This is a genomic window from Vibrio chagasii (assembly GCA_041879415.1).
Classification (GTDB): domain Bacteria; phylum Pseudomonadota; class Gammaproteobacteria; order Enterobacterales; family Vibrionaceae; genus Vibrio.
The window spans coordinates 1-57671 of sequence record CP090852.1 but is presented as its reverse complement, the minus strand read 5'-3'; the positions used below and the strand labels follow the sequence as shown (position 1 = coordinate 57671).

Genomic DNA, 57671 nt, shown 5'->3' with positions numbered 1-57671 from the left:
CGTCAACGACAGTGTTGGCCTCGCGATTAAACTAGAGAACCGCTACAAGGGCCTACGTTCACCACACAAGATCAAATTTGCGGTATCTGGCTGTACTCGTGAATGTGCCGAAGCGCAATCAAAAGACATTGGTGTTATTGCGACAGATAAAGGTTGGAACCTGTATGTCTGTGGTAATGGCGGCATGCGCCCTCGTCACGCAGACCTGTTCGCAACCGACCTAGATGAGCAAACTCTGATTCAATATATCGACCGCGTGTTGATGTTCTACACACGTACTGCAGACCGCCTGCAACGTACTTCGGTTTGGATGGAAAACTTAGAAGGTGGCTTGGATTACCTCAAAGAGGTGGTAATTGAAGACAAACTCAATGTCGCCGCTGAACTTGAAGCCGACATCGCGCTCAACATCGAAAACTACCAGTGTGAATGGAAAACCACCATCGAAAACCCAGTCAAGATGAAGCGCTTCCAGCACTACATCAATAGCGATGAGATGGACTCTAGCCTGTCATTTATCAAAGAACGTGAACAGCGCTTCCCGAAGCCTTCGGTCAACACAGACCAAGAAGCAGAGCGTAATCAGGCATTAAGCAACACACAACAAATTGAAATTACGGAAGTCTCGTAACCGGTTTGGTCGTTAGCAGATCCTTCGTTCTCGGCAATTCACTGCTAGCGACCTTCTTTCTTTACGACCTTCTTTTTACGAAATTGAACAAATCAAAGACTCTATAAATTACCAAGGAGACTGTCATGGAAAACTGGACCACTGTTTGCTCTCAAGAGGAACTATCACCCAATGCGGGTGTGTGTGCCAAGGTGGCTGATCATCAAGTCGCTATCTTTTACTGCAAACGCAGTGACAAGCTTTATGGCCTTTCGAATTTCGACCCAGTAGGCAAAGCCAACGTTATGTCACGCGGCATTATCGGATCGTTAAGTGGAGAACCCTATGTGGCATCACCACTCTACAAGCAGCATTACCACCTAGAGACAGGTGCCTGTTTAGAAGAACCTGAACATGCCCTAACCCGTTTTGAAGTACGCAGGCAAGGCAACCAGATTCAAGTTCTGGCTCCAGAAGCCTTAGCGAGTTAGCTCTTAGCTTTAACTAACGAAAAGCTTTCGACTAACCAAAAGCTATCGACTAACCAAAAGTTAGCTACCTAAAAGGTTGTACTTTCAAATTCACCCATTAACATGCCTTAGCCGCCTATAATTAACAGTCTAGGCAAGCTATGGAGTTGGCATGTGGACGGCTAGATAACTCTAGATTCCATATTTAAAGGATTTAATACATGGATAACTCAAAATTTTCGCTGTTTTCGTTTACCGGTAAGATGAAGGTCTTACACCTTAGCTGGATCGCCTTTTTCATCACCTTTGTGGTTTGGTTTAACTTCGCACCACTACTGCAGATGGTAAAAACCAGCCTAGGGCTAACCACTGAAGAGATCAAAACCCTTCTAATCCTAAACGTTGCCTTAACCATTCCAGCGCGTGTCGCGATTGGTATGCTTACCGACCGCTACGGCCCAAGACTCGTATACTCTTCGTTACTCGCGATCTGTTCGATCCCGTGTTTCATGTTCGCACTAGCTGATTCTTTCATTCAAGCCGCTATTGCCCGTTTCCTACTCGGCTTTATCGGTGCAGGCTTCGTGGTTGGTATCCGCTTGGTATCTGAATGGTTTCCACATAACGAGCTGGGTACAGCAGAAGGTATCTACGGCGGTTGGGGTAACTTTGGTTCAGCTGCGGCCGCGTTCACTCTTCCTACCCTAGCATTGGTATTTGGTGGCGAAGATGGCTGGCGTTACGCTGTCGGTATCACGGGTGTAATGAGTTTATTGTTCTCTGTTGTGTTCTACAAAAACGTATCCGACACACCAAAAGGTTCTACCTACTTCAAGCCAGCTCAAGTAACGGCAATGGAAGTGACGTCTAAGGGTGACTTTTTCTTTCTACTCTTCATGAAGATCCCTATGTACGCGGCATTAGCTCTGCTGGCTTGGAAACTGTCTCCATCAGGTATCGGTATGCTTTCAGACCCTGCTGTTTACGGTGTGTATGCGGTACTTGCTGCACTGTATGTGTATGAAGTAACTCAAGTTTGGAAAGTGAATAAGAACGTATTCAAAGAAGAAGTACCAGAGATCCACCAATACAAATTTAAGCAAGTTGCGGTACTAAATGTTCTGTACTTTGCGACATTCGGCTCAGAGCTAGCGGTGGTTTCTATGCTGCCACTGTTCTTCTCTGAAACCTTCGAACTAACGCCTGTTCTAGCTGGTATGGTGGCTTCAGCTTATGCCTTCATGAACTTGATGTCTCGCCCAGGTGGCGGTTGGATTTCAGACAAATTTGGTCGTAAACCAACCCTACTTATCCTAACGGCAGGTTTGGCTGTAGGTTACTTCGCTATGGGTCAAGTCGAAAGCACATGGCCAGTATGGCTGGCAGTTGTTGCGGCAATGGCATGTTCGTTCTTCGTACAAGCAGGTGAAGGTGCAGTATTTGCAACAGTACCTCTTATCAAACGCCGTATGACAGGCCAGATTGCAGGTATGACAGGTGCTTACGGAAACGTGGGTGCGGTAGTTTACCTAACCGTACTTTCGTTTGTTAGCTACCAGACTTTCTTCCTTGTTATTGCTGCAACGGCGGTTCTTGGCTTCGTAACTCTGATGTTCATGGAAGAGCCCAATGGTCAGATCGCTGAAGTGAACGACGACGGGAGCGTAACCTTGATTAACGTATCGAGCTAATCACTCATTGAATCGGGAGAAGTAACCGGGCTGCGACACTTGGTTACTTCGTTCAAGGGCTCTCGTTATTACTGAGAGCTTTTGTTCTTTCTTCAAGTAACAATGAGCACCAAAGGAGCAAGGACGTTATGACGCTTTCATTCAGTCAAACTCAAGACGCCACGCTAGAACGGAGCCAGGCTGTGATGCCAAAGGGACCACAAACCAAGGTTCAGAGTATTCACGCGGAGGCTAGCAATCAGTTAAAGCTCAATTTCGGCGGCTACTCACACCAAGGGATAAGAAACGAAAATCAAGACGCGATTATCGTTAAACACCCTCAGACCAGAGCGGAACATGAGTTCAAAGGAAGTGTGGCCTGTATTGCGGACGGAGTAAGTTGCAGCGAACAAGGGCAAAAAGCCAGCCACACCAGCGTAATGCAGTTCATTACCGACTATTACGCCACTCCTGAAAGCTGGAGTATTCAACGCTCTGCCCAAAAGGTTCTGACTTCACTCAATTCTTGGCTGTTCAATGCCTCTTATTCCGGTCTTGATGACGAAAAACAACTCGCGCACAACAATATGGTGTCGACCTTTAGCGCAGTGATTCTCAAATCAAACACAGCGCATATTTTCCATGTGGGTGACAGCCGCATCTACTTAGTTCGTGACGGTGAGATTCAGCAGTTAACTAGAGATCACACCCGAAAAAATCTAGTCAATACCCACTACCTCACTCGTGCTTTAGGCATGGACAACCAACTTAACGTCGATTACCAAACTGTGGCCATCAAAGCGAAAGATCGCTTTATTCTCACCACCGATGGCGTGCATGAATTTGTTGATGAATCTGATCTAATGGAAGCGGCCTCGAATCAACTCGACTTTGAGCTCGCTACACAAACCGTTTGTAATAAAGCACTAGCTAAAAACAGCAAAGACAATGTGAGTTGCTTAATGCTTGAAGTGGCTCAACTCCCTAAGCCTTCTCTAATTGAGTTTCACGAAAAGCTCGCGACCCGCGTTATCCCTCCTGTGCTCAAACTTGGACAGATGATCGAGCAGTTTCAGGTCCTAGAAGTGCTCTATTCTGGAACGCGAAGTCATGTATATCGAGTCATACAAACTCAGACGCAAACCGAGTTCGTTATTAAAGTGCCTTCTCTGCAATATCGCGATGACCCCGCAGAGCTCAAAGCCTTCTATAACGAACAATGGGCTGGGATGCTACTCAACAACAAGCGCATCATGAAGGTGTACCCTACCGATGAGAAGTCGCAGTTTCTCTACCAAGTGTGTGAAATGGTTGAAGGCGTGACGTTAAGACAATGGATGTACGACAATCCTAAGCCAAATCTACCTGAAGTCCGGGCTATTTTAGAGAAGATCGTTCAAGGCATTCGTGTATTACAACGTGCCGATATGGTGCACCGCGATCTCAAACCTGAAAACATCATGTTACTGCCAAATGGTGACATCAAACTCATCGACTTGGGAGCAGTACTCATTCGCGGAATTGAAGAAGGATTACCTTTTGAAGAGGACGCTGTGCCACTCGGAGCGGTAAACTACATCGCACCAGAGAGTATCAAGCAGAATGTTGCGACAACACGCTCGGATCTATTCTCTGTTGGTGTTATCGGCTATGAAATGCTGACAGGGCAACTGCCTTATCCAGAAATGACACCACGCTCACTCATGCAATCGCGCCATCACCAGTGGCAATACCGCCCGATAACTCAACACCGCTCCGATATTCCTGCATGGTTTGATCTGGTACTAAACAAAGCCTGCGCTGAACACCCGACCGAACGATACGGTGTGCTTGGCGATTTTATCTCAGATCTATACACACCGAATTCAAAATTAGTAAAACGTAAAACCAAGCAACCACTGCTCGACCGTCATCCAATCCAGTTTTGGAAGGTACTTGCCCTACTTTTAGGCTTGGTAGCGCTGGTTGAGTTTGGAATCTTGATTCAGTAGCAATATCCATTGCTAATTCATAGAAAAGAGCGAAAAATTAAAAGTTAAAACATTTCAAAAGCTTAACAAGATAAAAAAGCTAAAGAATTATCAATACAAGTACTTTAGCTTTTTTCTGTCCTATTCCGCACAATTCGCTTCTCCTTTCCTACCCTAGCCTCTAACTTGAGCATCAATTCACCACGACGTGAAAAACAATAACAACAAAGTTAACTCTCAGCCTTTTTAATAGGAACCAATGATGCTTAATAAAACAACACCACTTTTTGCTTTTGCCATTCTAACCACAGCGACAACGTTCAACGCCAACGCCGCTGCGAACTACGAACCGTTTATCGGTATTGATGTTGGTACACGTTTAAGTGGACAAATTGAATCAGAGTCCACTTATTACGGGACTAAGAGTGAGAAAGATCTTTCTTCATCAATGGTATTTGGTGTCGAAGGCGGTATGACAATCAATCAAACTCATCAAATTAGTATTGGTTATGATTACCGTGGTACCAGTGTCGAAAATAATGAAAATAGCGAAGGCAGCGATGATGATCTTGAGGTAGGTACACTATTTACTAAATACAACTACATCGTGCCTATTACACAAAAACTCGCTTGGACAGTGGGCGGTAAATTGGGTTATGAAATGTTCAACGCTGACTATGATGCAGATGACCTAAACGGAATCGTCCTCGGTGCTCAAACAGGACTCGACTACCGTTTTCATAGTTGGAGCATAGGTACAGAAGTAAACTACGTTTACCACACCAATGAACTTGAAGCTAAATGGACAGAAGAAGACGGTAGTAGCTACAAAGATACCCTTAAAGTGGGTGATGAGTGGTTATTAATGGCAAACGTGAAATACCACTTCTAACACAGATAGAGTTGATGTCGTTATCTCCCGGTTAGCCGGGAGATAACATTGATTTGGGCTTTGCATTTAATGAGGTAAATCTATAGATTGCTATTACCTAACTCGGCTTAGCATCAAGTAGTTCCGCTCTCTCGAAATGACATCGACTCCTTGTCCGTGATAAATCAATTCGTTTTTCGAGGTACCCGACAGGAACATTGTGGTATAACTCGCGGCTTGGTAACCATCTAATACTTCAGTGGTTTGAATGGCTTCAGTATCGTAAGAAAACTCAAATTCGCCATCGAAAGATTTGGTTATTTTCCCGTCCACTGAAAAAAGTGCGACGCCTTCTAAACCATCCCCTTCTATCGATATTGTTGACTCTATATGACTCCGATTCAAATCAACTTCAATTCTTTCTCTCCAAACCTGCATATCATCAGAATATTGTTGTACCTCAGTAATATACCTGCCATTAAGCAAAAGCTTTTTACTAAGCACGTAAAGTGACGCACCATAAAGAGCAACGGAAGCAATCAGAAGAGCGATCCAAGGTTTTAAGCTAGATTTTAAGCTAAGTTTTATCAAACTAGATTCATCAGGCTATTCATCATTGAACAGCCCCTCCGTTATTTCTGGCAGAGCCTCAATTTCGAAAAAGTAGTTCTCGCTATGATGACGTTTTTTGTCATAAACAGAGAGATTGTATTGTCCCGCTTTTTCACCAATGAAATAAAAACAATCACATTCGAAGCGTTGAATCACCGCCTCAATGTCAGGCGAAATAATCATATCTTTGCGCTTCAACAGTTCATGAGAACCAATATCCACCACTTCATAATCTTCATGTAAATAAGGCATTAAGTGAGTATTCGTCACCCTCAAAAAGTTAAAGCAAGATAAGACAATGCACAAAATAGAAACTGACGCCAACAGTATCTTTGCTAGTTTAGTCGCGTTGAAACGTCGAGCATCTAATGGTTTTGCTTCAAGGGAAGCGTTATTGCAGTAAAGCATGTAACCAACACCCGCAATAGTGCGTAACTCAACCGATTCAGACATAGCGATAGCAAGTCTAAGCTTTTGTACTGACTTTTGAAGGGAGGAATCCGTGACGATGGTTTCAGGCCATCCCGCTTGCTTTAGCGTCTCTTTACTCAGGACTTGGTTTGAACTGTCTAAGAATGCTTTGAACAACAGACATTCATTATAATTCAATGCCCGTTCTGCACGATCTTTTGTGATGGTCATCTTTTCGATATCGAAAACCAAATCACCACAAGAGTACTGCTTAACCACTGTGAGTTTTCCCACCAAAATGTTATCTAAATGACTGTTTATTGTAGTTGAAAAGTGACGACTATACATTAGGTTAAGTGCACTGATCAGACCAAGATATATTCATTCCCGAAGCTGATTCATCGCGCACACAACCGATAACTGACATACATAAACGCCGATAAAATGAATAAGTATTAAGCAAACACAGACAGGTATTACGGAAAACAGGCAAATGTGAAGAAACAAACAGGTAACAGGGTTCAATAGAAAAACAAAAAAGCCTCAGTACCTTAAAAGTCACTGAGGCTCTCTAAAACTTGAATCGTTAGCGCGTTAAGTACGTTTCACCAAACTTCTCGGCACCAATTCAATGCCTGACTGGTAACGTTTTGCTGAAGCGTTCAATGCCAACGCAAACGCACTGTCTGCGATGACCTCAAATTGCTGCGGAAGTGAGTGAACCTTGAAGGGTAAGAAATCCAATAATCGGTTATCACCAAAAGTAGCCAACTTCACTTGATTGATCAGCTCTGGCTTTTCGACCATCACATCAAGTACACCTTCTAGTAAGGTGTAAGACATAGTAACAATCGCATCAGGGACTGTACCTTTAGCTATCCACTCTTCAAACACCTCTCGACCGGATTCACGATCAAAGTGCTCACCGTAGCCGACAACCGTTGGCTTATTTTCATCAAGCCCGGTTTGCTGTGTGTGAGCCTTATTCGCAGCTTCAAAACCTAAGTGACGTTCGCGCGAGATGTTCAGATCAGGCAGTGCACCGATTAACCCAACGCTATGAATGTTGTCATCTAGAATTGAATGTGTCAGTTCAAACGCTGCTTCGAAGTCTTCACTGATCACGCAGGCAAAATGTTCATCGTCTAACGGACGGTCAATCGCGATGACTGGTGTACCTGAGTTTTGCAGCTTCAAGTAAAACTCGTTAGCGTCTGGCATAGAGCTCGCCACTAGCAAGGCGTCAATACGACGGCTCACCAACGCTTCCGCTACTTTACGTTCGGTTTCGGCGTCATCATCAGAGCAACCAATCAGGATTTGATAGCCCACTTTACGTGAGTTCTGCTCTATCAGCTTTGCTAAACGCGCGTAACTGCTGTTTTCCAGGTCAGGAATAATCAAACCAAATGAACGGCTATTACCAGCACGCAGCGAAGAAGCAGCATGGTCTGGACGGTAGTTATACTCGTCTACCACCGCCATTACTTTCTGCTGAGTCTTCTCACTGATTCTGTATTTCTGCGCCTTGCCGTTAATCACATAGCTAGCTGTGGTTTTCGACACACCGGCTAGTTTGGCAATCTCATCTAGTGTCATATGGGTGACCTGTATTTTGTGCGTAGGATCATATAACCAATCTTCTGATCCTTGGATTAGTTGAATTATATGCTGAATCGATTCAGTATAAAAGCTGAAAGGATTCAGCAAAATCTGAAAAGTGACTTCAATCATCCTTTTGTATGGATTGAGCGTCATTTGTCGTGATTCGGCTTCTCGTTATGAATGAAACTGAAATTACGACACGCAGCAAAACTATTTCGGTTAACAGAATTGGCTTTGCTGAATTTTTTTACACTGAATGCTGAACCGATTCAGCTTAGATAAAACAAAGAGCAAGTAACGAGCAAATATTGCTCTAGACTGAATCGTAGCGATACACAATTCTCAAGCGATACGCTAAAGAGGCACCATGCTTAAATTATCAAAATCTGACATCACTCTTGGTCAAACGGCCGATGACAAATTCAAAGCTATCCAGAACATTGCTGGCGACCTAACCGCGAAAGGCCTAGTGGACTCAGGCTACTTTGAAGGAATGCTAAACCGTGAAAACCAGAACTCTACGTTTCTTGGTAACGGCATCGCGATTCCTCACGGCACCACAGACACTCGCGGCCTTGTAAAAGAGACAGGCGTTGCAGTACACCACTTCCCTGAAGGTATTGATTGGGCAGACGGCAACCGTGTTTACGTAGCAATTGGTATTGCAGCGAAATCTGACGAGCACTTAGGCATCCTTAAGCAGCTAACAAAGGTTCTAGCGGCGGATGGTGTTGAAGAGAAACTAAAACAAGCGAAATCAGAAGACGAAATCATCGCCCTACTTAATGGCGAAGTTCAGTTAGAAGCTGACCTAGACGCTTCTTTAGTTCAACTACTGTTCCCAGCAAGCGACATGGTTCAAATGTCTGCTGTTGCGGGCGGTCTACTGAAGAACACGGGCTGTACTGACAACGCATTCGTTGCTGACCTAGTAACAAAAACTCCAACTCACCTAGGCCAAGGCCTGTGGTTATTGGGCAGCGATAAAGGCGTAACTCGCACTGGCGTATCTTTCGTTTCTACAGCGAACGATTGTGAATTCGAAGGCACTCCTGTGAAAGCTCTTGTGGCATTCGCGGCTTGTAACAGCGCGCACCAGTCTATTCTAACGAACCTAAGCAAAATGGTTTTCGAAGGTAAACAGCAACAACTGTTAACTGCTGACGTTGCACAAGTGATTGGCCTTCTTAAAGGTGAAGCAGTTTCTACAGCTTCTGAAGGTGATGATAACTGCGCAGTATTCAAGATCAAAAACGCACACGGACTACACGCTCGTCCGGGTGCAATGTTGGTTGCTGAAGCGAAGAAATTCGAATCTTCTATCCGCGTTTCAAACCTAGATGGCGACGGAAAAGAAGTAAACGCGAAGAGCTTAATGAAAGTCATCGCTCTTGGCGTGAAACATGGCCACCAGCTTCAGTTCGTTGCTGAAGGTGATGATGCAGCACAAGCACTTGAATCGATCGGTAAAGCTATCGCTTCAGGTCTTGGCGAAGGTTAAGGAATCGATATGTCTGATAAACAAATCAAAGCCGTTACCGTTACGCTAAACCCTGCCCTAGACCTAACAGGCGCTATCGATGCACTGAATGTTGGCTCGGTAAGCCTAGTGAATCAAGGTTCTCTGCACGCCGCAGGTAAAGGCGTAAATGTAGCAAAAGTGCTTTCTGAGCTTGGCGCTAAAGTGACCGTAACAGGTTTCCTTGGTCGCAATAACGAAGAAGCCTTCTGTCAACTGTTCGAACAGATGGGCGCAACTGACCGCTTCATCCGTGTTGATGGCGCGACTCGCATCAACGTGAAACTGGTAGAGAACTCAGGCCAAGTAAGCGACATCAACTTCCCTGGTGTTCCTGTTAATGCTGACGCAATTAAAGCGTTTGAAGAAACCCTACTAGAACTGGCTGAAACGCACGATTATTTCGTGATTGCAGGCAGCTTGCCACAAGGCGTATCACCAGAGCTTTGCGCTTCTTGGGTACAACGCTTGCGTGACCTAGGCAAAAAGGTTCTTTTCGATAGCAGCCGTGATGCACTTAAAGCAGGTATCAATTCACAGCCTTGGTTGATTAAGCCGAACGATGAAGAGTTATCACAGCTATTCAATGCAGAGCTGACAACACGTGACCAATGCCAACACGCAGGCCAAGCCCTAAGCGAAAAAGGCATCGACAACATCGTGGTATCACTTGGCGCTGAAGGCGTGATGTGGCTTAACCAAGGTGAATGGTTACATGCTCAACCACCGCGTATGCAAGTAGTGAGCACCGTAGGCGCAGGCGACACCTTAGTTGCTGGCCTATGTTGGGGTCACATGCAGCAAATGCCAAAACCAGAACTTCTCAAATTCGCAACCGCCCTATCTGCCTTAGCCGTTTCGCAGGTAGGTGTGGGTGTAACCAGCCAACAAGAGCTGGATTCAGTACTACAAAATATCCAATTACAGGTGCTTGGTGCTCCAACTAACCAGTTAGACACAAGCAAATAGGACAAAAGGTTTATTATGAATATTACCATTATCACAGCTTGCCCAAGTGGCGTAGCAAACAGCATCATCGCAGCAGGCTTGTTAGAGCAAGCAACAAAAGCACTGGGTTGGAACGCCGCTATTGAATGCCAATCAAGCGTACTACCTGAATCTCCAGTATCACAAGACGCTATCGACAGCAGCGACGTTGTGGTTATTGCAGCTAACACAAACGTAGATAAAACACGTTTCGTAGGCAAAAAGGTTTACCAAGCTGCTATCTCTGAGTGCACTGCAGATGCAAAAGCATTTCTAGAGAAAGCGGTAGCAGAAGCAACGGTATTAGACGCATCTCAAGTTGAAAGCACTGTTGAAGTGGCTGGTACGTCAGTAAACTCTTCTACAACAGCAAGCACAGGCAGCAAAAAGATCGTTGCGATTACTGCTTGCCCAACGGGTGTTGCACATACCTTCATGGCAGCAGAAGCGCTTGAAGCAGAAGGCAAACGCCTAGGTCACCAAATCAAAGTGGAAACTCGCGGCTCTGTAGGTGCGAAGAACCAACTAACAGACCAAGAAATCGCAGACGCTGACCTAGTTATCATCGCAGCTGACATCGACGTTCCACTTGATCGCTTCAACGGTAAGCCTCTTTACAAAACAACAACTGGTCCAGCTCTTAAGAAGACTCAACAAGAAGTTGAGAAAGCGTTCGCTGAAGCTAAGCCATACCAACATACAGCTTCTTCTTCACAAGCAGCACCTGCAGATGAGAAGAAAGGCGTGTACAAGCACCTTATGACAGGTGTATCTCACATGCTTCCAGTCGTTGTTGCGGGTGGTTTGATCATCGCTCTTTCTTTCGTATTTGGTATCGAAGCTTTTAAAGAAGAAGGCACACTAGCGGCTGCACTGATGACTATCGGTGGTGGTTCTGCATTCGCACTGATGATTCCTGTTCTTGCTGGTTTTATTGCATTCTCGATTGCTGACCGTCCGGGTCTAGCTCCTGGTCTAATCGGCGGTATGCTGGCTAGCTCAACAGGTGCAGGCTTCCTAGGTGGTATCGCGGCTGGTTTCATTGCGGGTTACTCTGCGAAGTTCATTGCCGACAAAGTTCAACTTCCACAATCTATGGAAGCACTTAAACCAATCCTGATCATTCCGTTTATCGCGAGTTTGTTCACTGGCCTTGTGATGGTTTACATCGTTGGTGGTCCTGTTTCTGGCGTAATGAGCGCAATGACAGACTTCCTAAATAACATGGGTACGTCTAACGCGATTCTTCTGGGTGTGATTCTAGGCGCAATGATGTGTTTCGACCTTGGCGGTCCGGTAAACAAAGCCGCTTACACATTCGGTGTTGGTCTACTGGCTTCGCAAACTTACGCTCCAATGGCAGCTATCATGGCAGCTGGTATGGTTCCAGCTCTAGGTATGGGCCTTGCAACTTTCCTAGTGAAAGACAAGTTTGAAGCAGGCGAGCGTGAAGCGGGTAAAGCATCATTTGTTCTTGGCCTATGCTTCATCTCTGAAGGTGCAATTCCATTCGCAGCGAAAGACCCAATGCGTGTTATCCCAGCATGTATGGCAGGTGGTGCACTAACGGGTGCTCTATCAATGATGTTTGGTGCACAACTGATGGCTCCACACGGCGGTCTATTCGTACTACTGATTCCTGGCGCTATCTCTCCTGTACTGATGTACCTAGTGGCGATTGCAGCAGGTACGCTAGTAACAGGCTTTGGCTACGCAGCACTTAAAAAGATGAGCAGCTCTAAAGTAACGGCAGAGGCTTAATCCCCCTACTCTGTTAAGCTCCTTCTATAAAGCGGCTTATTATTAAACAAAGGCTCCTCATATGAGGAGCCTTTTTATTATTCGCTATCTTGTGTGGTTAAAACCGGCAGCTGGAAAGAGAAAGTCACCCCTTCCACATCGTCATCATCTATATGGCGAATCACCTCCACCAAATATCCGTCTACGTCTAACTGTAAGCCTTGTTGCTTAACCGCATTAAACAGCGCTTCTAAAGCCGTGCTGTAGGCGACATCGGAAACCAGATAAACATCGCTACACAAGTAGTATCCTTCAGGAATGATCGCATCGTAACGCTCTTTAGCCACTTGCCAATTACCGATTTCAGCGTCTATGTCGTCCCACTTGTTTCTCATCTGCTTAATTGGTGTTGTGCCCATGAGTTGTGTTGATTTCAGACCATACATTTCAAACGCAGTATCCCAGTCTGGATCGTCTAGTTTGAGCTTCTGCATACCGCGCTCTGGATACCAAACCAACTCTGTCGGCATCGACTTAACCAACTCTTTTTCGATGGAAGACTGCACACCGGGATGCGCCAACCTCTGGATAAAATCGGCCGTCTCTTTTGGTGTCGCGTTGTAACCCATTTCTCTAATGTGCTTTGCAGTCACGCCCAGCTCACGCTTGAGCGCCTTGCCTAACGATTGTGACGACGAGAACCCACAATACTGAGCAATCTCAATCACGCTCCATGGCTCGTCATTAATCAACAAACTAACGGCAATCTGTAGACGTACTCGGCTCAGGTACTGCCCCGGCGTTTCATTAAACAGCTCAGTAAACTGACGATGAAAATGGTATGGCGAGATCGCGCTCTCAGTTGCTATCTCTTCCCAAGTGCGACGCTCCCCCCACTCTTCATGCATTAAGTTAAGCGCATGGCTAAAGCGCTTTTGAAGGTGCTCAGGTAAAGATTCCACCAACGCAATCTCAGGCACCAGTTTAAAACCAGGTACCGAGTGATAGTCAGGTTTGCTCTGTTGCGTCATACGGTCTTTGTTCTCAGGCATAACAGCTCTTGTCTCTTTCCACTTGATCGAGTTCGATCGCTTGGCTTCACTATCGTCTTTGTCCTTTATAAAATCAATCATGAGCGTTCCAAAGTGAGCTGTGTCTGTACATGTGGTTCTTGTTCGACCGGTTCTTTTTCAATTAGATCTTCAACTTGAGGCGCTTTACGGCAAAACAAACCAAGCAACACTGGTATCAAAATCAACGTTACTGCAGTGGCGAACAGTTCACCAAACACCAAGGACACTGCCGCTGGCTTTAAGTACTGTGCTTGCTCCGCAGTTTCACTTAGCAATGGTAACAAGCCACACACAGTGGTAATCGTGGTTAAGAAGATCGCTCTCAAGCGACTGGTGCCAGCAATCACTAGCGCTTTCTGTAATGGAACCCCTTGGCGATATTCAGCATTAAAACGCGTGATCAGTACCAACGAGTCGTTAATCACGATCCCCGTCATGGCCATCATGCCGAACATAGAAAGAATGCTGATCGGCAAGTCCATCAAGTAGTGACCAAAAATCGCGCCTGCGAATCCAAACGGGATGACCGCCATAATGATCATTGGTTGCCAGTAAGACTTCAAAGGCACCGCTAACAAGATATAGATCATCAGCAGAGTCAGAATCATGGCTGATTTAAAGCCATCCGACACTTCCCCTATTTCTTCAAATTCACCACCCGCTTTTATCGTTACACTTGGATATTGAAGGTGCAGAGACTCAATCGTATCTTCAAGTTGCTCACGTGTTTTTTCTGGTGATTGCAGGTCACGGTTTTGCTTCCAGTAGAGGTTAATCACTTGCTCTCGGTCTCGACGATAAACCACTTGCGGTTCTTGCTCGTGACGGAACTCAGCGATATCCCCCATCATCACGCTGCCACCGTTCGGCAACATGATAATGGCTTGCTGTAGCTGAGCTAAGGTTCTGCGCTCATCTCTTGGGTATTGCAGCAATACCTTAGTCTCTTGTCCGTTTTCTAACAGACGATGAACTTCCCTTTCGCCGAACGCTTCACCTGCGAGTTGAGCTAGCGTGGCTTGAGTTAATCCAAGCTGCTGACCATATTGATTCAGCACCAAACGAACTTGTGGTAAACCATCTTGACCATCATCGTAAACATCCGAAACACCTTTTAAGGACGCTAAAGTATCTGTTAGCTGTTCACTGACACGAGACGCCAATTCACGATCGTTGGAAGAGATCGTTAAGAATGTGCCGCCAGCAGGCTCCTCTGCTGCGCTGAATTTGACCGAATAGGCCCCTTCAATTTGCCCAGTACTTTCGCGCCATCGTTTCAGCAGTAAGTTACCCGGCAATAAGCTTAAAGATTCATTAGTGAGCTCAGCAGTGACTTCAATTTCCCCATAGCCATCAGACCAAGCAAGCAGGTTCACCACGGGCTTTTCTTGTAACGGATAATCGTCCATTAAGCCTTTCTCCACCTGAGTCATCGCTTGCTCTACTTGCAGCAAAGCTTGGCGCTGCAGTGGCAACGGCGCACCATCTTCTAGCTCAATAACAGCCGTAATGTAACGCCCCGGAATTTCAGGGAACAGCGCACTTCGAATCGCCCCATTCGACCACATGCCATAAGCCAGTGAGATAACCGCCACAAATCCAAGCAAAGACGCCACTTTGTAGCCAAGTGCAAACTCTAATACTGGCTTATAGATGTTGAGATTGAACCACTGCAAACCGCCTTGAGCGGCATTCTGTACCTTGGCAAAAATACTGGTAGATGGCTTTTTCACTGAAAGCTGAGCCAAGTGTGACGGTAGAATAAATTTGCTTTCAATCAACGAGAAGATCAAAGCGAAGATCACCACTGCCGAAAACCCAGCAAGCACCTTGGCTAATTCATTGTTAATCCAGAGCATTGGAGAAAATGCAGCAATGGTCGTTAGCACACCAAATACAGTTGCCACCGAAACGGAATGCACGCCCTGCCAAGCGGCTATCTTTCCATTTACATTAGAAGAATAGCCGGCGTTACGCGTCCGTTTTTCATGTATCGCTTCACCCACAACCACAGCGTCATCCACCAGCACACCGAGTACCAAGATAAAACCAAACAAGGTGATGTCGTTGATGCTGTAGTTAAAAAGCTGCATTGCAGCGAGCGTCCCTGTCAGCGCAATCGGGATCCCCATCGCGACCCAAAACGCGAGCCTAATCTCTAGAAATATCCCAAGCAAAATCAGTACAATTAGCAAGCCTTGCCATGCGTTTTCGCTCAAACGAAACAGCTGCTCTTCAATGTAAGGCGCCATATCAGCCATAGTATTCAGCTCAATATCCGAAGGCAGAATCGCACGTTGTGCATCCAGAGTTTCACTGATCGCTTCGCTGACTTTAAGCAGATTGTCGGTTTGGCTAGTACTCACCAATAAAGCAATGGCGTTAGAGCCATTGTTACGCACGATAGAGCCGCTGTATTGGTAGCCACGGGTTAGCTTGGCAATGTCTCCCAAGCGTATTTTTCCGTTACTTCCCGAAATCACGACAAGCTGATTGAGCTTCTGCAAATCATTGGCATAACCGTCACCACGAATAACCATTCGGCCTTTGTCACTAATTAGTTCACCACTTCGGGACTCTAGCGAGCGCTGCTCAACTAAACCTGCCAGCTCTTCCAAGCTCAGCCCTAGCGCCTTGAGTTGATCAGGATCTGGCTCGATAACCAACTGAGGCGTTCGAGTTCCCCAATTTGAGACCTTGGAAATTTGAGGGTTCTTCTTCAGCGCTTGCTCAAGTTGCTTAGCAATAGGTTGTAATTCATCATCGGTTCTTGGGCCTGACACCACAACAAACGCAGCTAAGTTGGTAAATTCGTTACGCACCACTTGTGGCCTTTCTGCTTGCACGGGAAAGCCATTGATAGCGTTTACTTGGTTACGAATGTCATCCAACAACTTGTCTAAGTCTGTACTGCTGGTTTTACGTACCACGACCCGAGACACGCCAGCACTCGATTGACTGGTGATCTGCTTGATGCCTGCAATGCCACTGATCGACTCTTCGATTCGTTGCGTCACGCTCTCATCAATCTGTTGTGCAGTACCGCCTGGATACGCCACAGTAATACTGATTGATGATGGTGCAATTTGCGGGAACGACTCGACACGCAACTGACCAAACGCCAGTACGCCACTGATAACAATCGCCATCATCAACAAATTGGCAGCGACTGGGTTATTAATGAACCATTTTGTCATCCAACTCATTGGTTTGCTTCCTTAACCTGTGTGACATCAGATTTACCCGCGAGCATGGCTTCAGAACGGATTCCATTGAACCTAGGCGCGACTTGTTTACCGATAAGCATGGAAGAAAGCGGATATTGCACCACACGGCGAGACTTATCACTTCGATCATTGAAGCGAATTTCAAGCTCTTGACTGCCTTGCCCAATAAGCGTTACCGACTCTTTTCGTAGGCGATCTTCTGTGTCCAATGTCCACACATACCCGTCTCGGGTCATCGCACTCAAAGGTAGGCTTACCACATCATCTTGTAGACCGAGGTTAACCACGGCTTGAACCTGCTGGTTAGGGAAAAGCCTAGGCTTGTGTTGGTAAGGATTTTCAACCGATAGCACTACTTGCCTTTGACGGGTCACCGAATCCACTTCAGGCGACACATAGCGCACCTTCGCCGGCCATTGGCTCCCAGAACGACTCATGACACGAATGCTCGGCTTAACCAAGGCAGCTTGTACTTGTTGCCAATGCATTTCAGATATTGGAAGCTCGATATCAATCGAATCACTGGCGGCTAACTCAAAGGTCACTTGCCCCGCCTCTACCCACTCTCTCGGGCTAATGTGGCGCTTCATGACGACCGCATCAAAAGGCGCCGTAATCACTGACTCTTCGACTAGCTTCTTCGCACTAATATAAGCTTGTTGGGCTTGTTGCAGGTTGACTTTTGCAGCAAGCACTTGGGGTTCTCTGCGCGCAAAGGACGAACTTGTTTTGGGATTGAGCATTTTAAGAGCGACAGTTTGTTCATGCTTAGCCTGTTTCAATTCCAGCTCTGCTTGTTTTAACGCACTTAACGCTTGCGCCAAGTTCGCATCAACGGCGCTGGTGTCTAGCCTCGCCAGCACATCGCCCTTCTTCACTAGTTGTCCCGGTTCAATGTTTTCATTCAGCCACTTAAGTTGCGCACTACTCGACGCTTTAAGTTGAATTGGCCAACGAGCAGCGGTTAAGCCGAGTACCGTTAACGTCGATTCGTGCTGTGAGGGTGTCACCTCCAACACAGAAACCGGTGCCAGTACTGCTTGCTTCTTCACAGGTTCCGCGGCCTCAGGTTCCAATTCATCGACAACAACCAAGGCAGCAAAGATAGCCGCACAACCGACTAATACCGAAAGTGGCTTTTTAAACTTCATAAGGCATCTCCTTGGTAGCCTGTTGGACAGAGGTATGATTGAGTCGCTGACTGATTTCAGTAAGGCGAGAAAGAGTTTGCAGCGTAATTGGCAACATCACTGCGGTTTCAACAAACTCCAATGAATAGGTAACGATAGAGAACACTTGCCCTGCAGTCGGCTGAATAAGCTGGCTCACCATCCACAAATTGCCCACGACTGCGCCAAACAGCACGGTAAAGATCAGTCCGTAAACAATCGCCTCGGTATCTGAAAGCTTAATTTCACACTGTTTAAGTCGCTCAAAGTGCCAACGAAGCGCAGACAAGCGAACACCGCTCAACAGTTGAACCTGCTGTTCGACTTGATCGTTAAATTGGCCATTAAGCCGCGTAAAGGTCTGGTGGAACAAACCATAGATGGCGAGCATCGACAGCCCAGCAAACAACATGCAAAGCGCCAGTGAGAAATGGAATGTGGAGAGAATCACCACAGTCGCAACAAGCTGCACTACTGCCGTCATCAAAGCGGGTAAATCGTCTTCTAAGAAATCAACCAGCTCACGCGACATTGTGAGGCGAGCGTCTTTGGTTGATACAGATAAGCCACGCAGGTTTCGCTCCACGATATTCGCCAGTTTTACACGAATCGCCCCATAAACACGGGTGTCGTAGAAACGGCGAACCACGCTGAGAATGACCAGTACAAAGAGGATCAGTGCCAGCATCACTAAGGGCTGGAAGCTTTGGTTTAATACACCGTCGATGGCATAACCAATAAACAACGGCAGCAAAATAAGCATCACGTTTTCAGCTAGAACCATTAACCAAGTCGCAGCGACCTTTAATGGGTTAAGCCGAATAATCGTTAGCAGAGAGATGGGATGTTTGAATAGCATTATTGAGCCCATAAATGAATATGGCGTCAGTATTACCAATTCGGCATGGGAAAAAGTGTCCCAGATTGCTGTATTAGAAAATTAGGCGCTAGACTCGCCCAACAACCAGCTCGGTTACCTTTTGTTTACCTTGGCTCCGTTACTGTCCTTGATAAGAAAAATGAAAAACAAGGAAATAGCATGAAATTATTCGCTTCATTACTCACGACTGTCGGTATTACTGGCGCAGTTTGGGGGCTATTACATATTCAGCCCGCGATTGCGGATGCCTCAACTGAGCAACCAGTAGCTCAGTCACCAACGAATGACTCCTCAAAGAAACAGTCATCAAAAGAAAAACCACAGGCGACTGCAAATACGACTTACCTGCAAGGTTTGAGCAAGACTATCCCTTTAGAGGATGTGCCTGAGATGTGGGTCGACTTCTACCAAAACCTAGAAGCAAATGATGAGGAGGTCGCACTACAACAGAAAGTGGTCGTGATCTATCAGGACATCAGTTCAGACTTCAGCAAGGCTACTGTCACTATTGGCTTCCCGACTAAGCAATCAATATCAAATAAAAACAATCGCTTAATCCACATTCCAAACAAAGCCAAAGGTACGCTTCTACTTAGTAAAGGCGAACATACTGAACAAGAATTAGCACAAGCTTGGGAAGGGATCGCGATCTTAAAAGAGGTAGATAAAGTTATCGAGCACCACCAATTGAATCAGCATGGGTTGCCAGATTCTAGCGAGTTATACGTCTATTATAAGAATGATCAGTAAAGGATTGGGTTATGGATTTCACTATGGATAGCATTGGGAGTTTTCTCTCTCAAACCTTCTCAGAAACAAGCATCATCCTTACCGAAACTTGGGTAGATGACAATTTTGTATTGCTTGCTGTCGCTCTATTTATCTTTGAGCTTATCCGCTATGCCTTTAAGAAAAAGCTAAGCTGGAACATGTTGGGAGACAGCGCGACTAACTTTGTCACTCTGATCTTCTTGTTGGTGACCGTTTTCTTGGTCGGCCTAGCTTATGTCGGTGCGTTCGTTTATGCCTACGAGAATTTTAGCCTGACTCAGTTGCCAATATCTGGATGGACGATTCTTGGCTGCTTGATCTTGGCGGATCTCGCGTATTACTGGGAGCATCGATTCCTGCACAGCAACGGCCTAGCGTGGGGAACGCACTCTGTTCACCATAGTTCGCCTTACTTCAATATATCGGTCGCCTATCGCTTTGGGCCTTTGGATTGGTTCTTCCCGTTCTTTTTCCATTTACCGTTGATTCTGCTCGGCTTTAATCCGTTCGTCGTGCTGATGTGTGAAACCTTTGTGCAGCTATACCAAACGTTATTGCACACCGAAACGGTTAAGCGGTTGCCACGCCCGGTTGAAGCTGTGTTCAATACGCCTTCGCACCACAGAGTGCATCATGCGACTAACAAGCAATACCTGGATAAAAACTACGCGGGGATATTCATCATTTGGGATCGTATGTTCGGTACGTTCGCCAGAGAAGAGGAAGAAGTCAGATATGGCGTGTTCCCTAGAATCAACTCTGTGAACCCATTTAAGGTATATTTCCACGGCTACGTTAAACTGTGCCAACAGCTATGGCACGCACCAAGTTGGAACTACCGACTGCAACTTCTGATTCAGCCGCCTATCTGGGCTTGGAAACGAGAACGAGAGACAAAGTAAGGACACTTATGAGCATTAACGCCCTGTTGATTGAAGACGACAGTGACTTGGCAGAAGCCATTGCGGACTACATGGAACTCGACGGTTTCGAATTCGACTTTGCCTACAATGGCGCAGCAGGGCTTAACCTCGCCTTAGAAGGACGTTATGACATCATCTTAACGGACATCAACATGCCTAAAATGGATGGGCTCGATGTCTGCCAATCACTTCGGCAACAAGGCGTCACCACTCCTATTCTCATGCTGACAGCAAGAGACACATTGCAAGATAAGCTCGCCGGTTTCGAAGTCGGCTCGGATGATTACCTAGTGAAACCTTTTGCGATGGAAGAGCTCAAAATGAGATTGATGGCGCTGGTTCGTCGTGCTCAAGGTACGGTGACGACTTTGTCTGTAGCCGATCTCAAATTGGACTTGGATAAGCACCAAGCTATTAGAGACGGCAAACTATTGAAGCTCTCTCCAGTGTGTTGGCGAATGCTTGTGATGTTAGTGCGAAACAGCCCAAATGTGGTGAGCAAAGCCAAGCTTGAAGAAGCCTGGGAAGACGAGATACCAAGCTCTGACAGCGTGAAAGCGCACCTATTTAAACTTCGCCAAGTGGTCGATGCTCCCTTTGATACCAAGCTAATACATACCGTTCACAGCATTGGTGTGGTCTTACATGAGGAACAGTCATGAAGCAGGCAAACGTGAATCGAGTCAGCATCAAGCGCGACATCTACCTCTATCTATTTGGCATTGTTGTGTTACTTACCGCCATATACAGCTTAATGGTTTCACAGAGCTATCATATTGGCCTGAACGAATCAGCAAAGTATGGATTCTTATATGAGCTAGAAGTTGCAGAGCAGCGTTACATTGAGACGGGAGAGTTACCCAGCTACCAAAACCCAACCTTTCAAGCCTTTCTAAGCTACTCAGAAGTTCCGACTCAATTTCAACAAGCCTTTGATTGGGACACGTTTGATAACGACGCTATTTATGAACATTACGACTCACCAGCCAGTAATGAGTCTGGGCAATACCTCTACGCTGCCAAGCATTCAATTTCTGGTACAGACGAATCGCTGTACATCATTTCTGAGTACGATGAGGGGATTTATCTGAAGCTATTCGAGCTCAACCCACCTGAATCCGTCAATCAGATAAACAGCGCCTTTATCGCCATTGGTGCACTTTTACTTTTGGTGTTCTTGATCATTCGCCTTTTGATACACCGAGTCACCAAACCGATTATTACTCTATCAAAATGGTCAGAATCGCTTGATGTAAACAACACACAAGGGCTGGCTAAGTTTCGATATAAAGAGATCGACCAATTAGCATTACAGCTTGTTAAGAGTGTGCAAGGTGAACGCCAAGCCAATGAACGTGAGAGCTTTTTCTTAAGAGCAGCGAGCCACGAGTTAAGAACGCCGATTGCAACTATTTCAGCGAGTGGGGATATGCTGGTTCGATTGTCTGACAACATTCCGAACAGCGGTCAGCGAGCTATCGCACGAATTCAACGTTCCGCCACCAATATGAAAGCCTTGGTCACGACGCTGCTTTGGATGAGCCGTAATAGCGAGATAGAAACCAACTATGGACAGATTAAGCTCACTCCCCTTATCAGTAACATTATCGAAAGCCAACGTTACCTTTTAAAAGACAAAGAAGTAGATATCCAAATCAATATTGATCCAGAAGAACATACCCTTCCCCGCGAGCTGACCGAAGTCGTGCTGACTAATTTAGTCCGTAATGCATTCCAACACGGCGGAAGTGGAGAGATCCGTATCACCCTGTCTCAAACTCAGTTTGAGGTCACCAACCGTTTAGAGGATGAAAACATAACCCACGACTCTGAGCAGCAAACCTCATTTGGTATTGGCCTAGAGCTCATTGAGCGCGTTTGTCAGAACCAAGGGTGGCGATTTACTCATGGAACTCACGACAACGAGTTCAGCGTTAAAGTGGTGCTTTAACGAATTTAGAAATCGGAATCAGATGGTGACCAAATGTTTACCTTCGCTTGGTTATGCTAGTCGCACAATCAAGTTAGGAGTTATGTTATGGGTACTTGGATTTTAGAAACACTATTGTGGGCAATTGTTACTGTGGCTGTGTGTGTCGCGATTTGGGGATTTAACTTGCCTAATATTTTAATCGCATTAGGTGTTTCGGTGGCGGTGTCTCTGATACTGGGGAATAGTTGGAGAAGCTAGTTATTCAAGAAGTAAGATGGGTTTACAAGTTAGTGAGCTTTGGCACACCCGACAGCCGTTACCTTAACCAAATGCTTTGATTAGGTGCACACTGTCGGGCGAAAACTAAATTAGCTACTTAGTGTGTCTTCAAAGACACCTAGCTCACGACCCAGCCAGATCGCTCGTACTGTATGGTCTAATGTTTCTTCACCACCGGTTACAGGGTGAATCAGAACCGACATATCACCACGCTCTTGCTCAAGCCATTCCACGATACCCGACTCTTTGTTGGCAAAATGAATCTCAAACATCGGCATTTTATGTGGACCAACTAAGCGTTGTACTAAAGGAAAAACCTCTAATACGTCTTTACGCTCAGATAGAATCTTTTGACGCAGTGTTTCTGCTTGCTCTGCAAATCGCAGAGGGAAATAAACATGACCGTGGTACATGGCACCATCCTTTAGAATTATGATGTCGCAAGTTTATACCTAAACCGCATTCAATAGCTAAAGCTAAATATTATAAGCCAACCAAATCAGCACTCACGATTTTACGCGGTATCGCAGTTGTAGGCTGCCTTTTGCACAAAAGAAAAGCGCCATACATAATCTTATGTATGGCGCTCATTTACTTATCAATCTGAGGGTAAGCCTCGAACCTATCTACGTTAGATCTTTTTACTGTATGGGTTTAGCGCGCATTTAAGTCTCTTTAATACGACCAATGCTGTCACACGTCCCCAACTAAACAACACTCTTTGATGTAAACGGAAAATAGTGTCGTAAAGGTTTCGTACAAATCTACCACGCAAAAGCACTCTATCATTCATCAGCGCGCCGACTGCATAGTCATGCCCAACCGCTACCAACATGCCTCCATCGTGGAACACAAAGGGTTGTAACGCCTTACCTTTCGCTAAACGCTTGAACTGCTGAGCCAAGTGACCCGCGGCTTGGTTAGCAGCTTGAGCTCTTGGTGGAACAAAAGAACCATCGGGTTGTGGACACTCTGCACTGTCGCCAATCACAAAGATATCGTTGTCATTGGTTGTTCTTAGTGTCTGATCTACAACTAATTGATTGATTCGATTTGTCTCTAAACCGTCTAATTCACTTAGCCAATCAGCACATTTAATACCAGCAGCCCACACTTGCAGATCTGCTGAAATAATCTCACCTTCTGAAGTGACTAATTTTGCCTCTTCGGCTCTTTGAATTCGAGTACCAGTTCTAACGTTGATACCGTGTTTTACCAAAGCTTCATGAACTCGTTTCGACATGCATTCAGGCCCAGCAGGCAACACACGATCAGCCGCTTCAATCAAAGTGATTTCAAGGCTGCCTTCCTGACGATAGCGCTGTAGCTTGGCGCTCACTTTGGCTAGCTCTGCCGCCAGTTCAACGCCCGTTGCACCTGCGCCAACAATTGAAATTTTGCGCTGACTGCTTGCTCTCAGTAGAGGGTTGATCTCCTGCCAAGCTTTCTGTGCTTGCCCTGCTGAATCAAGGAATAGACAGTGTTCACTGACACCTTCTGTTTTAAAGTCATTGCTAATGGCGCCGACCGCAATAACAAGGTAGTCGTATTCTAGTTCTTGTGTCGTACCGCTAAAATGATTCAGCTTGATCACTTTATTAGCACGCTCTAAGCCGCTCATTGAGGCTTGAACATAGGTGTAACCATTACAAGATGCATGCTGGAAGTAGCTGACAGCGTCGAGTTCTTCGTCGAATGTCCCCGCTGCAATTTCGTGTAAGCGCGGTTTCCAGTAGTGGTGTGACGATGGCTCAACAAGTGTCACATCATAACGTTTATCACGACCTAAGCGCGTAACCAATTCAAGGCCAGCAGCGCCGCCGCCAACCACAACAATCTTTTCTTTCTGTTTCAACATTCGCTTACCCACCATGCCTAAAGGCAAAATCTTTCTGATGGAGCGCATTATATTTATAACAAAATTAATGATAATCCCAATTTAAATCAAATCACCTTTACGAATTTGTAATAATTAGACTAAGATTGATTAAATACAGGATCAAAAAAGCGCCACATTCCAAAAGAATATGTGGCGCTTTTATCTACCTTAAATAAAAACTAAGGCTTTAGTTTCAGCACGTTATCAATGTCTTCAGCCGAGTGGCGCTCTGGTACTTGCTCCCACTCTTCGCCCCATGAGCGGTTAATAATACGACCACGCTGGAAGCCTTCACGCGCTTCTAGCAACTTCGCCCAACGAACGACATTGGTGTAAGACTCAACTTGTAAGAACTCAGCGGCGTCATAAAGGTTGCCGAGCACTAGGTTGCCATACCAAGGCCAAATCGCCATATCAGCGATAGTCAGTTCTTCTCCAGCGACAAAGGTACTGTTTGCTAGCTGCTTATCCAGTACGTCTAGCTGACGCTTAGCTTCCATCGCGAAACGGTTAATTGGGTACTCTTGCTTTTCATCTGCGTAAGCGTAGAAGTGACCGAAACCACCGCCTAGGAATGGGGCTGAGCCTTGTGCCCAGAATAGCCAGTTAAACGTTTGAGAACGAGCTGCACCCTCTTTCGGTAAGAAGTGACCAAACTTTTCAGCTAAATGAACCAGAATGGAAGCCGATTCAAAAACGTTCACATCTTCACTGCCAGACTTATCGACCAAAGCAGGAATTTTCGAGTTAGGGTTTACACCAACAAAACCAGAAGAGAATTGATCCGACTCTCCAATGTTGATCAAGTACGCATCATATTCAGCTTCTTTCACACCGGCGGCTAGTAGCTCTTCAAGCATGATCGTCACTTTCTGGCCATTCGGTGTGCCAAGAGAGTAGAGTTGCAAAGCATGTTCACCAACAGCCAGATCTTTGTCGAATCGAGCGCCAGATTCAGGGCTATTAATATTTGCCCACTTGTTACCACCGGCAGCATCGTTAACCCACACTTTAGGTGGTGTGTATTGTTCTGACATGATATTTCCTTATTAGTATAGGGTCTTACCAACAGATATTAGGTCACATTTACTCGGTTAAAACCCCTCAATGCGTTTTCTTTTCAAACTGTTAAGCATGCCTTATTCCAGAAAGACATATCCAACATACAGCCCCCTTTGTCTAAGCGTTCGCAAACCAGCCCAGCGTAAAATTGATGTTGGTTAAAGCAAAGTATCATTTAGTGACAACACCTCTAGAGCTTCAATAAAGCTGTGATAATATCGACTGATTACAACAAATAGGAATTTGGCAATGTCTTCAGATTACAATGGCTCAAGCGCGGCATACGCTCGCCAAGAGCAAGGTTACCGTGAGAAAGCACTCAAACTTTACCCGTGGGTTTGTGGTAAGTGTGCACGTGAGTTTGTTTACTCGAACCTAAGAGAGCTAACGGTTCACCACGTCGACCATGACCACACGAATAACCCTGAAGACGGCAGTAATTGGGAACTATTGTGCCTTTACTGTCACGATCATGAACATTCTAAATACACAGACCACGAACGCTACGGTGTCGATGCCACAGCGCGTTTAGATGACCACCAAACGGCTACACATAACCCGTTTGCTGACCTAGCGAAGATGATGAAAAAGTAAAACGCTCTTCATTTCAGGCTCGACAACAAGAAACCCCAGTATGTCGCCATACTGGGGTTTCTTTTATCTGCGGCCAAATAAAATCTCGCAGGATCAAAAAAGCCTTCCGAAGAAGGCTTTTGAAAATCTGTTTTTAACTATGCTGCAGCTTGCTTGCGAGACTCTTCAATCTGTTTCTCACGTTTCTTTAATGTCAGCTTATCGCGGTAAGAGAACCACACGTAAGACACAACCACTAAGAAGAATAGGTAAGACAATGAGAAGATGAATGGTGACTGGATAATATCGTTAGAGATACCCCAAGACACGCCTACCACTGTTACCGCGATTTTAGCAAAGAAGCCACACAGTAGAAGCACTAGAGCCAACTGAGGGAAACGTGTGCTGCGGAATGCAAGCCAGTAGCAACTTCCCACTGCAAGTGCTGCAATGTAGAAACCGAATAAGAAAGAATGAATATGATCAGCGGCTGCTACACCACCAGTAATCGACATCAGTAGAATTAAAAATAGTTTCATAACACTTGCCTCTTAGTAGACTAGAAACGCATCCTTTCAAATTTGAAATCTCAGTTTGCAGACTATTTTCCCACTTTTTACGGACAAAACAAGCCCAAAAAACGAACAAATTGTAACCAGCAAGAAACATAAAGCACCATGTTAACAATCAATTAACATTCATAAATTCAACAAACTAAGTCCCTTCTAGGGTTGTGGCGATTAATGTCCAATTTGATTTATTTTGTTACACAAAATTAACCACAGAAATAATTTAAAATTAATTGCAATGATGTGATGACAGCACGGTTTGTAGGGGCACTAGCAGGAAGAGATTGGGTAAAAGCATGAATACTGGAGCCTAAAGCAGCAAAGTGTACAAAAAAGAAAGGTGTTAACAACAACTGCAACACGCATAAAAAACAGTTCTTTAACAACTCAAGTTTAATTTTGATAAAAATGGAAAAAGAGATTCCAATCACATTTTTATTGGTTATAATCCGCGCTCTTTTGCGCTATCTGTTGATAAACGCAAACTAATTTTGAAGAAACAATCACAATAACCCGTCTTTAGTCCTGTGGCTCTCACTAGACCAAAGACAAAACTGAGAATAAAAATGAGCAAGATTGATAAAGCTACACGTATCCTGCTAGCAGGCTTCTGTATCAACCTTTGTCTTGGCATCCTGTATGCTTGGAGTGTATTTAACAAAGCCCTACAAGGTGAAGGCTGGTCTGCAGCTGAAGCATCAGCACCATACGCGACTGCAACAATCACATTCTCTATCTGTCTTCTTGTTGCTGGTATCCTACAAGACCGCATGGGTCCACGTAAGATCCTAATTCTTGGTACAGCTCTTACTGGCCTTGGCATGATCGCATCAGGTTTTGCGACTTCTCCACTAATGCTAAACATCACATTCGGTGTTATGGCAGGTGCGGGTATCGGCTTCGGTTACGCATGTCTTTCTCCTTCAGCAATGAAGTGGTTCCACCCTTCTAAGAAAGGTATGGTTAACGGTCTTATAGCAGCAGGCTTCGGTCTAGCGGCAATTTACCTTGCTCCAGTTACTGCTGCTCTTATCGAGAGCATGGGCATCCAAACAAGCTTTAAGATTCTTGGTGTTGGTGTACTAGCAATCGCTGTACCTCTAGCAGCAACAATCAACAACCCACCAGCGGGTTACGCTCCAGCTGAGCCAAAAGTAAAAGCTGGCCAAGCTCCAAAAGCGGTTAAGAAGAGCGAAGACCTATCTTGGAAAGTAATGCTGAAGACTCCTCAGTTCTACTCTCTATGGATCATGTACGCATTCGCAGCTTCTGTTGGTCTAATGATCATCGGTAACATCACAAGTATCGCAAGCGCTCAAGCAAACCTACCAAACGCGGTTTACCTTGCTTCTATCCTTGCTGTATTTAACTCAGGCGGTCGTGTTGCTGCTGGTATGCTTGCTGACAAGATCGGTGGCGTTCGTACTCTTCTACTTGCATTCATTCTGCAAGGCGCAAACATGGCTCTATTCGCTACGTTTAACACTGAGTTCACGCTAATCATCGGTACAGCGGTTGCAGCGGTTGGTTACGGTACTCTACTAGCAGTATTCCCAACGCTTACAGCTGAATTCTACGGTCTTAAAAACTACGGTACTAACTACGGCGTGCTTTACACGGCATGGGGTATCGGTGGTGCAATCGGTACAGCGGTTGTTGGTTACTCGATGACTAACGGCGATAGCTACGGTCTTGCTTACACTATCTCTGCAGCAATGATGGCAGTATGTATTGTTCTAGCAATCATCACTAAGCCAATGTCTGAAGCAAAAGTTGCTGAGCTAAAAGCATCTCAAGCTTAATCTGATAAAAGATTGAATTTGAAAAGAAAGAGCTTAACCTTAGGGTTAGGCTCTTTTTGTATCAAGCGACGTATCAAGTGACATTAGAATCCACTCCTCAACTGCACCCAACTTACTATCTCGACAACTTCAATCGACTGATTGAACACGCTCAAACGCACTACCATGACTTACTGAGCGCCGATGAAACTCGTTGGCTACAAAGTTACAAGCACCTTTCTACACATAGCCAGTGTTTAATGGTTCGTTTGCTGTCTCGTAAGGGGTGCTGGTTTCGCAGTGATAAACTCGACTACGTTGAAATACCCAATCTCCCCGGTGCGTTGCATGAGCTAAGTACATCAGGCTTTATTGCTCTGAGTAATCCTAAAGCTTCGCACAACCTTGTTATCACAGAGCTTGAGCTAGGCTTACACTTGCTCACTAAGCCTGAGCTAGTCAACGTGTTCCCTACCCTAAAAAGCAGTAAGTCGGCTAAAAAAGACGTGCTATTAGGACTGCTGACTCAACAACCTTTTGAAAATTATGAAGTGTTAACATTTGACTGTATCCATGTTAATGAAGCCGAAGTTATCGATGTATTGCTGCTACTCTTTTTCGCCAATACATACCAAGATCTCAGTCAGTTCGTGTTAAGCGATCTTGGCCTGAACACCTTTGAAAACTACCCATTGAGTAAGCAGCGTCGCTTCTTCAACTCCAGAGAGCAGCTCAACCAACTGCTCTCAATGCGCGACGTTCAACGCCAATATTATGAAGGCGACCGTAAGGACAGCGACGTTCTTGAGCACCTTTTGCAATCCTTGCCGTGCGAATCAGAACATCGCACCATTGCGCGAAAGCGCTCGCGCCTGATCAATGACATTGCTCGGGATCTAGAAAGGCTCAATCAGAACGAAAAAGCCGTTCATTGGTTTAAGCAATCATCACTTCCACCGAGCAGAGAGCGGCTTGCTCGCATCTACGACAAGCAAGATGAGCTAGACCTAATGGGTGACACCGTCACGGATATGCAAACCAACCCATCTGACGTATCAGAACTGGAAGTCGCCGTTAAGCTTGAGCAAAAGTTGCTACGCAAGCAGGGACAAAAGGTTCCACGCACTTCAAAACCAATTTGCGAACAAATTAGATTGGAATTAGACCTAAGCCAAACCAGAGTTGAGCTTGCCGTTAAGCAACATTTTGAAGCTCAAGGTTGGGAAGTCTACTTTTCGGAGAACAGCTTTCTGTGTGGGTTGTTCGGTTTGGCGTTTTGGGATGTAATTTTCTCAGATGTCGAGGGGGCGTTTATCAACCGCTACCAATATCGACCATTGGATCTCTATCATTCAGACTTTCAACAAAAGCGTGAATTGCAAATTAATGCCGTATTCCAAACCATCTCGAACCAAGGCATTGAACACTTGCTCGATGTCTATGATGAAAAGCTTGGCATTGCTAATCCGTTTGTGCATTGGAATCACTTCCCTAACGCTCTGATAAAACAGAGTATCAACACCGTGCCGAACGTCCTGCTTATCGAACTATTTAAGGTGATGTTGAGCGACCTAAAGCTATTTAGAACCGGAATGCCTGACCTGATCGCCTTTAAAAATGACCAATTTCACTGGATAGAAGTTAAAGGCCCTGGAGACAAATTACAAGATAACCAATGGCGTTGGATAAAGGAATTCGAGCGACTCTCAGTCCCCTTCTCCGTTTGTTACGTTAACCAATAGACCTGAATACTAAGCTCTATGCCCACAGCCAAGCCTAGCGAATCACTCAATCCTATAGAGATCTTGTCTACAAAATTGTCAGAACATGAGCATTTTCAATCATTTTCGATATAATTAGAAAAAATGCCAAATATCTAAGTACGTATGAATTTGAAAAAACTCTTCATTTTGTCTCTTGTCAGCGTGTTCTCAGGTTGTGCCGTGTACGCGGGTCTAAACTTCGATGAGCTGTTTGGCGAACAACAAGTTCGTGATCGCCAAACGCCTATCCTTTCAGCTCAATCGCAACACTTTCTCAACGAAGTTAAACCGATCATTGATAACCGATGTGTTGTTTGTCACGCCTGCTACGATGCACCTTGCCAACTTAAAATGTCTTCTGTGGAAGGTATCGACCGAGGTGCAAGTAAAGCACTGGTTTATCAAGGTACTCGTTTAACGGCATCGGCTCCCACTCGCTTGTTTGAAGATGCGTTAACCACACAAGAGTGGCGCGACGCTGATTTCCACCCTGTACTCAACGAACGTATGCAGAACTCGACCGCCAACTTAGATGCCGGGCTGGTCTCTCGTATGTTGATACAGAAAGAGAATCACCCACTTCCAGAGCAAACGCAGCTAGAAGGTTTCGACTTTTCAATTGATCGTGACCAACAGTGCCCGACTATCGAAGAGTACGCTCAATATGAAAGAGATTACCCTACGTGGGGGATGCCTTATGGTATGCCTAACTTAGACAAGACAGAATACGCGACTCTGATGAGCTGGCTAGAAAATGGCGCTTTGATGAACGAACATATTCCGCTAAGTGAAGCTGAGCAAGAGCTGGTTAATACTTACGAAAAGTTCCTTAACAAGAGTTCAAGAAAGAGCCAACTTTCAGCACGTTACATCTACGAACACCTGTTCTTATCACACGTTTATTTTTCAGAATTAGGTCAACCGACACGCTTCTTCTCGATTGTTCGTTCTGCTACACCTCCTGGCGAACCGGTCAAGCGTATCACCACTCGTCGCCCTTATGACGATCCAAAAGTCCCTCGTGTGTACTACCGTCTTATCCCTGAGCAAGGCACAATTGTCGACAAGACACACATGCCTTTCGCCCTCAATGAAGAACGCCTGAAAAACTGGAACACTTGGTTCGTTGATGCCGATTACACTGTAGATAAGCTGCCAAGTTACGATATTGATGTTGCCGCGAACCCAATGACCTCGTTTGAAGCCTTGCCTGTAAACTCTCGCTTTAAGTTTATGCTCGACAACGCTCAGAACACCATCATGGCTTACATTAAAGGCCCTGTGTGTCGTGGTCAGTTGGCATTAAACGTGATTAACGACCGATTCTGGGTATTCTTTATTGATCCAGACAAGGCCGATCTTCCAGAGATCAACGCCTTCTATGCAAGCCAACGTGACAATCTTAAGCTTCCTAGTGAACTTGAAAGTAACACGGTTCCTGCAACGAACTGGGTTAGATATTCAAAACAGCAAGCACGCTACCTGGAAGGTAAATCAGACTTTGCTAACAAGTGGTTTAAAAATGGTGAGAACTTAACGACAGACGTTATCTGGGATGGCAATGGCACCAACCCGAACGCTGCCCTTACCGTTTTCCGTCACTTTGACAGTGCATCAGTGGTACAAGGCTTAGTGGGTCCTCAACCTAAAACGGCGTGGATTCTGGATTATGCACTTTTAGAAAGAATTCATTACCTACTTGTAGCTGGCTTCGATGTTTACGGAAACTTTGGCCACCAGCTTATCACGCGTATGTTTATGGACTTCTTGCGTCTTGAAGGTGAAAGTAACTTCTTAACCCTGTTACCAAAAGATGTACGACACCTTGAGCACTCAAGCTGGTATCAAAATCAAAGCGTCCAGTTGAGCGACTTCTTACAACGTAATATCGCACCTTTTGATCAGCCAACTAGCGTGGTGTATAAAACCGCCGATCCAAAACGCGAGCTGCTCGATAAGTTGAAAGATAAGTTGAGTCCGATACTCAATGACCGTTATGAGATCGTCGATACAGGCTTTAGCCGTAAAAATGAAGCGCTGCTTAAACAGGTGAGCTTGGTGAAAGGTGAAGGCCTACGCCATGTGCCTCAACTCGTGATGATCATGATTGAGGGGGAAAACGGTGAAGAACAACTGTTCACCATGATTCACAATAACGCTCACAGCAACATTTCTAGCCTGTTTAACGAAGAAGGTAACAGAGATTACGCTAATGACGACTTAACGCTCGTCCGAGGCATTGTAGGCAGCTATCCAGCCGCTTACCTATCACTGACAGAGAAGGAAATTCCAACTCTAGTGAAGTCTCTTCAAAACTTACAGACTGAAGAAGATTACGTAGCGCTACTCGATAAGTTTGCTATCCGACGCAGCTCTAGTGAGTTCTGGCCGTTCAGTGACCGAGTTCATCGTTGGTACCAACAAGACCGACCGATTGAGTTCGGACTATTGGACTACAACCGCTTCGAAAACCGTTAGTCCGAAGCATCGCTTTAAAAACAAAAATCCTCTGTCTTGGCAGAGGATTTTTTTTCTGGATACTCAGTTAGACAGAGCTCAGATTAGCCTGAGAAGCTCATTATGTGGCAGAGAACATTCAATATCAGACATGTTGTTGCAGTGCCGCTAGAGAGTCTTTAACTAACCTCGTTAACTCTTCAGAGCTCTCTCCGTATTGCGTTAAAGGCTCACTGCTAATCTCAATGTTCTTACACACGTCAAACAGGGCTAATAGCCCTAAGCTGCCCGCTGACCCTTTGAGCTTATGAGCGAGCGATTTCACCTCACGGGCATTCTCCGCATCATTGGCGTCAGCCATTTCTTTTAACGTCTCAAGGCTGCTTTGTTCAAAGAGCCCGACAATCTGCTTCATCTTGTCCAAACCAAGAATAGACAAGTCGCCTTCGATTACTTTGCTATCAATTATCTGTTTGCTATCAGAAATGGTCACAGGACTTTCCTCTTGGTCTGGCTGCTCAATTTCGCTTTCGACTATAACGTGGCTCTCAATACGCTTTTCACAAAATCCATGCTCGTTTCTCTTGCAAGTTGAATCATTAGGGTCAGGTTGTGGCAATAACAAGGTCTTGCCATCTAGCTGAGTCACTATCAGCCTTGCAAGCGCTTCTTTCTCCAAAGGTTTTGGTAAGAAGCCATCAAACCCATTCGCCAAATAACTTTCTACTTCTTCATTAAACACATGAGCCGATACCGCCACCATAGGCGGCGCATACTGCACAGAGCTGTCTGGTAAATATTTTAAAGCAGATGCTTGAACCTCAATCTCTTTAAGTTGCTGAATGAGGTCAACACCATCACAGTCTGGGAGATTGATATCAACAAGCGCAATATCGAAGACTTGTTCACTGTATATCTCACAAGCTTCTTGTCCCGTTGTGGCAATCACGACCTCATGCCCCAGGTTGTTTAAGAAGCCTTCAGCAACGATACAGTTCACTGGGTTGTCTTCAATCAACAGCACTTTAGCTCGAATGCAAGTTTCAACCACTGCGGCTTTAGTTTCGATTTTTTCGCCTGCTTGAAGCGGTAAGGAAAACCAGAACTGACTGCCTTCCCCTTCTTCTGAATGAACGCCAATATCACCGTCCATTGCCAACATGATGCGCTTACTGATCGCCAGACCTAATCCAGTACCACCCGTTGTGTTTCGACCACTGTTGGTTTGGCTAAACGCATCAAACAAGCATTTCTGTTCGCTTTCATGTATCCCAACACCTGTATCGGATACTTCAAACATCACGCGGTTTTCATCTTCGAGATCTAAGCTGATGAAGATGTCGATATCGCCCTTTTCAGTAAACTTAATCGCGTTACCAACCAGGTTATTCAATATTTGGCTAATACGGGTGACATCACCGCGCCAGTAGCGCTGTACATCGCTTTCAATATGGTAGCTAAAGCCAAGCTTCTTCTCAGCTGCACGCCCTTCCATTAATTGATATGTGTCTTGAACCATTTGATGCAAATCGAAAGACGCAATCCTTATCTCAAGATGTCCTGCTTCAATTTTAGAGTAGTCCAATACATCGTTGAGGATGGCTAATAAATTCTTACCGCTGCGATTGATAATGTCAGCGTAGCCAGATTGCAGAGGATTCAAACCAGTATCTTTGAGCAAACGTGCCGTTCCCAACACCCCATTCATTGGCGTTCTGATTTCGTGACTCATGGTCGCCAAGAAAGCTGACTTAGCACGGCTCGCTTGTTCAGCAGCACTGCGCGCCTTCGCGTGGTTGGTTACCTCTACATTCAACTTCTCGTTAGTCTTTTGCAGTTGGTAGGTTCGCTCTGTGATCAACTCTTCAAGGTGCTCTTTATGTTCTTCTAGTTCTCGTTTCGCTTTAGCCTCACCCACAGCCACCACTTGTAGCGCCTGCGCTGTATTTCTTGCTGTGATGATTGCTTCACCCATATGCGCAAGCTCATCATTACCTTTTACTGAGATATCAATATTAAGGCGCCCTTGTGCAATAGACATCAGGGCTGCCGAATATTCAGCAAGGCGTTTCACGACCGACACATACACCACGCGCCATACAATAAACGCCACTATCACCAAGCCAATAATAGAGATCACAGAGAGCGACCATTGCGCGAGGCTTAACGTAGAAGTCAGTTCATCTACCGCTTTTTTCGTACTCAGGTTGGAGTCATCGATCAGTTGGTTTACCGTCGTGTTCAGCTGTGAGAATAACTTCAACGTATTCTGCATCAACAGCTCAGACTTTTTGGTGTTCTCATACTGCTCCAAAGAGATATCAAACACCACTTGACGTTTTTGTAGCTCTTCCAGAAGCTGGGACATCTGCTCTGAACGTGTTGGATCTTCTACCGCTTTAACACGACGAACCATGATCCTAAGATTAGATTCAAACTCAGTTTGGATTTGATGGATACGCTCAACATTGGTTACCGTTTGAGTTTCCTCAATCTGGTTGAGCATTTTGAACGCTAGAAGATGCAATTCGTGTAGGCGCTCTGAAAGGTCAAGATCGACTTCCACCAGCGCATCTAAGGCTTGGTAGGCTTTATCGGTTTCTTTGGTCTCTAGCAGATCATAGATATGGGTAACGTTGGCAACGGCTATGGTTGCGGTATTCAGCACTTGAGTTCGAGTCAGCTGTTCTAGCTCTTCAGCCAGTAGGCGCATCTCTTCAACACGAGACGATAGCTCTTGGGTTAGCCAGAGTTTACGTTCTACTGAAACGCCCAGCTCCGCCAGCGTGTTGATAACGCTCTGCACATTGTTTTCAAGTTTATGCAGCAGTTCTGAATCAAAGCTATCGACACCCAAATCTTTGATGTGTTGTAACAGGGCTTCTAGTTGGTCGAACAGCAGTGTGCCAGCCTCTTTTCGCTCAGCTTCATTTCTCGCATTAGAGAGGGTTTGCACAGACGAAATAATGCGATTACTCAACTCAGAAACCTGACGAGCTTCAATCATCGCTGGTAGCGCTGAATCAACAACGTTTCTCTCTGTTTTTGCAACAAAGCTAAATCCAGATACCCCGATCAATGCAGACAAAAGAACGAGCATCGCCATCACTAAAAATGAGGCCAGCAGCTTGCGTCCAATACTTGCTGAAGCTAACAACATAAAACCTAAACCTTAAAACGTTCTTCTTTACCCCTGCAGAATACGCTATATTTTGCAGTGTTTCTTATCTAAAACCAATAAAACGGCAATTCATGCGCACTAAATCCTTCGCGTCAAAACTTCTTTTATCTTTACTTGCGTTAGCCGCTTCTTCCGCTAGTGCTGATGTGCTATTAAGCCCTATCAAACCGGCGACTGCGACGTCACAAAAAGAGAAGATTTGCGCCATCTACCCACACCTCAAGGATTCCTATTGGTTATCTGTGAATTACGGCATGATTTCCGAAGCCGAAAAATTGCAGGTTGAACTACGAGTGCTAGAAGCTGGCGGCTACCCTAATGTTGGCAAACAAGCCTCACAACTCGTCCTGTGCACTAAATGGGGTGCTGATGCCATTATTTTAGGCACAGTGTCACCAGACGCCTATCACGATAACCTTACTGACTGGGTTGGTTCGACACCTGTGTTTGCAACAGTGAACGAATTGACGTTAAGCAAAGAGCAGCAAAAAGTACTTAAAGGTACAGTTGGTGTTGATTGGTATCAGATGGGCTTCCAAGTAGGTGAGTATTTAGCGAAGCTTCATCCAACAGGCTCTGGCGAAACCCCTATTGCATTATTGCTTGGCCCTCAAGCAAGCGGTGGCACCAAACCTGTTGCATTAGGATTCTATGACGCGATTAAAGATAGCGATGTAAAAATCGATGTGAGCTATTGGGCTGACAACGACAAAGAGCTGCAACGCAACCTTGTACAACAAGTGATAGAACAAGCAAAGGTTCAATACATCGTTGGTAGTGCCGTTGCTATAGAGGCTGCAATCAGTGAGCTAAGAGCGGCGGGTAAAACCGATGAAATTGGTCTGATTTCCAGCTATTTGAGTCATGGTACTTATCGTGGCTTACTGCGAAACAAGGTACTTTTTGCACCAACAGACAAAATGGTGGAACAGGGTCGCTTGTCGGTGAAACAAGCGGTGAGTTATTTACGAGGAGAACCTTACGAGATGCACAGCGCACCAAAAATTGAAGCTCTAACCCCTGCAACACTCAAAGATCAAATTATTGCCGATTCATTGTCACCTTCTGAGTTTCGGCCGGTATTCAGTGTGAATCCATAGTGTTATATTGAGTTAAGCACTCATAACAATAAAAATACGAACGATAATTTAGGGAAAATTCATGCAAAAAACAACGCGTACTATGCCAACGCATAAGCATATCGCTCTGGTCGCTCATGACCACTTCAAACCTGAGCTACTAAGATGGGTAAAAGAGAATAAAGAGAAGCTACAAAGCCACTTCCTTTATGCGACTGGTACAACGGGTTCTCTGCTAAGCAAAGAGACAGGTTTAGCAATCAAGAGCATGATCAGTGGCCCAATGGGTGGTGACCAACAACTTGGTGCTCTGATTTCAGAAGGCAAAATCGATATGCTGATTTTCTTCTGGGATCCACTTAATGCCGTACCGCACGACCCTGATGTAAAAGCACTACTGCGTATCGCGAGTGTTTGGAACATTCCAGTTGCAACCAACCGCGCGACTGCGAACTTCCTTTTCAACTCTTCAATGCTAGAAGAAGAAGTGATTATCGAGATTCCAGATTACGAAGCGTATCTAGCTGAGCGTATCTAATTCTCGTTAAGACAGAGCAATACGTCACAGACTAAAAAGCCTGCTTAATCGCAGGCTTTTGTTTATCTGAATATAGCAGTTCTGAGAAGAGGCTATTTGTCACTCCAGACTGCCATTTCATTTCCACTAGGTTCTCTAAAATGAAAACGTCTGCCACCAGGGAAACTGAATATTTCACGATTGACCTCCCCGCCCGCTTCAAGCACGTCACGTTCAGTCTGTTCGAGATCTTCGCTGTAGAAAACCATCAACGCCCCGCCCTTTTCTGCATCAGAAGACAAATCAGCCAAGTAGAAACCGCCCATTAACCCTTTACCTTCAAAAGCAGAGTACTCAGGACCATAATCTTCAAAGCGCCAACCGAACACTTGGCTGAAAAACGCCTTGGTCGCTGCGATATCTTTCGCGGCAAATTCGATGTAATTGATTGAGCCATGTTCCATATGTATGTCCTTCTGCTTTATGTCTGCAAATAAAATACAGCGAAAGCAATTTGAGCTCTTAGTTGGCACCCCGTCTAAGTGGCTACTTCTTACGAACCACTGGGTAGTCAGAACCATGCAGTTCTTGTACGAAGCCCGAACCATCGCCGCTGTGCGTGATCCACACTTTCTCTTTAGCACGTGTCATCGCTACGTAGAACAAACGACGTTCTTCCGCGTATGGGAACACGTCTGACGATTCAGTTAATGCGCCATCAATGTGTAGTTGCTTCTTCTTCGCTGGGAATTGTCCTTCATCCACGCAAAGGATAATAACGAAGTCTGCTTCTTTACCCTTACTGGCGTGACAAGTCATGAAGTTGATATCAATAGAGGTGTAGATCTTCTTCCAGTCTTCCAACAACTCAGGTTTATGGTAGTGATTACGGCCAAGCATCAACACCGACTTATTGGTTTTACCTTTAGATTGGCGGTTGAGTTGATCAAGGATCTTCTCAACCTCTTTACTTGGTGCACTGTAGACCGCCTTTTGCTTCTGTTGCTTGAAGCTGTTTAGCTCTTTCGGTAACTGAATTGGGTTCTCTTGCACAAAACGATTCGCCACAGCACCTAACTGATTGTTGAAACGATACGTGGTATCTAGGTGATGAATGGTCGAGCTCGCGAAACGATCTTTAAAGCCTGTAGTTAAATCAACGTCTGCACCCGCGAATTGGTAAATAGACTGCCAATCATCGCCCACGGCAAAAATAGAGGCTTGGTGCTCCGCTTTAGACTGATTACACAGCGCCTCAACCAAAGCAAGACGATCAGGAGAGATGTCTTGATACTCATCGATCATGATGAACTTCCAAGGCGAGATAAACTTACCTTTTTCGACGTACTGAGTCGCACGGCTGATCATGGTCGAGAAATCGATATGGTTCTCTTCTTTCAATGCCTTCTGCCATGCCGTCACACAAGGCCAGCACAGGGATAGCTCACTGTTAAGACGTGTGTAATCACGGTGGTCGATAAGCTGCTGCTGTACTTCTTTCTTGGTTAAGCCTGATGCATTCAACTGTTCCAGTTGCTTTTCAAGCCAACCAATCAACTTAAGGTTTGAAACGTGGCTGCCTAGCTCGTCATCACCCGTTAGGTAAGCAATTGGCCATTTAGATAAGTGCTTCTGCCAACGCTTGAAGTTGGTCGGCGTCATCCAGTGCTTCTTCAACCAATCAATGCACCAGGCTTGGCGCTGATTGTCATCTAAAGCAAGGGGAGAAATAACCACACGTTCGGTTTCAACCTCATTCAAGATCTTCAAACCCAACTGGTGGAAGGTATTCACTTGAACTTTCTCAGCCGACAACCCAATTTTACTGTCGAGGCGCTGCTTCATTTCTTCGGCCGCTTCACGACCAAAGGCAAGCAATAAAAGCTCTTCAGCTTGCGCTTGGTGACTTTGCAATAAGTAAGCGACACGCGCTGTCAGAACACTGGTTTTCCCTGAGCCCGCACCTGCAAGAATCAGGTTGTGGTCATCGTTCATTAGAACCGCATATTGCTGAGACAAGTTCAACGGCGATGACTCACATTGAGCAAACAAGACTTCCCAGTTTTTTCTCTCTGTCTCGAGCCATTGCTGGTTTCTTTCCGCTTGCTTAGCCTCGGTGTCAGACAACCACGGCTGCAGCCTTGCGATGCGATTTGGCATACGCTGCGCCGCTTCGTCCAGCGTCATCGTCATACTCTCTAAGCCAGAGTTAACCTTCTCAACCCAAGTGTTGACCTTAGAATGAGGAAGAAAGGCTGGAAGTTGCTCTAAGCGCAGTAATTCAGCTTCCCATTGAGGCACGTGTTCAGCCAGTTGTTCACATTGTGTATCATGCCACTTCTGGTATGCCGCCACCGATGCACGTGCAAATTGACGACACTGGTCCCAAGGTAGACCTTGAACTAACCAACTGCGCTGCTTACCGTCTTGTTGGTTAGCAAAAAACTGTAACGATCCCCAAAACAATCCGCGTTTGATCGCGATCTTGCCACTCCAAATAGTAAACGGGATACGTTCCTCACTGCCTACTGACGACAACAGCAGACGTGAACCATCGAGTTCAACCTGATGGTATTCATTTTGAATAAAAAATTGTGCAGTCTTGTTAGCGCTTAGCTGCATTGGAGTGTGCTCTTAATTGGGAATATTGAATTTATATCATGATGCAATGAGAATTAATAATATCTCATATCTTATCGACGCTTTCATGACCACCTACGGACAATTATGGATAAGTATCAAATTCTTGTGCTTGATTTCTGTTAGGATTATGGTTTTTAGTGCGTCAAGCGAGTGACTGTGGAATTTTCAGCCAAATTACGCCTCTATTGGGCAAATAAAACCATAAATTACAGCGTATTAATTCTCATCACTCTGCTCGGTGTGGTGGTGCCTGCTTGGTATTATGGACAGAACACACTCATCACCCCACTGATTCTAGGTGTCATCGCAGCCGCACTGGCGGAAAGCGACGATAGCTTTACAGGTCGGCTCAAAGCCCTGACGTTAACCTTTATCTGTTTTGCTATCGCTGCCTTTTCTATTGAGCTGCTTTTCGACACGCCGTGGCTGTTCGCGTTAGGTCTATTTGCGTCAACATTCTCTTTCATCATGCTGGGCGCAATTGGCCCTAAGTACGCAAGCATTGCGTTTGGCTCGCTGCTAGTGGCCATCTACACCATGCTAGGTGCCCATGAGAGCACTAACTTATGGTTCCAGCCTTTGTTGCTATTAACAGGCGCGGCTTGGTACTACTTCATGTCGATGATTTGGCAGATTGTGTGGCCAATGCAACCCGTACAGCAGAACCTTGCCACGGTGTTTGACCAAATTGGTACCTACATGGAGTCCAAGGCAGAGCTTTTCTACCCAGTATCTGACCTTATTCCTCAGCCACATCGCATTATTGAAGCCAAATTAAATGCGAGCACCGTGAACGCGCTCAACATGTGTAAAGCAACCCTGCTTAACCGTTCTAGGCGTGGACACATTGATGGCCCTAGTGACCGCTTCTTAAATACTTATTTCATCGCACAAGACATTCATGAGCGTGTAAGTTCGACCCACTATCGTTATCAAGAGCTTGCTAAACACTTTGAACGCTCTGACGTGCTGTTTCGCTTCAAATATTTACTAGAAGCGCAGGCAACGGCATGTAAAGAAGTCGCGAGCTCGCTTAAAGTTGGATCTGAGTATCAACATGGTGACAAGTCTGTATTGGCGCTCGATGAGCTGATGTCTTCACTTAATCATCTTCACCAGCAGAATAAGCCTGAATGGAAGCCGCTGTTGAACCAACTGGATTATCTTTTCAATAACCTAGCGACCGTTGAAAAGCAGTTATCTAACATCAGTAACCCAGATGCAGAAAAGCTAGAAGAAGACGTATTAGACGACACAAACCCACATACGTTGTCAGCAATGTGGCAGAAGATCAAAGCCAACCTACATACTGACTCTATGCTATTTCGTCATGCGATTCGTATGGCAATCACACTGACACTTGGCTACGGAATCATCCAAGGGTTTGAGATCGAACGCGGTTATTGGATCTTGCTAACGACACTGTTTGTTTGCCAACCCAACTACAGTGCTACTCGCCAAAAGCTGACTGCTCGTGTTATTGGCACCGTAGCTGGTCTATTGATAGGTGTACCACTGCTGACCTTCTTCCCTTCTCAAGAGAGCCAGTTGGTCTTCATTGTGATAAGTGGCGTGATGTTCTTTGCGTTCCGCATCAATAATTACGGCTTCGCGACAGGCTTCATCACCCTATTAGTACTGTTCTGCTTTAATCAGCTTGGTGAAGGCTACGCTGTGGTTCTGCCGCGGCTTGCAGATACCTTTATAGGTTGTGCTCTGGCGGTATTGGCTGTCGTTTATGTGTTACCAGACTGGCAATCAAAGCGACTACACAAGGTGATGGCCGACGCGCTCGATGCCAACAAGAATTACTTGGCACAAATCATCGGTCAGTATCGTGTCGGCAAGAAAGACACGCTGAATTACCGTATCGCTCGTCGTAGCGCGCACAATAACGATGCGAACCTGACCGTGGCGATCAGCAGTATGCTAGTCGAGCCTGGGAAATATCGCACTTCTGAAGATGAGAGCTTCCGCTTCCTAACGCTCAACCATGCCCTATTAAGCTACATTTCCGCTTTAGGTGCGCATAGAACACGTATCGACGACGAGGCAACCCATAAGCTCGTTTTAGATGCTCACCGCGTTATCCATGAGCACCTCGACGCGCTCAATGATCAGCTCTACTCACACTGCGAGCAGTGTGAAGTCAAAAATACCTATGATCCTGACTTGGATAAACGTTTGAGTGAGTGGCGAGAAGAAGATGAAAGTTCTGTCAGAATGGTTCTACAGCAGCTGCATTTGATCTATCGAATGCTTCCAGAACTGCATACGCTAGCAACCAAATTTGCAGTTAAGGTAAAAATCGACAAAGCGTTTGAAACGGACGCCTCTTGAACGAAACACAAAATACCGTAAAAACAAAATGATAGCGTTAATTGTTTATCTTTTGATCATTTGTTAAATTTATAGATTGCTCTACCAATACCTATAATTAGGTAGAGCAACTCCTCACCTAGCCTTACTACATAAGGGCTGAGTCGATTTTTACATTGTCATGACTTTCTGACTTTGATTGACCAAGCCTTAACTTTGCTTAACATTCCTCGGACAAAAAGCGACCACAGAAATTTATAGTTGTCTTAGTTCTAGGAAACGACAAAATAAGTTTAATATTCGCTTAATCTTGTTTGATTTCTGGTAACAGTAGTCTATGCTCATTAGAGCATATGGAATTGCAGCAAGGTCACATTATGAATACACAACAATTTGAAGCATTTAAACAGCAGATCCAACTTCTCAGCCCACAGCAACTCAAAACATTGCAAGGCGAGATAGACGGCACTTTGGAAACAGAAAAAGAAACTCTGCTTACTGATGAAGAGCTAAACGCATTGAACGATCTGTTCAGTTAATAGACAGACATCACTATTTTAGCTTAAGTTGATCCTTTTATTGTAGATCTCTCCTGCTCACCATTGCGCTTAAAATATCGTCCACCTAGACTCTTCCCATACGTCAATTAAAGGTCCTGCTATGTCGATATCTGGTATTCAATCTGGTTACGCCATTATTCAGCAGTCTGCCAACATGGCTGAAGAAGCGGCTATCGAACTCAACCAAGCCTCAAAACATAATCAAATCTCTGAACATGTGCCCGAATCTGACGACGATGTAATCGAAGGCAGCGATTTCAGCTTTAATCAAGTTGAACCTGAGCAATCCCTTTCATTTAAAGACAAAGAACCAGAACCCACTTCTTCTTCAAGCGATGCGTTGGTCAAATTAACGCAGAGTGCTAGTTATAACCGTGTCGGTGCTAGCGTCGTGGAGCGCCAAAATGAAGCTATTGGCAGTCTGCTCGACATCCATATCTAAACCTTGCTGATCATTTGAGCTGAACTACAATCAAGTTTAATGACGATTTTGTAGGGTGTGAAACCAGACAACTCAAGCACTTTAGCGACTTTTTGATGTAATAAGCACACAAACTGTAACTCATTATATCTGGCGCTTGTTTCTGGTTTATTACTCGGTAGAATCAGCGCAAACCAATTTGCTGCACAAACTTTACTTCATACTATTTATGCCAAAACTAAATCTGCATCGCCGCGACTATGTTTCTATTTTAGGGGGCGATATCTCCGCAGACGAATTAGAAAATAAACTCCAGCCTCATTTTGAAAAGCCAGCAAAGAAGCTGACACCTAGCCCTTACCTGACAGAAAAGAATGTGACACGCCGTTGGACGACTCTCGACAACGCAGAATCACAACAAGAGCTACTCGACCCTCATACCGAAAGTCAGATGCAAGCCTACGAAAAAAACATCGAGCACTTCGTTGGCACAGTGAAAGTGCCTGTCGGTATTTCTGGTCCGCTGCGTGTTAATGGCCTATTTGCCCAAGGTGATTACCTAGTTCCACTGGCAACAACCGAGGCAGCACTTGTCGCGTCTTATAACCGAGGCTCTAAACTCATTAGTGCTTGTGGTGGTGCGAGTGCAATGTTGCTCAATGAAGGTGTCACACGCACCCCTGGCTTTGCATTCCAAGGTTTGGTTGAAGCTGGACAGTTTGTGGCATGGGCAGTAACTCAGTATGAGAAGTTTAAAACCCTAGCTGAATCTACGACTTCCCACGGCAAACTTACCGATATCAATATCAACATTGAAGGTAACCATGTTTATTTGGTGTTTGAGTTTCTGACGGGAGATGCATCTGGTCAGAATATGGTGACCATCGCGACCAATGCGGTATTTGAGTACATCATAGAAAACACCCCAGTTAAGCCTGACCACGCCTTCCTTGATGGCAACTTGTCGGGCGATAAGAAAGCGAATACCCAAACCTTGCGCAGCGTTCGTGGTAAAAAGGTCACCGCTGAAGTTAATATCCCAGCAGAACTTGTGGCTAAGTATCTACACACAACGCCAGAGAAGATGGTTCAGTTTGGTCAAATGACTACTGTGGGCGGCGCTCTTAGCGGCACTATCGGTATCAATGCCCATTACGCTAATGCACTGGCTGCACTTTACATCGCTTGCGGACAAGACGCTGCGTGTGTTGCAGAATCTGCCATCGGTATGACTCGCATGGAGCTAAACAAAGAAGGCGGTTTATACGCAAGCGTAACGCTTCCTAACCTAATGGTAGGTACTGTTGGTGGTGGTACTAGCCTTCCAAGCCAAAAAGCGTGTCTTGATTTGCTAGGCCTGCACGGCAATGGTAAATCCCAAGCCTTAGCTGAGGTTTGTGCTGCATTGTGTTTAGCCGGTGAGCTTTCAATCGTAGGTGCATTTTGCGCAGGCCACTTTTCACGAGCTCACCATAAGTTAGCTCGTAAATAACCTTTATCAATTTGGCTTGTTCGGTTTTGGTGTAGATTCAAAATCACAAGCCAATTTGAATTCGTGAGTCATACATGGATTACTTACACTTATCGAGAGTGAGCCTTAAGCACCTCACTGCCCTGCACATAATGCTTAATACCCATAGCGTGACTCAAACCTCTGAGCAACTCTATGTAAGCCCATCAAGTGTAAGTAAGACTCTGTCTCAGCTTCGTGAGATCCTCAACGACGAGCTGTTCTACCGAGATGGCACTAAGCTCATCCCAACGCCCTTCGCACTTCAAATTGCTCCAACGGTTCACGCAATTCTTTCCAGCATGAATGGATTGCTTCATCAGAAGAGCTTTGCTCCTGAGGAGTACCAAGGCAGCTTTTCACTCTCGATGCGTGAGAGTACCTTTGAAGTGTTCGCCTCTAAGATCAGCAGAATCACCACAGAGCTTGCTCCAAAGGCCAAACTTCATATCTATTCGAAGCAACAGCTCGGGTTCGATGCTTTGCTTAGCGGTAAAGTTAACTTGATCTTATTGCCTCACGATATTTCCCAGCCACCTACCGACAACAAAGAGTTAGTGTGGGAAACCATTCTACCTGATGAGATGGTGTGCTTAATGGGGGCTCATCATCCGCTGGCACAAAAAGAACTGACGGTTGAGGGCTACCTAGACTACAAACACATTGGCATCTTAGATAATGAGTTGTCGCAGCCTTACTTTGAGCAGAGTTTAGTGCAACGTCATAAGCCTAGAGAGATGGCTATTTCGGTCGCTGATTTTGGGGCCGCGGCTGTACTTTGTCACAATACCCCTTTCCTGTTCACTTGTTCGAAACAGTGGGCCGAACACGCGAAACAAGCGCATGGATTAGTGAGTAAGCCACTCCCCTTCGATTACGGAAAAGTGGCGTACAGCTTAGTGTGGAACAAGCCAAATATGAATGATCAGGCGATCAAATGGCTGTGTGACCTGTTTTTAGAAGCCTAGCTCTTTGGTCCTTGAAGAGCGAGAATATTAGGTGTACACCTCTGGCGTTTGCATCGGTCTTTGAACAATCGCATAGAGCTTGTCGTGGAAGTTTTGCATCTGTTGTTTTGTACACTTAGGCCAATCCAACGCCTCACCAATCACGCCGTGATGTTGAAAAGCATTAAGTCGAATCTGAACATCACTCGGCAATCCTTTTAAGTAATGCCCAACTTGCTCTATCTCTTCCTCAAGGTCACTCTTACCCGGAATATGCAAAAGCCTAACTTCGTGTAACTTACCTTGTTCCGCTAGATAATTGATGGTTTCAAACACACGGTGATTACCTCTTCCCACTAACCAGTTGTGGGTTTCTGATTGCCAAGATTTAAGATCAATCATTGCTCCATCAAGATAAGGCAACACCTTGTCCCAGCCCTGTTTTGACAGCGAGCCATTGCTATCAATAAAGCACGTTAAATGTGCTAGTTGCGGATCGCTTTTAATCGCTTCAAATAGGTCAATGATAAACGGCAGCTGCATGGTCGCTTCGCCGCCCGAAATAGTAACACCACTCAGGAAGAACTGATTATGTCTCACCAGCTCTAATACCTCTGAGACCGTCATCGTAGTGATTTTCGGACTCGATTTGTGGCCACAAACATCAATACACTGGTCGCAATTGGTGCAAGCCACCGGATCCCATATCACTTTGCCACCAACAGAACTCAAAGCACCGCTTGGGCAGTCACTAACGCAATCTCCGCAATGATTACAGTGATTGATGGTATGAGGGTTATGACAGGTTATACAGTCGAAATTGCACCCCTGTAGAAACAGTACAAGCCGATTTCCCGGTCCATCAACACAAGAAAAGGTCAGCACACGGCTGACCTTCGCTTGTTTTTCTGTCTTATTGTTATTAACCCTAGCCATTTGAGTTGTTAGATCAGAAATTTTCATAATTAATGCGATTCGAACACTTGGTTATTCGTACGTTGGCGACATCTCTAAGCTTGCCACGCGCGGTTTACGCTCTAAGATGCCCGTATTTTTCGCCGCTTCAGCTCCTAAGAAAGTAGTGTTGGTGCGCGAACCTTCTTCGTCATATTTAGCGATGTCAGACAACTTAATCATGTAACCTGTCACACGAACTAAGTCGTTTGATGCAACGTTAGCGGTAAACTCACGGTAACCCGCTTGAATCGCGCCTTTACACAGGTTGAACATCGCTTCAGGATTTGACTTCACGGTTTCGTCAATGGTCAAAATGTCACTGATACCTGAGGTGTAGAATTTATGATGCCCCGCAGTCGCACGAACGTAAGAGACTGGGTCAGGCTCCGTACCATAAGGAATACGCACACCTGGAGTGACACCTTCATCTAAGCTGATACCACCTTGAGCATGCAATAGAGCCTTGCCTTCTAGACCATATTTCACTTCAGAGCGATCAACGATCTCAGCCAGTTTTTCTGAAATGCGATGTCCAAATTGGTTAGCTTGTTCGTCATGACCATAACGCCCCGCTTTGCCCTCTTTCTCCATCAAGATATTCACGGCTTCAGCCATACCGTAGATGCCAAACATTGGTGCAAAGCGATCTTCCTCGATCAAACCTTCTTTGGTTAAAAAGCCCTCGAAGAAGTTAGATTCCTCATGCAAGAAGCGGCTGCGAGCGTTCATAAGCTCAACCATGATAGCGCTGTAGTGTGGTAACACTTGCTGTAGGAAATCGACACTGTCCTCAGACTTCAACGCCACTTGTTTCAGGTTCATACGTACTAACGTGTTTGATCCACCAGCCAGAGGCAGAGAGTTGTAACAGCTCACGATGCCAAAGCGCTTATCACCGTATGCCGCAGCGTGTGCTGGGTAGTTAGCGATGTGTGGTTTACTGCATTCACAAATATTGCTCGCAGCATGACGCAGCAAATCATCAGGTGTTACGGCTGGGTCGTACATAAAAGTAAGGTTTGGCGCAATCTGCTTGAGTTCAGCATCAACTCGTAAAATAGTACGGCAGATAACGTTGTCTCTTGGCCCGATATTCACATGCATGAACGCGTCTGGCAGTGTGCGGTCTAGCATGATCCAGAATAGCTTAAGCTTTTGATAAACCTGCTCTTCTGTTAGATCGCCAACGAAAGGCATTAACACATCATCCAACTGACCTAAGTAAACCGGAATAGATGTGACCGAAGGGACGTGATGGTACAGGATGGTAAGCATGTTCAATGCTTCATCGAAATTAGTTGCCGCGCTAAGCTCTAAATACTTTGAGCCTTGATGTAAGTATTTAGAATAGTCAGGAAGCACATAGCGCGGCTTAAATGGAGCGTGACCTTCAAACATGTCACATAGCACGCCTTGTTGTAAGGCTTGTTCTACTTCGTGACTTACCGACATGTACGGTAGGCTCGCTTCAGCTTCTAAGGCAAGATAGCTCGATTTCTGTTTTGGCGACAGGTTGGCATCTGAAATGATATTGCTAAAGCGCTGTTGTTGTTCTGAAAGTTGTGGAGAAGCAGATTGGTGGCTCATGATTAAACCCTTAGTATTGTTATGGGCTTATTCTATATCTGACGATTTAATTTCCACTAATGAAATCTATGCAACACTACATTTCCAAAATGGAAATGACATATTTATAATTAGCGTTTTCCAATCCCCTGAAATCACACGTTTAAAACATAAGTTATCGAGGTTACTAGAAATAGAAAACCCACATAACTGGCACTAAGACCGTTGATGTGGGTTCGGTTATTTATGTTTTAATTTGTTGGCTAAAACGGGCTTTGGATTTTAGTTCTTGTTAATCACTTAGCCATAAGCTTCAAATGAACTACTTACGTCCAACGCCCATCAGCACTTTTAGCTTGCCTTGTGGGGTATCAACTGAGAAAGGTGTCGAGACTTCAACAACAGAAAACCCAGCAGCACTCAATACGTTCTCTGAACGCTCAGGGCTTACGCCGTAATCATCGCTGTCGTTTTCTAAGCACCAGTCCCAATGAACAAATGTGCCATCATTTTCGAGTAGCGTATAAATCAGGCTTACTGTGTCTTGTAGGTTCGGGATAAAGCCACAAACCGACGATGCTACCACTACATCGAACTGATTTCGGAATGCTGGATGCTGAGCTGCAAGCCCGCGCGATAGAATATCAACAACCGGTTCAACGTTGGATAGCTCTTTCTTGTCTAGCTCTTCAATCATCCCTTCAGACATGTCGAGTGCGATGATCTCTTTTGCTAAAGGAGATATTTTTTGGCTGAGTAGTCCTGTACCACAACCAAAATCAAGGACACGGGTTCCGTTTAAATCAACGAGCTGTGTTAACTGGTCAAATACGGACTGTGCGAATACTGCGGTCGCGGGATCTTTATCCCAATCAGCGGCGTACTCGTCCCATTGTTTCGCCATCATGGCCTCCATCTTTACTTCTTGTAGGTTCGGAACCTGCCCAGAGTAAACTAAATTAGTCAATTCGTCATAGAGTTATCATGCAAAGATGGACTATTTCTAAGATAGTCAGCACAATATTCATATAATATGCACCAACAATCGCTCAATCTGGAAATGAAATGAACCTATCTCAAGTCCAAGCCTTCTGTTCTGTTGCTGATTTAGGGTCAGTCTCTGAAGCTGCTCGCCAGCTAGAATGCAACCGAACCAAGCTTAGTATGTCTATCAAAGCCTTGGAGAAAGAGTTAGATGTAGAACTTTTCGTACGTAGTGGCAACCACGTCGAGCTGTCTGAAGCAGGCAAAGCCATCTATAAAGATTGCGAAGGAATGTTAGTGACTGCTGCGCGTATTAAACAGACCTGCCTCCATGTGTCCGGTGAGTTCAACGCCGAGATATGGATTGCTCGCGATGATTCTCTGCCCGATGAAATGTGGCAAGATTTATCTCACACGCTGAACAACAAGTACCCTTCTACTTCTTTCAACTTCGTTCTTGCATCAAGTGGCGACTTAGCAAACCTCGTAGAAACTCAACAAGTTGATTTTGCATTCGGCGTTGATTACGAACGTGTAGACGACCCGCGCATTATCTATAACCCGCTTGGTAAGATTCGGATGATGTCTGTGTGTAAGAAAGGACATGACCTGAGCGCAATGCGCCGCGTCTCCGACGAAGTACTAAGAAATTCGATGCAAGCGACCATGGTTTATCTCAACGAAAAAGATAATCCAGAGCTTGAGCCTTTCTCTCGTCGTTACATTGGTTTCTCTAGCTTTGACTTTATGCTGGATACAATTTTGCGTGAAGACGCATGGGGTGTAATGCCAGAGCCGCTGATACGTCATCTGCTGCGTGAGCAAGAATTAGCAGTGATCAAACACACCTACGGCCTAACGCAAGAAGATTACTGCATGTTTACGGCAGCAGGGATGGCAGAACACCCAGGTATGAACTGGCTCGCGGACCAGCTGAGTGATTACTTGTTCGATTTCTAATTGAGGGTGGTTAGAAGACCATCACGTGATCCACTAGATAGCGTCCGTCTTCTTCAACTAACACCATTTCAGCAACGAATTCGCCTTTGGCAATGGTGTACGCTTGCTTCCATATAAAAGCAACGGAATCAGAACGCCTAAACACCGCAACAGGTTCGCGCTCTGCAAAAAAGCCGTTGCTGTGTTGATAATGATGACACACCTTTTCTAAATACTCAGGCGTCACTATGTCCTTCATTCGTTGAGTAAAGTCGCGACAATGTTGGGCATGATCCACATTGGTTGAGCCCTCCATCAAATTATCCATAATAGGGTTAGCGATTGCCCACAAATCGCTGTCGCTAATATCATCAAACTTCATCGTCATCCTTTCTTTCCCACTATCCCAAGCGCTAATGCCCTTCACCGCGCTATAAAACACCGCTCAATGATGTGTTTTATTAATGATAAGCGATCTTGATTCTGTTGCACACTAGTCCACGAAAACAGTCATCGTCAATTTTACTGACACCTAAAAAGTAATTTAAGTAACTGAATTAAAATGAATAATATAAAAAACCATGTTCTGTAACATAAACATCATCAGATAAAGTTTGAAAATCTCGCTCAATATTAGAACAATGAAATTATCAAAAACATCTGGAAAATATTATGTGTGACAGGAAAAGCCAAAACGAAAACCGAGTTCTATTGTTCTCAGCCCTTTTAGCATCAGGCTTCGCTATTGGCGGATTGGTGTTGGGTCTTCTCGTTGGCTCTCTGGTCATAGTATTTGACGGTGTCTACTCTCTTATCAGCTTACTGTTAACTTTATTGTCACTAGCTGCCTCAAAATACATTAATCGCCCTTCTGACCGTGAATTCCCGTTCGGTCGTGCGATCATTGAACCTATCGTCATCACGATTAAAGCTACTGTCATTTTACTTGTGGTTGGTTATTCACTGTATTCAGCGATTGGCGCCTTGATGACAGGTGGTCGTGAAGTTGATGCTTCTATCGCAACTCTGTTTGGTATTTTTAACGTATTGGGCTGTGGTTACGCGTGGTGGTACATCGCTAAGAAGAGTAAGAGCATTTCATCTGGCTTGATTCAGGCTGAGTCTAAGCAGTGGCAAATGGATACGCTATTGAGTGTCGCGGTAACAGCAGGTTTCGTCGTGGCTTGGTCAATGACATTCTCGCCGTTCGCAGAATACGCTGTGTATGCCGACCCAATGATGATGTTGCTGATGTCTTTCTACTTCATCAAAGTACCGTTCGATATGCTAAGAGAAGCGATGCGTGAGCTACTAATGATGTCGGCAAACAAAGAAATTTGTGACGCGGTAGATAAGAATGTTGTCGCGGTAGACAAAGAAGCAGAACAAGATTTGGAGCTAATCGGTGTGACTAAGGTTGGTCCTGAGCTAAGAATCAACGTTGATATTCATACCAACGACCAACAAGCGATTGCGGTCGATGATATTGAACGTACGCGCCGCCAACTAAAGCGACGCTTATCTAAGATGCCATATGAGCTTCAACTGAACCTCAATATCGCAAGCTAATTCTCACCCCAGCAATCGGTAGATAAACACAATTGCTATTGAGATTGAATCTCTTCAGAAGCCGACGCCTTAGCCGTCGGCTTTTTTTCTCTTGTGACCCACCAGCAAGCCAGTGACCCAATCGTCACCATACATACCCCCTGCCAAAATGTGATAGTCAGCGTTAAACCTAAAATCATAGAAGAGAGTAAGGTTGCAAAAATTGGCGTGAAGTAAGACATGGTAGCAAGAAAGACCATGTTGCCCCCCAAGATTGCGGTATTCCAAAGCGCGTAGCCCGCGCCCATGCACACACCAGCTAAAGCCAAATCAATCGCGGCACTGCTCGTCATCACCATACCGGTTTCGCTGCTCAGTGCGTATTTGATCCACAAGGTGATAGCTGTAGCAATAAAGAACAGCACAATCGCATTCTGCCCTTTCGCAACTTTCTGAGTGTAGTTACAGTAAACCGCCCAGATAATCGCGCCGAAGAACGCCATCGAATAGGTTTTAGGGTTAGTCGCGATATTTGCCGCAATCTGTTCAACAGAGAGGCCTTGGTCGCCACTGATACTCCAAGCCACCCCAAAGAAAGCTAAAAAGATACTTGGGTAAACCAGCCAATTTATCTTTTTATCGCTGAGTAATACCGCAAACAATACTGTCAGTGCTGGCCAAAGGTAGTTGATAACCGCCATCTCTAAAGCCTGATGTCGGTTATTTGCCATGCCTAACGCCAAAGCCAGAAAGATCTCGTAGCAAACAAACAGCGCGCCACCAATCAACAAATAAGACTTTGAGAAGCGCTTCAGCTTAGGTAACCCCATCACGCAAACCAAAAACAGTGAACTCACTGTATAGAGGCTGGCTGCGCCGCCAATTGGGCCTAATTGCTCTGACACGCTACGAGACAACGCAATTAAGCAGCTCCAAAGTAAAATGGCAGCAATGCCGTAGCAGCTATGGCGATGAGATTTCAGCACGCTTATTCCTTCTATTTGTTATGAGTGGTTATCGTGGCAGCTTAAAGCATAAATACGCCTGAGTACCACAATCGAAAAGTGAAACCTGTAGAAATTAAGTAGCCGAGCACAGAATTGTACTCGGCTAGTAGTGATCAACGAATAAAGCTAAAGGCGATGAGCCGTTACGCTAGCAGAAGTGCTTGCAGCTCAGCCAAAGACTTCACTTGGTAATGAGGGTTAATACCTTCTGGCGTCGCCTTCTCTTGGCTGTTTAACCAACAGGTCTCGATACCAAAGTCTAAGCCACCTAAAATATCAGAGTGTGGGTTATCACCCACCATCAAAATGCGCTGCTTCGCTGGTAAGCCGACAAGCTTGTGTGCATGTTCAAAGATCTCAGCATCTGGCTTAGCAACGCCGACTTCTTCAGAAATGATCACATGTTCGAAGTAATCTGTCATGCCAGTGCGCTCTAAACGGATCGATTGCAGCTCAGTGAAACCATTGGTAATAATGCCCATGTTCACTTTGCCTTGTAACGATTCCATTAGCTCTTTTGCACCTGGTAACAAAGAACAGATGTCCGCCATTGCTGTTAGAAATGCGCTGTTTAATTCTGCAGTTGTTGTTTCTAACTTTTCAGCCCAGCTTTCGAAGCGTGTGTGCTTCAGTTGATCAGCCGTAATTCGGCCATCTTGATAATCTACCCATAGTGGTAGGTTAACTTCTTGATAAACGGAATAATCCTGCTCGCTAAAATCCACACCAAAACGTGAGAACATTAGCTTCATTCCTTGAAAAGCGTCAAAGTGGAACAAGGTTTCATCCGCATCAAAGAATATCCAATCGTACTTCATTATCTGTCCTATTATTCGCGCTATCGAGCCGTGTTTATATTTTGTTCTTTCCTAACCTCACGGTTAAGTGTGCATTCTACTACCATTTTTGTGAGCCTGAATATAGTTCTAAGAATTTATAGAAAACAAGCAACAAGTCATGATGTATCGCAAATTTTGCCACATATTAAACCAATACCATAAAGGAAATACACGAACTGTACCGGGAGGTACTATGAAGCACTTCTTACCGTCATCCGTCATGCTCACCCCATTCCTGGTCAAATACTACGATGAAGAGCCACAAGAGGCGTCAAATTCGCCTGAGCAACCAGAAACTCAGGTCGAGTGCAATACTGGTTCTGTTCAAGAGCGAACCGAAGAAGAACGTGAACCGGCACTGTCTGAATAACCTTTATTTTTCATGGTTATAGAGCAGCATACTGGCCAAAAATCTATCAATCATTCGCCATCCATAACTGACAATATACACATCAGAAAACTATAAAAACGATTGCTATATGAGCCCTATCACAACCAATAACCAGAAAGTGGTAGTTCGGAATCAAAGTTGTTCCAGATCAATGGTCGACCAGTTATTTGCCGACAACATAGAGGCAATTAAAAATCATAATTAACCGGAGTTTTCCAATGTCTAGTGCATTTTACATCCCTACAATCAACTTCATGGGTACTGGCTGTTTAAAGGATGCTGCTGATAGCATTCAGTCTCAAGGCTTTAAAAAAGGTCTTATCGTAACCGATAAAATCCTAAATCAAATTGGCGTGGTTAAGCAGGTTCAGGACCTTCTTGGCGAACGCGGTGTAGATGCTGTGGTATTCGACGGCACTCAACCAAACCCAACCATCACAAACGTAAACGATGGTCTTGAGCTGCTAACAAACAATGACTGTGACTTTGTTATCTCTCTTGGCGGCGGCTCTCCACACGACTGTGCAAAAGGTATTGCACTTGTAGCTTCTAACGGCGGCAAGATTGCAGATTACGAAGGTGTCGATCAATCTGAAAAACCGATGATGCCTCTTATCGCGATCAACACAACTGCGGGCACAGCATCAGAAATGACACGTTTCTGCATCATCACTGATGAAGAGCGTCACATTAAGATGGCTATCGTTGATAAGCACACAACACCGCTTATCTCAGTAAACGATCCTGAACTAATGCTTGCTAAGCCTGCATCATTAACTGCTGCAACGGGTATGGATGCGCTAACACACGCAATCGAAGCTTACGTTTCTATCGCAGCGACACCAATTACAGACGCAGTAGCGATTAAAGCGATTGAACTTGTGCAAGCACACCTAAGAACAGCAGTAGCGCACGGCGAAGACATTGAAGCTCGTGAGCAAATGGCTTACGCACAGTTCATGGCGGGTATGGCGTTCAACAACGCATCACTGGGCTATGTTCACGCGATGGCGCACCAACTAGGTGGCTTCTACGACCTTCCACACGGTGTATGTAACGCTATCTTGCTACCACACGTTCAACGCTACAACGCGCAAGTTTGTCCTGAGCGTCTACGTGATGTTGCGAAAGCAATGGGCGTGAATGTTGAAAGTATGACACCAGAGCAAGGTGCAGAAGCAGCAATCGAAGCGATTGTTCAACTAGCAAATGACGTGAATATCCCAACAGGTATCGCGCAACTTGGTGCGAAACTAGAAGACATTCCTACACTGTCTGACAACGCACTGAAAGATGCATGTGGTTTTACTAACCCTAAACAAGCGACTCACGAAGAAATCTCTGCGATTTTCGAAGCGGCAATGTAATCCAGCGTTAAATCACTGATAAGTTAACCAACAAACGGGCTCACTTTCAGAGCCCGTTTTCTTTGCTTGCCATACGCTATTCAAACCTCTGTTTTGAATAGCCACAACCCCAGTTAAACATCATTAAAAGTCGCATTGTTGTAACTGCTTAGTTATAGTCAAACTATTGATACATAGAATGACAAACAGGTTCCATTGAGTCGTTGGATAGTTAGCACTTCATTATTGGCATCACTCGCCACCCACTCTGCTCTTGCAGAGGAAACGGATGATTGTCACAGTCAGCCGTTAGAAGATACGCGTGTCGAAAAAGCCTATCACTACCTAAATAGCAAATTTTGCCAACCAGCCCTATGGTTCGATAACTTCTTCGTTGATGATCGTATTACCGAAGACGCCAGAGCCGGAACCTCTGTACGTTGGTATAACGATTTCATCTATTCTGAAGGTGGTGACGTTGATTATTCCACCAAACTAAACGCCCGCTTACATTTACCCTTTGTCAGCAAAAGGCTCAAGCTAATCTACGAGTCGGTTGGTGATGAAGAGTTTTTAGACTTCTTCCCACAAGACTCTGAAGAGTTAGAGAATGCACTTGGACTTCGTTATGACGCCTATGCTAAGGGTTACAGTAGTTTCAATATCAAAGCGACATTGCGCCCAAGAATAGAGGCTCGCTATCGTTTTACCTACCCACTCACCACAGATGCAGTATTCCGGCTGACTCAACGTGTGTATCAAGAGAAAAGAGAGACGGGAGAGATCACTGATATCGACTTTGACCTTTCATTAAGTGACGATTTCTTAGCGCGTTGGTCTAACTTTGCTGGCTATAACGATGACCTCAAAGGCTGGGAGTATGGTACGGGAATCACCTTGTACCATTACCTTTCTCAAGACCAAGCTCTGCAATACAGCGCCACGATAACCGCGACTAGCGAGCCATATAACCACTACGAATACTCACAAGTGTCGGTCACCTATCGAGAGAATGTATGGAAAGAGTGGCTATTTTACGAAATCATCCCACGCTACCAATGGGAACGCGAGCCATACGAAAAGCATACAAAAGAGGCCAATATCACGCTTCGAATCGAAGTCTTATTCAACAACGTATAGCGACTAGATAAGCTTGAGAATACAAACCAAGAACCGAAAACCAAGAACCAAAAAAAGCACATCAAATGATGTGCTTTTTGGTTTCAGATAAAGGTTAAACTAAATTCTTAACCTTTGTAATTTCTTACTCGTGCCGCTTCTGCTTCACGTTTATCTACCACTGTTTTACCGATTGGTGCCAGTGAGATAACGGCTAGCTTAAGGTGCTGAATCGCAAATGGAATACCGATGATGGTAATGAAACACGCCACCGCTGACATGATATGACCAATTGCAAGCCAAATACCTGCAAACAAGAACCATATGATGTTACCTATCATGCCTAATGGGCTTGTCCCGATATCCATTTCATTAGTCAGTTCATCACGAGAAATGGCTTCTTGACCAAATGGAAAGAACGAGAAGTTCCCCATAACAAAACACGCTCTGCCCCACGGAATACCAACGATGGTAAGGAATGCAAGCAGCCCAAAGAACCACCACGCCAATCCCATAAATACGCCACCGAACAGAAACCAAATGATGTTACCTATTGTTTTCATTCTGTATTCTCCAACTCTCTGAATGCTATTTAATTACTATGCCAAATAAGGCAGTACTTGTTTCAATAGGTTCATTATTGTTGAGCCTTTATGAACCGTTTATGAATCAACGCGATTTTCTGTGTTTGATGCACGCCACGAAACACTAAATCCACATAGGGCTCTTTGAATTTATTTGATACCATTCAGTTCTAACTAAAGCGCAGACTCAACAACGAATTTAAGGTCGAAACTATGAACAATACAGAGCAACCTAAAAAGAAAATGAAAAACTGGGTGCCTATCGTCTTCTTCGGAGTTCTTAGCACCGTTCCAGTATTCATGTTTCTAGTCGACGTGTACATAAACCAATATATGTAACACTCTACTGCTATCTCTGTCTGAATGAATACAAGCAAGCCCGCCTGTATTCATTCTAATCAGCACTCCTC

At 45.2% G+C, this 57671-nt stretch carries 50 protein-coding genes (1 of these 50 running past the window's edge); 29 read left to right on the top strand and 21 right to left on the bottom strand.

All coding sequences use genetic code 11. The features are described from left to right. The 5 genes from nirB to L0991_14360 form a co-directional block, all read left to right on the top strand. On the top strand, positions 1 to 631 hold the 3' end of the coding sequence (gene nirB / locus L0991_14380) for a nitrite reductase large subunit NirB (protein XGB64746.1). 1952 nt of this gene lie to the left of the window's left edge; 631 of the gene's 2583 nt are visible here — the last part of the coding sequence; its start codon lies beyond the left edge, outside the window; the stop codon is at positions 629 to 631. A 125-nt stretch (positions 632 to 756) separates the two neighbouring features. After that, the gene (nirD, locus tag L0991_14375; GenBank protein ID XGB64745.1) at positions 757 to 1101 is read left to right on the top strand and encodes a nitrite reductase small subunit NirD; all 345 of its coding nucleotides are present in this window, start codon (positions 757 to 759) and stop codon (positions 1099 to 1101) included. Between the two features lie 200 nt (positions 1102 to 1301). Next, the gene (locus tag L0991_14370) at positions 1302 to 2771 is read left to right on the top strand and encodes a NarK family nitrate/nitrite MFS transporter (GenBank protein XGB64744.1); all 1470 of its coding nucleotides are present in this window, start codon (positions 1302 to 1304) and stop codon (positions 2769 to 2771) included. A gap of 185 nt (positions 2772 to 2956) precedes the next feature. Continuing rightward, positions 2957 to 4741 (top strand): bifunctional protein-serine/threonine kinase/phosphatase, encoded by a 1785-nt coding sequence (locus tag L0991_14365; protein XGB65444.1) that lies wholly within the window; start codon positions 2957 to 2959, stop codon positions 4739 to 4741. Between the two features lie 241 nt (positions 4742 to 4982). Further along, positions 4983 to 5612 (top strand): porin family protein, encoded by a 630-nt coding sequence (locus tag L0991_14360; GenBank protein ID XGB65443.1) that lies wholly within the window; start codon positions 4983 to 4985, stop codon positions 5610 to 5612. 93 nt (positions 5613 to 5705) lie between these two features. Here the strand turns inward: L0991_14360 and L0991_14355 are convergent, their stop codons facing one another. The 3 genes from L0991_14355 to cra all read right to left on the bottom strand — a co-directional run bounded on the left by L0991_14355 (position 5706) and on the right by cra (position 8213). Continuing rightward, the gene (locus L0991_14355; GenBank protein XGB64743.1) at positions 5706 to 6182 is read right to left on the bottom strand and encodes a hypothetical protein; all 477 of its coding nucleotides are present in this window, start codon (positions 6180 to 6182) and stop codon (positions 5706 to 5708) included. Positions 6183 to 6197: 15 nt separating this feature from the next. Further along, a complete protein-coding gene (locus L0991_14350) occupies positions 6198 to 6893 on the bottom strand; it encodes a winged helix-turn-helix domain-containing protein (GenBank protein ID XGB64742.1) in 696 nt (231 codons plus the stop codon). A 315-nt stretch (positions 6894 to 7208) separates the two neighbouring features. Next, positions 7209 to 8213 (bottom strand): catabolite repressor/activator, encoded by a 1005-nt coding sequence (gene cra / locus L0991_14345; protein XGB64741.1) that lies wholly within the window; start codon positions 8211 to 8213, stop codon positions 7209 to 7211. A gap of 373 nt (positions 8214 to 8586) precedes the next feature. Here cra and fruB point away from each other — a divergent pair, with 373 nt between their 5' ends. The 3 genes from fruB to fruA are packed head-to-tail and all read left to right on the top strand — an operon-like array spanning position 8587 to position 12486. Next, positions 8587 to 9720: a fused PTS fructose transporter subunit IIA/HPr protein gene (gene fruB, locus L0991_14340; protein ID XGB64740.1), complete on the top strand. Its 1134-nt coding sequence runs from the start codon at positions 8587 to 8589 to the stop codon at positions 9718 to 9720. Between the two features lie 9 nt (positions 9721 to 9729). Further along, entirely contained in the window at positions 9730 to 10707 is a 978-nt protein-coding gene (pfkB, locus tag L0991_14335; GenBank protein XGB64739.1) for a 1-phosphofructokinase, read from the top strand. Positions 10708 to 10722: 15 nt separating this feature from the next. Next, positions 10723 to 12486, top strand: coding sequence for a PTS fructose transporter subunit IIBC (gene fruA / locus L0991_14330; protein ID XGB64738.1), 1764 nt, complete (start codon positions 10723 to 10725; stop codon positions 12484 to 12486). A gap of 77 nt (positions 12487 to 12563) precedes the next feature. On the opposite strand, the gene L0991_14325 is transcribed toward fruA, so the two are convergent. From L0991_14325 to L0991_14310, 4 genes are read right to left on the bottom strand one after another with little or no spacing between them, the layout of a single operon-like run. Beyond that, entirely contained in the window at positions 12564 to 13598 is a 1035-nt protein-coding gene (locus L0991_14325) for an AraC family transcriptional regulator (GenBank protein ID XGB64737.1), read from the bottom strand. Beyond that, positions 13595 to 16744, bottom strand: a complete 3150-nt coding sequence (locus L0991_14320) for an efflux RND transporter permease subunit (protein XGB64736.1) — start codon at positions 16742 to 16744, stop codon at positions 13595 to 13597. Before L0991_14320 ends, L0991_14325 begins: the two co-directional genes overlap by 4 nt. Then, on the bottom strand, positions 16741 to 17916 hold the full coding sequence (locus L0991_14315) for an efflux RND transporter periplasmic adaptor subunit (GenBank protein ID XGB64735.1): 1176 nt from the start codon (positions 17914 to 17916) through the stop codon (positions 16741 to 16743). Before L0991_14315 ends, L0991_14320 begins: the two co-directional genes overlap by 4 nt. Then, positions 17906 to 18793 carry an ABC transporter six-transmembrane domain-containing protein gene (locus tag L0991_14310; GenBank protein XGB64734.1) on the bottom strand — a complete coding sequence of 296 codons (888 nt, stop codon included), beginning with the start codon at positions 18791 to 18793 and terminating at the stop codon, positions 17906 to 17908. Before L0991_14310 ends, L0991_14315 begins: the two co-directional genes overlap by 11 nt. A gap of 180 nt (positions 18794 to 18973) precedes the next feature. Here L0991_14310 and L0991_14305 point away from each other — a divergent pair, with 180 nt between their 5' ends. From L0991_14305 to L0991_14285, 5 genes are all read left to right on the top strand, one after another. After that, complete coding sequence (locus L0991_14305) at positions 18974 to 19564, top strand: hypothetical protein (GenBank protein XGB64733.1); 591 nt, start codon at positions 18974 to 18976, stop codon at positions 19562 to 19564. A gap of 11 nt (positions 19565 to 19575) precedes the next feature. Beyond that, entirely contained in the window at positions 19576 to 20487 is a 912-nt protein-coding gene (locus tag L0991_14300) for a sterol desaturase family protein (protein XGB64732.1), read from the top strand. Between the two features lie 8 nt (positions 20488 to 20495). Continuing rightward, a complete protein-coding gene (locus L0991_14295) occupies positions 20496 to 21170 on the top strand; it encodes a response regulator transcription factor (protein XGB64731.1) in 675 nt (224 codons plus the stop codon). Continuing rightward, positions 21167 to 22459 (top strand): HAMP domain-containing histidine kinase, encoded by a 1293-nt coding sequence (locus L0991_14290; GenBank protein ID XGB64730.1) that lies wholly within the window; start codon positions 21167 to 21169, stop codon positions 22457 to 22459. The genes L0991_14295 and L0991_14290 overlap by 4 nt, the downstream gene beginning before the upstream one ends. A gap of 87 nt (positions 22460 to 22546) precedes the next feature. Then, on the top strand, positions 22547 to 22699 hold the full coding sequence (locus tag L0991_14285; GenBank protein XGB64729.1) for a hypothetical protein: 153 nt from the start codon (positions 22547 to 22549) through the stop codon (positions 22697 to 22699). A gap of 110 nt (positions 22700 to 22809) precedes the next feature. On the opposite strand, the gene L0991_14280 is transcribed toward L0991_14285, so the two are convergent. From L0991_14280 to yghU, 3 genes are all read right to left on the bottom strand, one after another. Further along, positions 22810 to 23133 (bottom strand): DOPA 4,5-dioxygenase family protein, encoded by a 324-nt coding sequence (locus tag L0991_14280; protein XGB64728.1) that lies wholly within the window; start codon positions 23131 to 23133, stop codon positions 22810 to 22812. A gap of 218 nt (positions 23134 to 23351) precedes the next feature. Continuing rightward, positions 23352 to 24578: an NAD(P)/FAD-dependent oxidoreductase gene (locus tag L0991_14275; GenBank protein XGB64727.1), complete on the bottom strand. Its 1227-nt coding sequence runs from the start codon at positions 24576 to 24578 to the stop codon at positions 23352 to 23354. Positions 24579 to 24778: 200 nt separating this feature from the next. Beyond that, positions 24779 to 25636 (bottom strand): glutathione-dependent disulfide-bond oxidoreductase, encoded by an 858-nt coding sequence (gene yghU, locus L0991_14270; GenBank protein XGB64726.1) that lies wholly within the window; start codon positions 25634 to 25636, stop codon positions 24779 to 24781. Positions 25637 to 25910: 274 nt separating this feature from the next. Here yghU and L0991_14265 point away from each other — a divergent pair, with 274 nt between their 5' ends. After that, positions 25911 to 26255: a YajD family HNH nuclease gene (locus L0991_14265; GenBank protein ID XGB64725.1), complete on the top strand. Its 345-nt coding sequence runs from the start codon at positions 25911 to 25913 to the stop codon at positions 26253 to 26255. A gap of 137 nt (positions 26256 to 26392) precedes the next feature. Here L0991_14265 and L0991_14260 read toward each other — a convergent pair whose 3' ends face one another. Then, the gene (locus tag L0991_14260) at positions 26393 to 26773 is read right to left on the bottom strand and encodes an NADH:ubiquinone oxidoreductase (GenBank protein ID XGB64724.1); all 381 of its coding nucleotides are present in this window, start codon (positions 26771 to 26773) and stop codon (positions 26393 to 26395) included. A 596-nt stretch (positions 26774 to 27369) separates the two neighbouring features. Between L0991_14260 and L0991_14255 the strand changes: the two genes are divergently transcribed. From L0991_14255 to L0991_14245, 3 genes are all read left to right on the top strand, one after another. After that, positions 27370 to 28605: an OFA family MFS transporter gene (locus L0991_14255; protein XGB64723.1), complete on the top strand. Its 1236-nt coding sequence runs from the start codon at positions 27370 to 27372 to the stop codon at positions 28603 to 28605. 56 nt (positions 28606 to 28661) lie between these two features. After that, a complete protein-coding gene (locus tag L0991_14250; protein ID XGB64722.1) occupies positions 28662 to 30326 on the top strand; it encodes a VRR-NUC domain-containing protein in 1665 nt (554 codons plus the stop codon). A gap of 144 nt (positions 30327 to 30470) precedes the next feature. Next, a complete protein-coding gene (locus tag L0991_14245) occupies positions 30471 to 32825 on the top strand; it encodes a fatty acid cis/trans isomerase (protein ID XGB64721.1) in 2355 nt (784 codons plus the stop codon). A gap of 124 nt (positions 32826 to 32949) precedes the next feature. Here the strand turns inward: L0991_14245 and torS are convergent, their stop codons facing one another. Continuing rightward, positions 32950 to 35964, bottom strand: a complete 3015-nt coding sequence (torS, locus tag L0991_14240) for a TMAO reductase system sensor histidine kinase/response regulator TorS (GenBank protein XGB64720.1) — start codon at positions 35962 to 35964, stop codon at positions 32950 to 32952. A 92-nt stretch (positions 35965 to 36056) separates the two neighbouring features. Between torS and torT the strand changes: the two genes are divergently transcribed. Both torT and L0991_14230 read left to right on the top strand, forming a co-directional pair. After that, a complete protein-coding gene (torT, locus tag L0991_14235) occupies positions 36057 to 37085 on the top strand; it encodes a TMAO reductase system periplasmic protein TorT (GenBank protein XGB64719.1) in 1029 nt (342 codons plus the stop codon). Positions 37086 to 37146: 61 nt separating this feature from the next. Further along, positions 37147 to 37602, top strand: a complete 456-nt coding sequence (locus L0991_14230; protein XGB64718.1) for a methylglyoxal synthase — start codon at positions 37147 to 37149, stop codon at positions 37600 to 37602. A gap of 92 nt (positions 37603 to 37694) precedes the next feature. On the opposite strand, the gene L0991_14225 is transcribed toward L0991_14230, so the two are convergent. Together L0991_14225 and helD are read right to left on the bottom strand one after the other, a co-directional pair. Next, on the bottom strand, positions 37695 to 38045 hold the full coding sequence (locus tag L0991_14225) for a VOC family protein (protein XGB64717.1): 351 nt from the start codon (positions 38043 to 38045) through the stop codon (positions 37695 to 37697). Positions 38046 to 38127: 82 nt separating this feature from the next. Next, the gene (gene helD, locus L0991_14220) at positions 38128 to 40203 is read right to left on the bottom strand and encodes a DNA helicase IV (protein ID XGB64716.1); all 2076 of its coding nucleotides are present in this window, start codon (positions 40201 to 40203) and stop codon (positions 38128 to 38130) included. A gap of 177 nt (positions 40204 to 40380) precedes the next feature. Here helD and yccS point away from each other — a divergent pair, with 177 nt between their 5' ends. From yccS to L0991_14195, 5 genes are all read left to right on the top strand, one after another. Then, complete coding sequence (gene yccS / locus L0991_14215; GenBank protein ID XGB64715.1) at positions 40381 to 42564, top strand: YccS family putative transporter; 2184 nt, start codon at positions 40381 to 40383, stop codon at positions 42562 to 42564. Positions 42565 to 42896: 332 nt separating this feature from the next. After that, the gene (locus L0991_14210; protein XGB64714.1) at positions 42897 to 43082 is read left to right on the top strand and encodes a hypothetical protein; all 186 of its coding nucleotides are present in this window, start codon (positions 42897 to 42899) and stop codon (positions 43080 to 43082) included. A 121-nt stretch (positions 43083 to 43203) separates the two neighbouring features. Then, complete coding sequence (locus L0991_14205) at positions 43204 to 43545, top strand: hypothetical protein (protein ID XGB64713.1); 342 nt, start codon at positions 43204 to 43206, stop codon at positions 43543 to 43545. A gap of 208 nt (positions 43546 to 43753) precedes the next feature. Next, entirely contained in the window at positions 43754 to 45016 is a 1263-nt protein-coding gene (locus tag L0991_14200; GenBank protein XGB64712.1) for a hydroxymethylglutaryl-CoA reductase, read from the top strand. A 74-nt stretch (positions 45017 to 45090) separates the two neighbouring features. Then, positions 45091 to 46002 (top strand): LysR family transcriptional regulator, encoded by a 912-nt coding sequence (locus tag L0991_14195; protein ID XGB64711.1) that lies wholly within the window; start codon positions 45091 to 45093, stop codon positions 46000 to 46002. Between the two features lie 27 nt (positions 46003 to 46029). On the opposite strand, the gene L0991_14190 is transcribed toward L0991_14195, so the two are convergent. From L0991_14190 to L0991_14180, 3 genes are all read right to left on the bottom strand, one after another. Next, complete coding sequence (locus L0991_14190; GenBank protein ID XGB64710.1) at positions 46030 to 46944, bottom strand: YjjW family glycine radical enzyme activase; 915 nt, start codon at positions 46942 to 46944, stop codon at positions 46030 to 46032. 24 nt (positions 46945 to 46968) lie between these two features. Continuing rightward, positions 46969 to 48525 carry a YjjI family glycine radical enzyme gene (locus L0991_14185; GenBank protein ID XGB64709.1) on the bottom strand — a complete coding sequence of 519 codons (1557 nt, stop codon included), beginning with the start codon at positions 48523 to 48525 and terminating at the stop codon, positions 46969 to 46971. 301 nt (positions 48526 to 48826) lie between these two features. Next, positions 48827 to 49408 (bottom strand): methyltransferase, encoded by a 582-nt coding sequence (locus L0991_14180; GenBank protein XGB65442.1) that lies wholly within the window; start codon positions 49406 to 49408, stop codon positions 48827 to 48829. A 161-nt stretch (positions 49409 to 49569) separates the two neighbouring features. On the opposite strand from L0991_14180, the gene L0991_14175 reads away from it, so the two are divergent. Further along, positions 49570 to 50448, top strand: coding sequence for a LysR family transcriptional regulator (locus L0991_14175; protein XGB64708.1), 879 nt, complete (start codon positions 49570 to 49572; stop codon positions 50446 to 50448). A 10-nt stretch (positions 50449 to 50458) separates the two neighbouring features. Here L0991_14175 and L0991_14170 read toward each other — a convergent pair whose 3' ends face one another. Then, positions 50459 to 50809 (bottom strand): hypothetical protein, encoded by a 351-nt coding sequence (locus tag L0991_14170; GenBank protein ID XGB65441.1) that lies wholly within the window; start codon positions 50807 to 50809, stop codon positions 50459 to 50461. Between the two features lie 290 nt (positions 50810 to 51099). Here L0991_14170 and L0991_14165 point away from each other — a divergent pair, with 290 nt between their 5' ends. Continuing rightward, a complete protein-coding gene (locus L0991_14165; GenBank protein ID XGB64707.1) occupies positions 51100 to 51996 on the top strand; it encodes a cation diffusion facilitator family transporter in 897 nt (298 codons plus the stop codon). A gap of 35 nt (positions 51997 to 52031) precedes the next feature. Here the strand turns inward: L0991_14165 and yddG are convergent, their stop codons facing one another. Together yddG and yjjG are read right to left on the bottom strand one after the other, a co-directional pair. Then, on the bottom strand, positions 52032 to 52961 hold the full coding sequence (gene yddG / locus L0991_14160) for an aromatic amino acid DMT transporter YddG (protein XGB64706.1): 930 nt from the start codon (positions 52959 to 52961) through the stop codon (positions 52032 to 52034). A gap of 164 nt (positions 52962 to 53125) precedes the next feature. Then, a complete protein-coding gene (gene yjjG / locus L0991_14155) occupies positions 53126 to 53800 on the bottom strand; it encodes a pyrimidine 5'-nucleotidase (protein ID XGB64705.1) in 675 nt (224 codons plus the stop codon). Positions 53801 to 54014: 214 nt separating this feature from the next. Between yjjG and L0991_14150 the strand changes: the two genes are divergently transcribed. The 3 genes from L0991_14150 to L0991_14140 all read left to right on the top strand — a co-directional run bounded on the left by L0991_14150 (position 54015) and on the right by L0991_14140 (position 56698). Further along, entirely contained in the window at positions 54015 to 54191 is a 177-nt protein-coding gene (locus L0991_14150; protein XGB64704.1) for a hypothetical protein, read from the top strand. A gap of 239 nt (positions 54192 to 54430) precedes the next feature. Beyond that, the gene (gene yiaY, locus L0991_14145; protein ID XGB64703.1) at positions 54431 to 55579 is read left to right on the top strand and encodes an L-threonine dehydrogenase; all 1149 of its coding nucleotides are present in this window, start codon (positions 54431 to 54433) and stop codon (positions 55577 to 55579) included. 195 nt (positions 55580 to 55774) lie between these two features. Next, on the top strand, positions 55775 to 56698 hold the full coding sequence (locus tag L0991_14140; protein XGB64702.1) for a hypothetical protein: 924 nt from the start codon (positions 55775 to 55777) through the stop codon (positions 56696 to 56698). 107 nt (positions 56699 to 56805) lie between these two features. Here L0991_14140 and L0991_14135 read toward each other — a convergent pair whose 3' ends face one another. Further along, on the bottom strand, positions 56806 to 57240 hold the full coding sequence (locus L0991_14135; GenBank protein ID XGB64701.1) for a YccF domain-containing protein: 435 nt from the start codon (positions 57238 to 57240) through the stop codon (positions 56806 to 56808). Between the last annotated feature and the right edge of the window lie 431 nt (positions 57241 to 57671).

Excerpts from the sequence above, each read along its gene's own strand:
- L0991_14325 (XGB64737.1), bottom strand. The coding sequence starts at position 13,598 with ATGATTGATTTTATAAAGGACAAAGACGATAGTGAAGCCAAGCGATCG.
- L0991_14290 (XGB64730.1), top strand. The coding sequence starts at position 21,167 with ATGAAGCAGGCAAACGTGAATCGAGTCAGCATCAAGCGCGACATCTAC.
- L0991_14365 (XGB65444.1), top strand. The coding sequence starts at position 2,957 with ATGCCAAAGGGACCACAAACCAAGGTTCAGAGTATTCACGCGGAGGCT.
- fruA (XGB64738.1), top strand. The coding sequence starts at position 10,723 with ATGAATATTACCATTATCACAGCTTGCCCAAGTGGCGTAGCAAACAGC.
- L0991_14295 (XGB64731.1), top strand. The coding sequence starts at position 20,496 with ATGAGCATTAACGCCCTGTTGATTGAAGACGACAGTGACTTGGCAGAA.
- L0991_14225 (XGB64717.1), bottom strand. The coding sequence starts at position 38,045 with ATGGAACATGGCTCAATCAATTACATCGAATTTGCCGCGAAAGATATC.
- L0991_14165 (XGB64707.1), top strand. The coding sequence starts at position 51,100 with ATGTGTGACAGGAAAAGCCAAAACGAAAACCGAGTTCTATTGTTCTCA.
- L0991_14230 (XGB64718.1), top strand. The coding sequence starts at position 37,147 with ATGCAAAAAACAACGCGTACTATGCCAACGCATAAGCATATCGCTCTG.
- L0991_14305 (XGB64733.1), top strand. The coding sequence starts at position 18,974 with ATGAAATTATTCGCTTCATTACTCACGACTGTCGGTATTACTGGCGCA.
- yiaY (XGB64703.1), top strand. The coding sequence starts at position 54,431 with ATGTCTAGTGCATTTTACATCCCTACAATCAACTTCATGGGTACTGGC.
- fruB (XGB64740.1), top strand. The coding sequence starts at position 8,587 with ATGCTTAAATTATCAAAATCTGACATCACTCTTGGTCAAACGGCCGAT.
- L0991_14185 (XGB64709.1), bottom strand. The coding sequence starts at position 48,525 with ATGAGCCACCAATCTGCTTCTCCACAACTTTCAGAACAACAACAGCGC.
- L0991_14200 (XGB64712.1), top strand. The coding sequence starts at position 43,754 with ATGCCAAAACTAAATCTGCATCGCCGCGACTATGTTTCTATTTTAGGG.
- L0991_14315 (XGB64735.1), bottom strand. The coding sequence starts at position 17,916 with ATGAAGTTTAAAAAGCCACTTTCGGTATTAGTCGGTTGTGCGGCTATC.
- L0991_14255 (XGB64723.1), top strand. The coding sequence starts at position 27,370 with ATGAGCAAGATTGATAAAGCTACACGTATCCTGCTAGCAGGCTTCTGT.
- L0991_14280 (XGB64728.1), bottom strand. The coding sequence starts at position 23,133 with ATGTACCACGGTCATGTTTATTTCCCTCTGCGATTTGCAGAGCAAGCA.
- L0991_14285 (XGB64729.1), top strand. The coding sequence starts at position 22,547 with ATGGGTACTTGGATTTTAGAAACACTATTGTGGGCAATTGTTACTGTG.
- L0991_14210 (XGB64714.1), top strand. The coding sequence starts at position 42,897 with ATGGAATTGCAGCAAGGTCACATTATGAATACACAACAATTTGAAGCA.
- L0991_14205 (XGB64713.1), top strand. The coding sequence starts at position 43,204 with ATGTCGATATCTGGTATTCAATCTGGTTACGCCATTATTCAGCAGTCT.
- L0991_14310 (XGB64734.1), bottom strand. The coding sequence starts at position 18,793 with ATGCTATTCAAACATCCCATCTCTCTGCTAACGATTATTCGGCTTAAC.
- L0991_14275 (XGB64727.1), bottom strand. The coding sequence starts at position 24,578 with ATGTTGAAACAGAAAGAAAAGATTGTTGTGGTTGGCGGCGGCGCTGCT.
- L0991_14195 (XGB64711.1), top strand. The coding sequence starts at position 45,091 with ATGGATTACTTACACTTATCGAGAGTGAGCCTTAAGCACCTCACTGCC.
- L0991_14370 (XGB64744.1), top strand. The coding sequence starts at position 1,302 with ATGGATAACTCAAAATTTTCGCTGTTTTCGTTTACCGGTAAGATGAAG.
- helD (XGB64716.1), bottom strand. The coding sequence starts at position 40,203 with ATGCAGCTAAGCGCTAACAAGACTGCACAATTTTTTATTCAAAATGAA.
- nirD (XGB64745.1), top strand. The coding sequence starts at position 757 with ATGGAAAACTGGACCACTGTTTGCTCTCAAGAGGAACTATCACCCAAT.
- torS (XGB64720.1), bottom strand. The coding sequence starts at position 35,964 with ATGTTGTTAGCTTCAGCAAGTATTGGACGCAAGCTGCTGGCCTCATTT.
- L0991_14135 (XGB64701.1), bottom strand. The coding sequence starts at position 57,240 with ATGAAAACAATAGGTAACATCATTTGGTTTCTGTTCGGTGGCGTATTT.
- L0991_14180 (XGB65442.1), bottom strand. The coding sequence starts at position 49,408 with ATGGCGAAACAATGGGACGAGTACGCCGCTGATTGGGATAAAGATCCC.
- L0991_14245 (XGB64721.1), top strand. The coding sequence starts at position 30,471 with ATGAATTTGAAAAAACTCTTCATTTTGTCTCTTGTCAGCGTGTTCTCA.
- L0991_14265 (XGB64725.1), top strand. The coding sequence starts at position 25,911 with ATGTCTTCAGATTACAATGGCTCAAGCGCGGCATACGCTCGCCAAGAG.
- yghU (XGB64726.1), bottom strand. The coding sequence starts at position 25,636 with ATGTCAGAACAATACACACCACCTAAAGTGTGGGTTAACGATGCTGCC.
- L0991_14190 (XGB64710.1), bottom strand. The coding sequence starts at position 46,944 with ATGAAAATTTCTGATCTAACAACTCAAATGGCTAGGGTTAATAACAAT.
- yjjG (XGB64705.1), bottom strand. The coding sequence starts at position 53,800 with ATGAAGTACGATTGGATATTCTTTGATGCGGATGAAACCTTGTTCCAC.
- L0991_14260 (XGB64724.1), bottom strand. The coding sequence starts at position 26,773 with ATGAAACTATTTTTAATTCTACTGATGTCGATTACTGGTGGTGTAGCA.
- L0991_14175 (XGB64708.1), top strand. The coding sequence starts at position 49,570 with ATGAACCTATCTCAAGTCCAAGCCTTCTGTTCTGTTGCTGATTTAGGG.
- L0991_14360 (XGB65443.1), top strand. The coding sequence starts at position 4,983 with ATGCTTAATAAAACAACACCACTTTTTGCTTTTGCCATTCTAACCACA.
- pfkB (XGB64739.1), top strand. The coding sequence starts at position 9,730 with ATGTCTGATAAACAAATCAAAGCCGTTACCGTTACGCTAAACCCTGCC.
- torT (XGB64719.1), top strand. The coding sequence starts at position 36,057 with ATGCGCACTAAATCCTTCGCGTCAAAACTTCTTTTATCTTTACTTGCG.
- L0991_14150 (XGB64704.1), top strand. The coding sequence starts at position 54,015 with ATGAAGCACTTCTTACCGTCATCCGTCATGCTCACCCCATTCCTGGTC.
- L0991_14320 (XGB64736.1), bottom strand. The coding sequence starts at position 16,744 with ATGAGTTGGATGACAAAATGGTTCATTAATAACCCAGTCGCTGCCAAT.
- cra (XGB64741.1), bottom strand. The coding sequence starts at position 8,213 with ATGACACTAGATGAGATTGCCAAACTAGCCGGTGTGTCGAAAACCACA.
- L0991_14300 (XGB64732.1), top strand. The coding sequence starts at position 19,576 with ATGGATTTCACTATGGATAGCATTGGGAGTTTTCTCTCTCAAACCTTC.
- L0991_14170 (XGB65441.1), bottom strand. The coding sequence starts at position 50,809 with ATGAAGTTTGATGATATTAGCGACAGCGATTTGTGGGCAATCGCTAAC.